At 64.7% G+C, this 56,852-nt stretch carries 50 protein-coding genes and 2 pseudogenes (1 of these 52 running past the window's edge); 19 read left to right on the plus strand and 33 right to left on the minus strand.

What is annotated here, in order from left to right; translation table 11 throughout:
- Positions 1-392 precede the first annotated feature (392 nt).
- Entirely contained in the window at positions 393-737 is a 345-nt protein-coding gene (locus tag ABC977_RS12340) for a ribulose bisphosphate carboxylase small subunit (protein ID WP_369667568.1), read from the minus strand.
- Positions 738-828: 91 nt separating this feature from the next.
- A complete protein-coding gene (locus ABC977_RS12345) occupies positions 829-2,247 on the minus strand; it encodes a form I ribulose bisphosphate carboxylase large subunit (RefSeq protein ID WP_369667569.1) in 1,419 nt (472 codons plus the stop codon).
- 271 nt (positions 2,248-2,518) lie between these two features.
- Between ABC977_RS12345 and ABC977_RS12350 the strand changes: the two genes are divergently transcribed.
- Entirely contained in the window at positions 2,519-4,216 is a 1,698-nt protein-coding gene (locus ABC977_RS12350; RefSeq protein ID WP_369667570.1) for a SulP family inorganic anion transporter, read from the plus strand.
- A gap of 107 nt (positions 4,217-4,323) precedes the next feature.
- Here ABC977_RS12350 and fusA read toward each other — a convergent pair whose 3' ends face one another.
- The 8 genes from fusA to ABC977_RS12390 form a co-directional block, all read right to left on the minus strand.
- Positions 4,324-6,369 carry an elongation factor G gene (fusA, locus tag ABC977_RS12355; RefSeq protein ID WP_369667571.1) on the minus strand — a complete coding sequence of 682 codons (2,046 nt, stop codon included), beginning with the start codon at positions 6,367-6,369 and terminating at the stop codon, positions 4,324-4,326.
- A 263-nt stretch (positions 6,370-6,632) separates the two neighbouring features.
- The gene (locus ABC977_RS12360) at positions 6,633-7,184 is read right to left on the minus strand and encodes an NADH-quinone oxidoreductase subunit B family protein (protein WP_369667572.1); all 552 of its coding nucleotides are present in this window, start codon (positions 7,182-7,184) and stop codon (positions 6,633-6,635) included.
- An 8-nt stretch (positions 7,185-7,192) separates the two neighbouring features.
- Positions 7,193-8,779, minus strand: coding sequence for a hydrogenase large subunit (locus tag ABC977_RS12365; RefSeq protein ID WP_369667573.1), 1,587 nt, complete (start codon positions 8,777-8,779; stop codon positions 7,193-7,195).
- Positions 8,776-10,248 carry a hydrogenase 4 subunit F gene (locus tag ABC977_RS12370; protein ID WP_369667574.1) on the minus strand — a complete coding sequence of 491 codons (1,473 nt, stop codon included), beginning with the start codon at positions 10,246-10,248 and terminating at the stop codon, positions 8,776-8,778. Before ABC977_RS12370 ends, ABC977_RS12365 begins: the two co-directional genes overlap by 4 nt.
- Positions 10,245-10,928, minus strand: a complete 684-nt coding sequence (locus ABC977_RS12375; RefSeq protein WP_439849188.1) for a formate hydrogenlyase — start codon at positions 10,926-10,928, stop codon at positions 10,245-10,247. The genes ABC977_RS12370 and ABC977_RS12375 overlap by 4 nt, the downstream gene beginning before the upstream one ends.
- A complete protein-coding gene (locus ABC977_RS12380) occupies positions 10,928-11,893 on the minus strand; it encodes a respiratory chain complex I subunit 1 family protein (RefSeq protein ID WP_369667575.1) in 966 nt (321 codons plus the stop codon). Before ABC977_RS12380 ends, ABC977_RS12375 begins: the two co-directional genes overlap by 1 nt.
- Complete coding sequence (hyfB, locus tag ABC977_RS12385) at positions 11,878-13,884, minus strand: hydrogenase 4 subunit B (protein WP_369667625.1); 2,007 nt, start codon at positions 13,882-13,884, stop codon at positions 11,878-11,880. Before hyfB ends, ABC977_RS12380 begins: the two co-directional genes overlap by 16 nt.
- 118 nt (positions 13,885-14,002) lie before the next feature.
- Positions 14,003-14,257 carry a helix-turn-helix domain-containing protein gene (locus ABC977_RS12390; protein ID WP_369667576.1) on the minus strand — a complete coding sequence of 85 codons (255 nt, stop codon included), beginning with the start codon at positions 14,255-14,257 and terminating at the stop codon, positions 14,003-14,005.
- A gap of 216 nt (positions 14,258-14,473) precedes the next feature.
- On the opposite strand from ABC977_RS12390, the gene ABC977_RS12395 reads away from it, so the two are divergent.
- Positions 14,474-15,853, plus strand: coding sequence for a class II fumarate hydratase (locus ABC977_RS12395; protein ID WP_369667577.1), 1,380 nt, complete (start codon positions 14,474-14,476; stop codon positions 15,851-15,853).
- A gap of 158 nt (positions 15,854-16,011) precedes the next feature.
- On the opposite strand, the gene ABC977_RS12400 is transcribed toward ABC977_RS12395, so the two are convergent.
- The 8 genes from ABC977_RS12400 to ABC977_RS12435 all read right to left on the minus strand — a co-directional run bounded on the left by ABC977_RS12400 (position 16,012) and on the right by ABC977_RS12435 (position 26,023).
- Complete coding sequence (locus ABC977_RS12400; protein WP_369667578.1) at positions 16,012-16,446, minus strand: hypothetical protein; 435 nt, start codon at positions 16,444-16,446, stop codon at positions 16,012-16,014.
- A complete protein-coding gene (locus tag ABC977_RS12405; RefSeq protein ID WP_369667579.1) occupies positions 16,443-16,982 on the minus strand; it encodes a chemotaxis protein CheW in 540 nt (179 codons plus the stop codon). The genes ABC977_RS12400 and ABC977_RS12405 overlap by 4 nt, the downstream gene beginning before the upstream one ends.
- Positions 16,979-18,718: a diguanylate cyclase gene (locus ABC977_RS12410; RefSeq protein WP_369667580.1), complete on the minus strand. Its 1,740-nt coding sequence runs from the start codon at positions 18,716-18,718 to the stop codon at positions 16,979-16,981. The genes ABC977_RS12405 and ABC977_RS12410 overlap by 4 nt, the downstream gene beginning before the upstream one ends.
- 75 nt (positions 18,719-18,793) lie before the next feature.
- The gene (locus tag ABC977_RS12415; RefSeq protein WP_369667581.1) at positions 18,794-19,171 is read right to left on the minus strand and encodes a response regulator; all 378 of its coding nucleotides are present in this window, start codon (positions 19,169-19,171) and stop codon (positions 18,794-18,796) included.
- 24 nt (positions 19,172-19,195) lie between these two features.
- Complete coding sequence (locus ABC977_RS12420; RefSeq protein ID WP_369667582.1) at positions 19,196-21,439, minus strand: hybrid sensor histidine kinase/response regulator; 2,244 nt, start codon at positions 21,437-21,439, stop codon at positions 19,196-19,198.
- Positions 21,429-22,964: a CheR family methyltransferase gene (locus ABC977_RS12425; protein WP_369667583.1), complete on the minus strand. Its 1,536-nt coding sequence runs from the start codon at positions 22,962-22,964 to the stop codon at positions 21,429-21,431. Before ABC977_RS12425 ends, ABC977_RS12420 begins: the two co-directional genes overlap by 11 nt.
- The gene (cheB, locus tag ABC977_RS12430) at positions 22,961-24,034 is read right to left on the minus strand and encodes a chemotaxis-specific protein-glutamate methyltransferase CheB (protein ID WP_369667584.1); all 1,074 of its coding nucleotides are present in this window, start codon (positions 24,032-24,034) and stop codon (positions 22,961-22,963) included. The genes ABC977_RS12425 and cheB overlap by 4 nt, the downstream gene beginning before the upstream one ends.
- A 39-nt stretch (positions 24,035-24,073) precedes the next feature.
- The gene (locus ABC977_RS12435) at positions 24,074-26,023 is read right to left on the minus strand and encodes a methyl-accepting chemotaxis protein (protein ID WP_369667585.1); all 1,950 of its coding nucleotides are present in this window, start codon (positions 26,021-26,023) and stop codon (positions 24,074-24,076) included.
- 420 nt (positions 26,024-26,443) lie between these two features.
- On the opposite strand from ABC977_RS12435, the gene ABC977_RS12440 reads away from it, so the two are divergent.
- The 6 genes from ABC977_RS12440 (at position 26,444) to ABC977_RS12465 (ending at position 35,211) form a co-directional block, all read left to right on the plus strand.
- Complete coding sequence (locus ABC977_RS12440; RefSeq protein WP_369667586.1) at positions 26,444-27,217, plus strand: adenosylcobinamide-GDP ribazoletransferase; 774 nt, start codon at positions 26,444-26,446, stop codon at positions 27,215-27,217.
- A gap of 397 nt (positions 27,218-27,614) precedes the next feature.
- Complete coding sequence (locus ABC977_RS12445; protein WP_369667587.1) at positions 27,615-29,507, plus strand: TonB-dependent receptor domain-containing protein; 1,893 nt, start codon at positions 27,615-27,617, stop codon at positions 29,505-29,507.
- Positions 29,508-29,528: 21 nt separating this feature from the next.
- Positions 29,529-33,458 (plus strand): cobaltochelatase subunit CobN, encoded by a 3,930-nt coding sequence (gene cobN, locus ABC977_RS12450; RefSeq protein ID WP_369667588.1) that lies wholly within the window; start codon positions 29,529-29,531, stop codon positions 33,456-33,458.
- A gap of 72 nt (positions 33,459-33,530) precedes the next feature.
- The gene (locus ABC977_RS12455) at positions 33,531-34,001 is read left to right on the plus strand and encodes a MotA/TolQ/ExbB proton channel family protein (RefSeq protein ID WP_369667589.1); all 471 of its coding nucleotides are present in this window, start codon (positions 33,531-33,533) and stop codon (positions 33,999-34,001) included.
- Complete coding sequence (locus tag ABC977_RS12460; protein WP_369667590.1) at positions 33,994-34,338, plus strand: DUF2149 domain-containing protein; 345 nt, start codon at positions 33,994-33,996, stop codon at positions 34,336-34,338. The genes ABC977_RS12455 and ABC977_RS12460 overlap by 8 nt, the downstream gene beginning before the upstream one ends.
- A gap of 219 nt (positions 34,339-34,557) precedes the next feature.
- Positions 34,558-35,211, plus strand: coding sequence for a transposase (locus ABC977_RS12465; protein ID WP_369667591.1), 654 nt, complete (start codon positions 34,558-34,560; stop codon positions 35,209-35,211).
- Positions 35,212-35,767: 556 nt separating this feature from the next.
- Here ABC977_RS12465 and ABC977_RS12470 read toward each other — a convergent pair.
- The 8 genes and pseudogenes from ABC977_RS12470 to ABC977_RS12505 form a co-directional block, all read right to left on the minus strand.
- A pseudogene (locus ABC977_RS12470) lies at positions 35,768-35,926 on the minus strand (LexA family protein); the annotation flags it as partial.
- A 52-nt stretch (positions 35,927-35,978) separates the two neighbouring features.
- Positions 35,979-36,035 (minus strand): annotated as a pseudogene (locus tag ABC977_RS12475) (hypothetical protein); the annotation flags it as partial.
- A 48-nt stretch (positions 36,036-36,083) separates the two neighbouring features.
- Complete coding sequence (locus ABC977_RS12480; protein WP_369667592.1) at positions 36,084-36,218, minus strand: hypothetical protein; 135 nt, start codon at positions 36,216-36,218, stop codon at positions 36,084-36,086.
- Between the two features lie 207 nt (positions 36,219-36,425).
- A complete protein-coding gene (locus ABC977_RS12485) occupies positions 36,426-37,751 on the minus strand; it encodes a DUF4236 domain-containing protein (protein ID WP_369667626.1) in 1,326 nt (441 codons plus the stop codon).
- The gene (locus tag ABC977_RS12490) at positions 37,687-38,391 is read right to left on the minus strand and encodes a potassium channel family protein (protein ID WP_369667593.1); all 705 of its coding nucleotides are present in this window, start codon (positions 38,389-38,391) and stop codon (positions 37,687-37,689) included. Before ABC977_RS12490 ends, ABC977_RS12485 begins: the two co-directional genes overlap by 65 nt.
- Before the next feature lie 1,505 nt (positions 38,392-39,896).
- Positions 39,897-40,244: an HVO_A0114 family putative DNA-binding protein gene (locus ABC977_RS12495; protein WP_369667594.1), complete on the minus strand. Its 348-nt coding sequence runs from the start codon at positions 40,242-40,244 to the stop codon at positions 39,897-39,899.
- Positions 40,245-40,611: 367 nt separating this feature from the next.
- Positions 40,612-41,040, minus strand: coding sequence for a PIN domain-containing protein (locus tag ABC977_RS12500; protein ID WP_369667595.1), 429 nt, complete (start codon positions 41,038-41,040; stop codon positions 40,612-40,614).
- A 13-nt stretch (positions 41,041-41,053) separates the two neighbouring features.
- Positions 41,054-41,326: an AbrB/MazE/SpoVT family DNA-binding domain-containing protein gene (locus ABC977_RS12505; protein ID WP_369667596.1), complete on the minus strand. Its 273-nt coding sequence runs from the start codon at positions 41,324-41,326 to the stop codon at positions 41,054-41,056.
- Between the two features lie 19 nt (positions 41,327-41,345).
- On the opposite strand from ABC977_RS12505, the gene ABC977_RS12510 reads away from it, so the two are divergent.
- The 3 genes from ABC977_RS12510 to ABC977_RS12520 all read left to right on the plus strand — a co-directional run bounded on the left by ABC977_RS12510 (position 41,346) and on the right by ABC977_RS12520 (position 42,691).
- Positions 41,346-41,702 (plus strand): hypothetical protein, encoded by a 357-nt coding sequence (locus tag ABC977_RS12510; protein WP_369667597.1) that lies wholly within the window; start codon positions 41,346-41,348, stop codon positions 41,700-41,702.
- Between the two features lie 144 nt (positions 41,703-41,846).
- On the plus strand, positions 41,847-42,029 hold the full coding sequence (locus tag ABC977_RS12515) for a hypothetical protein (protein ID WP_369667598.1): 183 nt from the start codon (positions 41,847-41,849) through the stop codon (positions 42,027-42,029).
- 209 nt (positions 42,030-42,238) lie between these two features.
- Complete coding sequence (locus ABC977_RS12520) at positions 42,239-42,691, plus strand: ligand-binding protein SH3 (RefSeq protein ID WP_369667599.1); 453 nt, start codon at positions 42,239-42,241, stop codon at positions 42,689-42,691.
- A 286-nt stretch (positions 42,692-42,977) separates the two neighbouring features.
- Here ABC977_RS12520 and ABC977_RS12525 read toward each other — a convergent pair whose 3' ends face one another.
- Complete coding sequence (locus tag ABC977_RS12525; RefSeq protein ID WP_369667600.1) at positions 42,978-43,127, minus strand: hypothetical protein; 150 nt, start codon at positions 43,125-43,127, stop codon at positions 42,978-42,980.
- 196 nt (positions 43,128-43,323) lie between these two features.
- Here ABC977_RS12525 and ABC977_RS12530 point away from each other — a divergent pair, with 196 nt between their 5' ends.
- The 8 genes from ABC977_RS12530 to ABC977_RS12565 all read left to right on the plus strand — a co-directional run bounded on the left by ABC977_RS12530 (position 43,324) and on the right by ABC977_RS12565 (position 50,267).
- Positions 43,324-43,752: a TonB-dependent receptor domain-containing protein gene (locus ABC977_RS12530; protein ID WP_369667627.1), complete on the plus strand. Its 429-nt coding sequence runs from the start codon at positions 43,324-43,326 to the stop codon at positions 43,750-43,752.
- Between the two features lie 182 nt (positions 43,753-43,934).
- Entirely contained in the window at positions 43,935-44,915 is a 981-nt protein-coding gene (locus ABC977_RS12535) for a MotA/TolQ/ExbB proton channel family protein (protein ID WP_369667601.1), read from the plus strand.
- A complete protein-coding gene (locus ABC977_RS12540) occupies positions 44,905-45,327 on the plus strand; it encodes an ExbD/TolR family protein (RefSeq protein ID WP_369667602.1) in 423 nt (140 codons plus the stop codon). The genes ABC977_RS12535 and ABC977_RS12540 overlap by 11 nt, the downstream gene beginning before the upstream one ends.
- Positions 45,324-45,728 (plus strand): ExbD/TolR family protein, encoded by a 405-nt coding sequence (locus ABC977_RS12545; protein WP_369667603.1) that lies wholly within the window; start codon positions 45,324-45,326, stop codon positions 45,726-45,728. Before ABC977_RS12540 ends, ABC977_RS12545 begins: the two co-directional genes overlap by 4 nt.
- A complete protein-coding gene (locus ABC977_RS12550) occupies positions 45,725-46,522 on the plus strand; it encodes an energy transducer TonB (RefSeq protein ID WP_369667604.1) in 798 nt (265 codons plus the stop codon). The genes ABC977_RS12545 and ABC977_RS12550 overlap by 4 nt, the downstream gene beginning before the upstream one ends.
- Positions 46,523-46,646: 124 nt before the next feature.
- Positions 46,647-47,990 carry a DUF3541 domain-containing protein gene (locus ABC977_RS12555; protein WP_369667605.1) on the plus strand — a complete coding sequence of 448 codons (1,344 nt, stop codon included), beginning with the start codon at positions 46,647-46,649 and terminating at the stop codon, positions 47,988-47,990.
- Positions 47,991-48,228: 238 nt separating this feature from the next.
- On the plus strand, positions 48,229-48,537 hold the full coding sequence (locus tag ABC977_RS12560; RefSeq protein ID WP_369667606.1) for a DUF485 domain-containing protein: 309 nt from the start codon (positions 48,229-48,231) through the stop codon (positions 48,535-48,537).
- Positions 48,534-50,267: a cation acetate symporter gene (locus ABC977_RS12565; protein ID WP_369667607.1), complete on the plus strand. Its 1,734-nt coding sequence runs from the start codon at positions 48,534-48,536 to the stop codon at positions 50,265-50,267. Before ABC977_RS12560 ends, ABC977_RS12565 begins: the two co-directional genes overlap by 4 nt.
- Before the next feature lie 345 nt (positions 50,268-50,612).
- On the opposite strand, the gene ABC977_RS12570 is transcribed toward ABC977_RS12565, so the two are convergent.
- The 6 genes from ABC977_RS12570 to ABC977_RS12595 form a co-directional block, all read right to left on the minus strand.
- Entirely contained in the window at positions 50,613-51,725 is a 1,113-nt protein-coding gene (locus ABC977_RS12570) for a metal ABC transporter permease (protein WP_369667608.1), read from the minus strand.
- Positions 51,722-52,651, minus strand: a complete 930-nt coding sequence (locus tag ABC977_RS12575; RefSeq protein ID WP_369667609.1) for a metal ABC transporter permease — start codon at positions 52,649-52,651, stop codon at positions 51,722-51,724. Before ABC977_RS12575 ends, ABC977_RS12570 begins: the two co-directional genes overlap by 4 nt.
- Complete coding sequence (locus ABC977_RS12580; protein ID WP_369667610.1) at positions 52,651-53,361, minus strand: metal ABC transporter ATP-binding protein; 711 nt, start codon at positions 53,359-53,361, stop codon at positions 52,651-52,653. Before ABC977_RS12580 ends, ABC977_RS12575 begins: the two co-directional genes overlap by 1 nt.
- Positions 53,362-53,563: 202 nt before the next feature.
- Positions 53,564-54,496, minus strand: a complete 933-nt coding sequence (locus ABC977_RS12585) for a metal ABC transporter solute-binding protein, Zn/Mn family (RefSeq protein WP_369667611.1) — start codon at positions 54,494-54,496, stop codon at positions 53,564-53,566.
- Positions 54,497-55,069: 573 nt separating this feature from the next.
- Entirely contained in the window at positions 55,070-56,197 is a 1,128-nt protein-coding gene (locus ABC977_RS12590) for an ABC transporter permease (RefSeq protein ID WP_369667612.1), read from the minus strand.
- A gap of 6 nt (positions 56,198-56,203) precedes the next feature.
- Positions 56,204-56,852, minus strand: the 3' portion of a protein-coding gene (locus ABC977_RS12595; protein WP_369667613.1) for an ABC transporter permease. 494 nt of this gene lie beyond the right edge of the window; only the last 649 of its 1,143 coding nucleotides appear in the window; the start codon falls outside the window, past its right edge; the stop codon is at positions 56,204-56,206.

The following is a 56,852-nucleotide window of genomic DNA, read 5'->3' on the forward strand; positions in this document are numbered from 1 at the left end:
GCACCGTCGGGTGCGCCGTGGTCGGCTCGTCGTGCCGGAGGAGTCGCATGCGACGGCGCCGTGTTACCCGCCGCACGACCGGTTGCGCCGGATGGCGTCGCTGGGTGGCTCGTCGTGGCCGCTGCCTTGCCGCGGCCGGACAGTGCGCGACGGCGCGCCAGCGCAGCCTCGCGCCCGTTCGATTGTGAATTCGCTTTGCTTGCCATGGTCGTCCCCGTTAAGCCTGACCCCGTCGCGATTCGTGCCCGGTCATTCGGACGCAGCGCGGCCCGTTCCTCGCGTGCATCGAGGTTGCCGCCCGCAAGATGCTGAAAGACTGCGTAGCCCAAGATCGCAGCGACTCATGCCACCGGCGCCGGCCGTGCAGCGGGCCGGCGCGGCCTTCCCCACCGTCAAGCGCGGCCTTCGAAGACCACGAAGCAGGCGCCTTGACTCTGGGTGTAATTGTCATAGCCGGTGACCCGCACATGGTGAGTCGGATAGGCGCGGTGGCATGCCTCCAGTTCACCGACGACGTGATTGAGATCGACTTCACCGAAGAAGGGCAGCTTCCACATGGTCCAGTAGTGGTTCATCGCACCGCTGGGATGCACATGCTCGATGCCTGGCGTCCAGCCTTGAGCGAGGATATAGGCGATCTGATCGTAGATCTCCTCTTGGGTCATCGGCGGCAAGAAGCCGAAGGTCTCCAGGGTTTGCCGGGTTTGGTAGTCACCCATGGTGTTTTGAAATGGCATGGCGGTTGCTCCTGTTTTCCACGGTATGACGGGTCGTGACCGTCTGGTTCGATGGCTGGAACCCGGCTGGGGGCCAGGTCCCAGTCTCGGATCATTTCGAGACGTCGAGTTTGTCGACGGTATCGAATTCGAACTTGATCTCCTTCCAGGTCTCCATCGCCGTCGCCAGTTCCGGGCTGTGTTTGGCCGCTTCGGTGAGGACCTCGCGGGCCTCCTTCTCTACCTCGCGCCCCTCGTTGCGGGCCTTGACGCAGGCCTCGAGGGCGACCCGGTTGGCCGCTGCACCGGCCGCGTTGCCCCACGGGTGACCCTGGGTGCCGCCGCCGAACTGCAACACCGAATCATCCCCGAAGATGGTTACCAGGGCCGGCATGTGCCAGACGTGGATCCCGCCGGACGCAACGGCGAAGACACCCGGCATCGAGCCCCAGTCCTGATCGAAGAAGATGCCGCGGGAGCGATCCTCGGGGATGAAGGATTCGCGCAGCAGATCGACGAACCCGAGCGTCGAACCGCGGTCGCCCTCGAGCTTGCCGACGACGGTCCCGGTGTGCAGGTGGTCACCGCCCGATAGACGCAGGCACTTGGCCAGGACCCGGAAATGGATGCCATGCTTCGGATGACGGTCGATGACCGCGTGCATCGCCCGGTGGATATGCAGCAGGATGCCGTTCTTGCGGCACCATTTGGCGAGGCCGGTATTGGCCGTGAAACCGCCGGTCAGGAAGTCGTGCATGATGATCGGTTGACCGAGTTCCTTCGCGAACTCGGCGCGCTCGTACATCTGCTCGGGGTCCGGGGCGGTGACATTCAGATAATGGCCTTTGCGTTCGCCGGTCTCGGCTTGGGACGCGGCGACGGCCTCGGCGACGAACTCGAAGCGATTCTGCCAGCGCATGAAAGGCTGGGAATTGACGTTCTCGTCATCCTTCGTGAAATCGAGCCCGCCGCGCAGGCATTCGTAGACCGCCCGACCGTAGTTCTTCGCGGACAGACCGAGCTTGGGCTTGATGGTACAGCCCAACAGTGGTCGCCCGTACTTGTTCATCTTGTCGCGCTCGACCTGGATACCGTTCGGCGGCCCCATGCAGGTCTTGACGTAGGCGATCGGAAAACGGATGTCCTCGAGACGCAGGTGGCGCAACGCCTTGAAGCCGAACACGTTGCCGACCAACGAGGTGAGGACGTTGACGATGGAGCCTTCCTCGAACAGGTCGATCGGGTAGGCCACGAACGCGTAAAAGGACTCCTTGTCGCCGGGCACGTCCTCGATCCGGTAGGCGCGACCCTTGTAGTACTCGAGATCCGTCAGCAATTCGGACCACACGGTACTCCAGGTGCCGGTCGAGGATTCGGCGGCCACCGCCGCGGCAACCTCCTCGCGCGGCACGCCGGGCTGGCCGGTGACCTTGAAGCAGGCCAGAAGATCCGTGTCGAGGGGGACATAATCCGGCGTCCAGTACATCTCCCGGTATTCTTTCACACCGGCGTCGTAGGTCTTTACGCTCATGGTCTGCTCCTGTGGTCTGTGCCCTGTCCGCCTCTGCGAGGGAGGCCGTTTCGAAGTCTGTCCGGCAACTTTATAGCAAGAATTTGTATTGAACAAAATCGATTGTTTCTATCTGTCGTATTATTTATGGTCTATGTATCTCCCCGGATCGAGGGGCTATGCTGCGACTTTTCATAGATGATATTCGATCAATATCTTAGAAAAGTTCGATTATTGTTTAAGGTGCTCCGTAACGATACTGCTTGTCAGGACCAAGCCGGGGGACGACTGCATGCGCGTTTTCAACGAGATCCGTTTCGATAATCTCCGCGGAGACCTGTTGGGCGGCGTCACGGCCGCCGTCGTGGCCTTGCCGATGGCCCTCGCGTTCGGCGTCGCATCCGGCGCGGGCCCGGAGGCCGGCCTTTACGGCGCCGTCCTGATCGGTCTCTTCGCCGCCTTTTTCGGCGGCACTCCGACGCTGATCTCGGAACCCACCGGACCCATGACCGTGGTCTTCACGGCGGTCATCGCGTCCTTGATCGCGGCCAACCCCGAGCAAGGGATGGCCATGGCCTTCACGGTCGTCATGTTGACCGGCGTCTTTCAGATGGCCTTCGGTGCGATGAAGCTGGGCCGTTACGTGACCATGATGCCCTTCACGGTGATCTCTGGGTTCATGTCCGGCATCGGGCTGATCCTGATCATCCTGCAGTTGCCGGGGCTATTGGGCCATGAGTCGCCCGGCGGTGGAGTCCTGGGCACCTTGCAGGCGCTTCCGGATCTCGTTCGCGCGATCAATCCCTGGGAAGCCCTGTTGGCTGGCTTTACCCTGACGATCCTATTTTTTATGCCCACGCGGATCAAGCGGGTTCTACCGCCGCAATTGCTCGCGCTGGTGATCGGCACGCTGATCGTCGCCTTTTGGCTTGCTGATCGCGACGTGCGCGTGATCGGCGAAATCGCTACCGGTTGGCCGTCTCTACAGATCCCCGTGTTCAGCGCGGAACAATGGCAGATCATCGTCATCGATGCCTTGGTCCTGGCGCTGCTCGGCTCGGTCGACGCCTTGTTGACGTCGGTCATCGCTGGCAGCTTGACCCGCAAGACCGCCGACTCCGACAAGGAGCTCGTGGGCCAGGGTCTGGGCAATTTGGCCTCCGGTCTCTTTGGTGGCCTTCCCGGTGCCGGGGCGACGATGGGCACGGTGGTCAATATCCAGGCCGGCGGTCGCAGTGCCCTGTCGGGCCTCGTTCGAGCCGCCTTGCTGGCCGTCGTCGTGATCTGGGCCGGTGCCCTGACGGCCAATATCCCGCTCGCGGTGCTCGCCGGTATCGCGGTCAAGGTTGGCATCGACATCATCGATTGGCGCTTCCTGCGCCGCGCGCATCGGGTGTCGGTCAAAGGGGCGCTGATCATGTGGGGCGTGATCATGACGACGGTCTTCGTCGATCTGATCACGGCCGTTGCCATCGGTCTGTTCGTCGCGAATATCTTGACGATCCGGCGCCTGGCCGATGTGCAAGCCGAATGGGTGTGCACCTTGCCGGCGCGGCGCAAGCGCGACGAGGGATACTGCGCCGAGCTGACATGCGAGGAGCGCGGTCTGTTGGCAAAGGGGCGGGGCCGTTTGAAGATGCTGCACCTGAGCGGGCCGATGGTCTTCGGCGCGGCGGCGGCGATCAATCGCCATGGGGCCAAGCTCGAAGGTGCCGAGGCCGTTATCATCGATCTGAGTCGCGTTCCGCACCTCGGCGTGACGACCGCGGTCGCCATCGAAGCCGCGATTCGCGAACAGGTCGCGAAAGGGGTCGGGGTCTTCATCGCGGGTGTGCATGGTCAGCCGCGCGAGCGGCTCGCGCATCTGGGCCTGCTGAAACAGATCCCGCCGGCGCGTTGGATACAGGACCGCGACGCGGCCTTGCGTGCGGCGTTGGAGGTCATCGGCACCGAGGAGAACGGTGCCCGTGAATCGAACGGGGAGGAGTGATACGGGCTGCCTGGAGCCCGCCGGGCGATCGGTGACCGGCGTGCCTGAGAGGTCCCAGGCACGCCAGGGGGGAAGTGACCGAGTGCTTCGGTGGTCGCGAGGGCGGATCAATCCTCGCTGCGTGTGAAGGCCTCGCGGAGCTGTTTCTGCACGTTGGCCGGCACCGACTCGTAATGGCTGAGCTCGATGCCGTAGGTGCCGGCACCGCCGGTCAGCGATTTCAGCCGCGACTCGTACCCGTCGAGCTCGGCCAACGGTACCTCGCCGTCGATGACGACGCGCCCATCGCTCTTGGATTCGCTGCCGCTGATGCGGCCGCGGCGGCTCGACAGATCACCGGCGAGGTCCCCCATCGCGCTGTTGTGGGCCGTGATCCGAATCTTGACGATCGGCTCCAGGATCACCGGTTTGGCCTGTTCGATGGCATCCAGAAAGGCCTTGCGTCCGGCGGTCACGAAGGCGATCTCCTTCGAGTCGACCGGATGATGCTTGCCATCGTAGACGGACACCCGGATGTCCTGCAGCGGGAACCCGGCGATGGCCCCTTCGTCCAGGACCTGGCGAATGCCTTTTTCGATCGAAGGGATGAACTGCCCTGGAATCGAGCCACCGACGGTGGCGTCGATGAACTCGAATCCGGCACCGCGTTCGAGCGGCTCGACCCGTAAAAAGACCTCGCCGAACTGACCAGCACCCCCGGTCTGCTTCTTGTGGCGATGGTGCCCCTCGGCCGGTGCCGAGATGGTCTCCCGATACGGGATGCTCGGCGGTTTCGTGTCGACATCGACATGGAACTGCTCGGACAGGCGTTTCAGCAGCACCCGCAGGTGTTGTTCGCCGAGGCCGCGCATCACCGTCTCGTTCGCCGAGGCGTTGTGCTCGATATGCAGGCAAGGATCCTCGGCCTGGAGCTTATGGAGCGCGTCGGTCAGTTTCTGCTCATCGCCACGTTTGACCGGCCTGATCGCGAGTCCGTACAGCGGCACCGGGCATTCGATCGACTTCAGATGATGGTGATCCTCGTCGTGAGAGTCGTGGAGCACCGCGTCGAAATGGATCTCATCGATCCGCGACACCGCCAGGATGTCGCCCGGTACCCCTTCGGCGACCTCGATCTGCTCGGCCCCGTGCAGGCGATAGAGGCGGTTCACCTTGAACGGTTTGCGGGCATCGCCGACGAAGAGTTGCGAGTCCGGCGTGATGCGCCCTTGGTGGATGCGGAAGATGCCCAGTTTGCCGCGAAACGGGTCGTTGATGACCTTGAAGACATGGGCGATCGCGTGCCGATTCGGATCGGGAAGCACCTCGACCGGGATCATCTTCGCGCCTTCACCCTTCATGAAGGGCGGCGGATTGCCTTCCGCTGGGTTCGGCATCAGCCTGACCAGGATGTTCAGCAATTCCGGGATGCCGGCACCGGTCTGTGCCGAGACGTAGCAAATCGGAATCAGATGCGCCTCGCGCAGGGCCGCCTCGAAGGGGTCGTGCAGCTGCTCGGGTTTCAACTCCTGGCCCTGCTCGAGGTAGAGCTCCATCAACTCCTCGTCGACCTCGACGACTTGGTCGATGATCTGACTGTGGGCCTCCGCGACCGACGAAAAGTCGGCTTGTTCGTCACTTGGCTCGAAGAAGCAGTCGATGACGCGGCGACCCTTGTCGGCGGGCAGGTTGATCGGTAGACACTCCGGACCGAAGGTCTCGCGAATCTGGTCGGTCAAGCCCGCCAGATCGACCTCGGGCGCGTCGATCTGGTTGATGATGATCATGCGACACAGGTTGCGTCGATCCACGGCCTTCATCATTCGCTGCGTGATCGGCTCGATGCCGGCCTGGGCGTTGATGACCAGGGCCGCGGTCTCGACGGCGGTCAACACCGAGATGGCGCGGCCGAGGAAGTCGGGGGCCCCGGGCGTGTCGATCAGGTTGATGTGCTTGCCGTCGGCATCGAGACTCGTGATGGCCGTGTCGAGCGAATGCCGGAGTTCTTTCTCGAGCGGATCGAAATCGCACACCGTCGTGCCCTTCTCGATCGACCCCGGTGCCGGAATCACCCCAGCGGTGGCCAACAGGGTCTCGGTCAGCGTCGTCTTGCCCGCCCCCGAATGGCCGACCAGGGCAATATTGCGGACGTCCTCGGCGTTGTAGTCTGGCATGAGTGAAACCTTGCTCTTCCGATCAATGGGCCAGGCGCGGCGCGCCCATCCAGGTTGGTGGTCGCGGGGTATTTCACTATATCGTAACCCATCGCGCCACCCCGTCGGCCTGCGGCCGCATTGATCTGGCTCGCGCGCCGACCGGGCGACCTCTTCGCGCGTGACGTATCAGCGGGAGAGGGACGATCCGTCGGAGGATCCAGGAGCGAGGCAGCCCGCCGCCCCGATGACGCGGTGCCAGCGAGCCGATATACGACGCCGCGCTAGTCGCGTCTGCCGACCTTGGGTATGGGCAGGCCCAGCCGTTCGGCACGGGTCGCAGCGAGCAGCCCTTGGAGCAGGACGGTCGGCGTCGGTGGGCAACCAGGGATCTTGATGTCGACCGGGATGACGTTCTCGACGGCGCCGCAACTCGCGTAGGAGATGCCGAACTCGCCGCCGTCGCACGCGCAGGTGCCGGCGGCGATAACCAGTTTGGGCGCCGGCGTGGCTCGCCAAGTGCGGCGCAGCGCCGTCTCCATGTGCCGCGCGACCGGTCCGGTCACCAGCAGGGCATCGGCATGGCGCGGTGAGGCGACGAAGTGGACCCCGAAGCGCTCGAGGTCGTAGTAGGGGTTGTTCAACGCATGGAGTTCCAGTTCGCATCCATTGCAAGAGCCAGCATCGACATGGCGGATCGCGAGGCTGCCGTTGAGCCGCGCCTTCAGCACGCGCCGCAGCGCGATGCCGAGGGTCTCGACCGTGGTGGCCCCGGCATCGGGGGGTGTCTCGGTGACGCAACCCTGGCTCAGGGCCAACCGGAGGATACGAAACATGGTGCCTCCTACAGATCCACGCCGGAATAGGAGCCATTGACGGATTTGTTGCAGACCGGAAAGTCCGGGACGATGTTGCCATGGATCAAACGCTCCAGCGCCAGCCATGTGAACCAACTCGGATCGCGCGGGAAGAAGCGCGCGATCCGACCGGCCTCATCGAGACGGACGTAGGTCAGGATGTCGCCGCGCCAGCCCTCGATCGCCCCGAGCCCCACGCCAGCGCGAAGCGGCTGCGGGGCTGGCGCGAACCAGGTCCCGTCGGGCAGGCCGTCGAGCAATTGATCGAGCAGCGTCAGGCTCTGACGGATCTCGTCCATCCTCACGCGCACCCGCGCGGCGACGTCCCCTGTGGTCTGCACCACGACCGTCACGTTCAGCGTGTCGTAGGGCGGGTAGGGGTGGTCATGGCGCAGATCGCTGGCCTGACCGCTCGCCTTGCCGACATAGCCGGTGCAGCCGAGGGCGCGGGCCGTGTCGGGATCGAGGCGGCCCGTGGTCTGCAGGCGATCATCGAGGGACGGGTGATCGCCGATGATGTCGAAGAGCGGGATCAGCCCTTGGCGCAAGGTGTCGTGATCGGTCCGCAAAGCCTCCGCCGCGGCCGGTGGCAGATCGACGGCCAGGCCACCGGGGACGATGCGGTCCATCAACAGCCGATGCCCGAAGACCGCGTCGCTGCGCCGTTGCCACAGCTCCCGCCAGCGGGCGCACTGCTGGTGGGCGAAAGCGAAGCCGACATCGTTGCAGATCGCACCGATATCGCCCAGATGGTTGGCGATGCGCTCGCGTTCGGCAAGGATCCCGCGCAGCGCCAGCGCGCGCGGCGGGACCGGCCACCCCAGGGCCTGCTCGATGGCCTGGCAGGCGGCCCAGGCATGGGCGACCGTGCTGTCGCCGGAGACCCGCCCGGCGAGCCGCGCGAGCCCGGCGGGGTCGCGGCCAACGGCGAGCCTTTCGACCCCCTTGTGGACGTAACCGAGCCGCGCCTCGAGCCGTAGCACGTCCTCGCCGGCCACCTGGAAACGAAAATGCCCCGGCTCGATGATGCCGGCATGGACCGGACCAACCGGAATCTCGACGACCCCGCTGCCGAGGATTGGAGCGAACGGGTAGTCGCTATCGGCCGGCGTACGGCGCGCAGCCAGATCGGTCAAAGGGACGTCCGAGCGCAACGGCTGGACATCCTCGCGCCAGGCCTGATGCCGGGTCCAGCGGCGTGGGTCAGGATGGTCGGTGAATCGAAGGCCGAGCAGGTCCCGGGCGTGCCGTTCGAGCCGATCCGCGCCGACGAACCAGCGGGCGTGCGACGCCAGCACGGGTCGCGCCGTTGGTACCTCGGTCTGGAGCAGCAGGTGATCGCCGCCCTGGACGAGGCACGCCTGAACGCTGATCCGGTCGGCCTCGGGATCGCCCCACAATCCGGCCCAGCGTAGTCCGGATGCGGCGGCGATGTGTGCCGCGAGATCCCAGTTCTCCGGGGGCAGCCGCAACCGGTAGGTCGGACCCAGCGCCTCGGGGCGGCCATCACGGGGTAGCGCCTGCTCTTCTTCGAGGCGGGCCAGGAAGTCCGGCAGCCAGGCGAAGCGGCTCATAGCAACGGAACTCCGGTGATCAAGGTGGCGGCCTGATCGAGCCAGCGGGCCAGGAAATCGGGGATTGCGAGCCCCAGCCACAGGACCAGTCCCAGGTGGATCACGACCGGCAGCATGTTCGCCGGCACCCGGTGCTGGCCCTCTGGCGCCGGTCCATAGACCATCGGATGCAGGTGGCGGAAGAGGCCGGCGAATGCGATGGCCAGTCCCGTCAGCAGCACGCCGGCGAACCAGGGCTGGGCCTGCATGGTCGCGGTCAGGAGCAGGAACTCACTGGTGAAGATGCCGAACGGCGGAAACCCAGCGATCGCCGCCACGCCGATCAGCAGCGACCAGCCAATGGCCGGTTGGGTGCGGATCAGGCCGCGGATGTGGTCGATCGACTGGGTGCCGGCGAGATGGGTCGCATGACCGACGGTGATGAAGATCGCTGACTTGGTCAGTGAATGGACCAGCATGTGCAGTAGGGCGCCGAAGGTCGCCAGCGGACCGCCGACGCCGAACGCGAAGGTCATCAGCCCCATGTGTTCGATCGACGAGTAGCTGAACAAGCGTTTGATATCGCGCTGGCGGTGCAGGAACAGCACGGCCACCAGGAACGACACCAGGCCGAATCCCATCAGCAGCTGGCCGGCCAGATGGGGATTGTCGGTGGCCGCCAGCGAGCCGTCGACGAGCATCTTGAGCCGGACCACCGCGTAGAGGGCGACGTTCAGCAGCAATCCGGAGAGCACGGCCGAGACCGGGGTTGGTCCCTCGGAATGGGCGTCCGGCAACCACTGGTGCATCGGTACCAGACCCACCTTGGTGCCATAGCCGACCAGCAGAAAGACGAACGCCAGTGCCATTACGTCCGGATGCAGACGATCGGCGACCGTTAAGAGTGCGCTCCAGGTCAGCCCGGCGGTGGGATCGGCCAGGACGTGTTGGGCCGTGTAATAGACGAGCACGGTACCGAACAGGGCCAGCGCGATCCCAACGCCGCAGAGGATGAAGTATTTCCAGGCCGCCTCGATCGCCTCCGGCGTCCGGTAGAGGGATACCAGGAGCACGGTGGCTAGGGTCGCGCCCTCGACCGCGACCCAGAGGACGCCGAGGTTGTCGGTCGTCAAGGCGAGCAGCATCGTGAACAGGAACACCTGATACATCGCGTGGTACAGGCGCAGCCGGCCGGGTCCGACGCGGCCCTGCGCGCAGACGTGCAGCATGTACGGTCGCGAGAAGACCGCCGTGGTCAGGCCGACGAAGGTTGTCAAGACGACCAGGTAGACGTTGAAGGCGTCGACACGCAGGCCGAAGCCAATGATCTCGTCAGTGCCGGCGATCTGCCAGGCCAGGACCGCCGAAGCGCCGAACGAGACGGCGCTGGTCGCGATGTTAAGCCAGCCGGCCGCCTGCGGGGCACGGAGCAGGGCCAGTGCGACGGCCCCGGCCAACGGGGCCAGCAAGACCGTGAGAAGCGCGGTCATGGGCCTTCCTCGGGCGTTTCGGTCAGCCGGTTCAGCCGATCGACGTCGAGCGAATCGATGCTGTCGCGGATCTGGAAGAAGAAGATCCCGAACAACACCATCGCGACCAGCACGTCGAAGGCGACGCCGAGCTCGACGATCAGCGGCATGCCGCCGGTCGCCGAGACGGCGGCGAGAAACAGGCCGTTCTCGATCGACATGAATCCCAGAACCTGGGCGACGGCCTGCTGGCGGAGGACCATCATCAGGAGGCCGATCAACACCACGGCGAGGCTGATCGCGACCAGGTTGCGCGTGAAGGTCAGATCCTGCTCGACCATCGGCAGCACGAGCCAATAGCTGAAGATCACGAGCGCCACGGCGGCCATGATCGCGAGCGCCGGTCGCCGCAGCGACTCGGTCTCGCGCTCGATTCGCAGTCGGCGCGTCAGCCGGTGCAGCATCCAGGGGATCAGCAGCGCCTTCAGTACCAGCGTCAGCAGGGCCGAGAAATACAGGTGCGATGACTGTTCGGCCAAGGCCACGACCAGGGTCACGGCGGCGACCAGACCCCCCTGCCACGCGAAGGCATGGATCGCCGAAACCAGGCGGGCCTGGGCCAGCAATACGAACGACGAAAAGAGCACGAAGGCCGCAAGCAGCAGCAGCCATTGCTGAAGGATCGGAACTTGCGCCAGCATCAGGTCCCCACCTCCAGGATCACGTGGATCAGCAAGCCGAGGAGCGCGAGCAGCAACGCCAGGTTCAGGTAGTCGGGCACGCGAAAGAGCCGCATCTTGGCCAGCACCGTCTCGGCGATGGCCAATGCGGCGCCGAGCAGGGCCAGCTTAACGACGATCGCGACCAGGCCGAGCGTTAGGCCGGTCACCGACAGATCGGTGGCGATACCCCAGGGGACGAAAAGGTTGGCGATCAGCGCACCATAGAGGAGCAGCTTGATCTGCGCCGCCCACTCCATCAGCGCGAGGTGGCGGCCCGAGTACTCGAGAATCATCGCCTCGTGGACCATCGTCAGCTCGAGATGCGTAGACGGATTGTCGACCGGGATTCGCCCGGTCTCGGCGATCGCCAACAGTAACAATCCGCCCAGCGCGAACAGGAACGATGGCCGCACGATGATGTCGGCCGCAAGTTGGTAGTCGATGACGCTGGCCAGGTTCGTGCTGTGCGCGGTCATCGCCAACGTGAAGATCGCCACCAGCAATGCCGGCTCCGCCAAGGCCGCGATCAGCATCTCGCGTGACGCCCCCTGGCCCCCGAACGCGGTCCCGACGTCCATGCCGGCCAACGCCAGGAAGACGCGGGCGAGCGCCAGGAGTCCGACCAGCACGATCATGTCCGCGATCGCGGCCGTCGGAAGGTTCACGACGACCAGTGGCACGATGGCCGCGGCCAGCCAGGTCGCGGCGAACACGAGATAGGGCGCGAGTCGGAAGAGCGGCGATGCGGTGTGCGCGACCCGCGCTTCCTTCGCGAACAGCTTGTAGAGGTCGCGATAGGCTTGCCATACCGAGGGACCGCGGCGGTTCTGCAGGCGTGCCTTGATCAGGCGGACCCAGCCGACGAGCCAGGGTGCCAGCGCGGCGCACAGGAACCCCTGCGCGATGACCAATGCCCAGGGCCAGGGTGTCACGAGATCAGCCATAAGAGCACCAACAGGGTCGCCAGGGTCCAGCCGAGGTAGGCGCGCACATGGCCAGATTGCAAGTGGCTGACGCGGCGCGCTGCCGCCTCGACGGACCGCGCGATGGGCCGATATAGGAGATCCCAGGTCCGGTCGACCGCTTGCAGCCGGTAGCGCAACCGGCCGTCCTCCTGCTGCTCGACGGACTCGTCGATCCGAAACAGCGGGGCGAAGACGCGGCGCAGCGGGTGAGCGAAGGCTGTCGCGCTGTACTGCATGCGCGGCGACGGCGGCGCCAGACCGCAATCCCAGGCGTCGCAACGGCGGATTCGTCCGACCGATCCCCATTGCAAGCCCCAGAACACCAGTGTCACCAGAAGGACGAGGACCAGTAACACCAGTGGCGCGCTATAACTCGCGGTCTCGGCCGAGACCGGCGTGAACCATAGCCAGCCCCGATCTGTCATCGGCGGCAACCCTTGTCCAAGCAATTGAATCGCGATCGGCTCGATCAACCCGATGACCAGCGTCGGCAGGACGCCGAGCGCGAGACATGTGAAGGCCAGCAGGCCGAGCGCGAGGCGCATCGTCACCGGTTCGGGGCGAGCGCGCCGGACGTGGCGGCTCCGCGCCTGACCGAGAAAGGCGATCCCGAAGGCCTTCACGAAGCAGGCCGCGACCAGCGCCGCCGTCAGGGCGAGCACGGCGGCGGCGATCGGGATCAGCGTGCGCAGGACCCCGCTCTCCAATTGCCAGGCCTGAAGCGCCACCTGAAAGGTCAGCCATTCCGAGACGAAGCCGTTGAACGGCGGCAACGCCGCGATCGAGAGGCTGCCGACCAAGAAAAACCAGCCCGTCCAGGGCATGCGTCGCAGCAGCCCGCCCATCTGTTCCAGATCGCGCTCGTGCGTGCTGTGTAGGATCGCTCCGGCACCGAGGAACAGCAGGCCCTTGAATACCGCATGATTGAGCGTGTGATAGAGGGCGGCAATCAACGCCAGGGTGCCGGGCAACGAGTGACCCCCGGCATAAAAGAGCAATGACAGGCCGAGCGCGACGAAGATGACGCCGAGATTCTCGACCGAGGAGTAGGCGAGCAGGCGCTTCAGATCGGTCTGCACCAGCGCGTAGAGGATACCCACCAAGGCCGACAGGCTGCCGAGGATCAGCACCACGACACCCCATTGCCACTGCAAGTCGCCGACCAGATCGAAGACGACGCGAATGAAGCCGTAGACCGCGACCTTGAGCATCACCGCCGACATCAACGCCGAGATATGCGACGGTGCCGCCGGGTGCGCCTCCGGCAACCAGGCATGCAGCGGCACCAGGCCGGCCTTTAGGCCAAAACCGAGCAGGGCAAGCGTGAAGGCCAGGCTGGCCCAGAGCGGGGTCAGTTCCGCGACGCGCAGGCTCCCGAAATCAAAAGCGCCACCGAAGGCCGCCAGCACGCCAAAACCCAACAAGATCGTCAGGCCACTCAGATGCGCCATCAGCAGATACAGGAAGGCCGCGCGCCGGTTGGCGGCCTGGTCATGCTGGAAGGCGACCAGGAAATACGAGGAGAGCGACATCAGTTCCCAGGACACCAGGAACAGGAAGGCATCGGCGGCCAGGACCACCAATAACATGCCAGTGAGGAACAGGCCGGTGAAGCCGCCCAACACCGCAACCGAATCGCGCCCATGTTCGAGGCTGCGCGCGTAACCGACGCCATAGCAGCCGACCGCGACCGTGACGATGCCGATCACGACCAGGAAGAAGCCGGCCAACGGGTCGATCGCGATGTGCCAGGGCAGCCAGGGCAGTCCTAGCGGCAGTTGTGTCGTGGCCGTCCCCGCTACGATCAGCGCGCCGAGCCCGGCCGCCAGGGCGGCGAGGCCAGCGACCCCGAGCAATGGCATCGCCAGGAGGCGCAGCAGCGCCGGTCGCCAACTGGCGGCCAACGCGACGGCCGCCGAACCGAGCGCGCAGAAGATGGCGCTCATCGCGAGCGCGAGGGCCGTAGACATGGTCACGAGTCGGCCCTCCGCCGCCATCGGTGCGGCCACGATGGGTGGTGCGCCCCGATCGGTATCGCCGGGTCGCGAGCAACGGCCAAGGTCTCGATCCTCGTCGTGGCGGCGGTCCTCAGATGCCCGGTGTCTTCAGTCGCACGCCGCGCCCGCCGCCATGGCTCGTTGCTCCATCGCCGATCAGTTCGACCCCTGCCTTCTCGAGGGCCGCGACGACCTTGACCAGCGACTCCACCTGGCCGCGGACCTGACCGTCACTGGCCTCCATCCGTTGGATGGTTGGCAAGGACAGACCCGCAAGCTCGGCGAGCTGCCGCTGGTCCATCGCCAGCAGCGCCCGTGCCGCGCGCATTTGGACTGCGTTGATCATGTCTGGGGCGTCAGTTGTCAAGTGTGAGGCTTTAATTTAGCCGATTGGTACGCCAGTGAGCAAGGTGCGCCAAGGACCCGCGAAAGGGGTACAGCGAACCGTCAAAAAGGTAGCCGGGCCGATTGCGCGCGAAGCGCAGCGCCGTTGGAAGAGGGTGAGCATGGCTTCGGCGGCCGATATAATTGCGGCTATCGTTCAAATGAGGAATCGGTATCCATGAGCAAGACGCGAATCGAACGCGACAGTATGGGCGAGCTGGAAGTCCCCGCCGATGCCCTGTGGGGCGCCCAGACGCAACGCGCGGTGAACAACTTTCCGGTCTCGGGCGTGCCCATGCCGGCGGATTTCATTCATGCTCTCGGTCGCGTCAAGGCCGCCTGCGCCCGGGCCAACCGCGAGCTCGGTCTGATGCAAGACGCCCATGCCGAAGTCATTGTCGAGGCCGCCGAGCGGGTCGCCGCCGGCGAGGTCGACGAGCACTTCCCGATCGATGTCTACCAGACCGGCTCGGGCACCAGTTCGAACATGAACGCCAACGAGGTCATCGCCCACCTCGCCGACCCCGCCGGCGACCGAGGCATTCACCCCAACGATCACGTCAACATGTCCCAGAGCTCCAACGACGTGATCCCGACCACGCTGCAGGTCTCGGCCTGCCTGGCTGTGTCGGAGAGGCTGTTGCCGGCCTTGGAACACTTGCAGCAGATCATCGAACGGCGCGCCGGCGAACTCGAGTCGGTGGCCAAGACCGGCCGCACCCACCTGATGGACGCGATGCCCGTCACCTTCGGCCAGGAGCTGGGTTGTTGGGCCTCCCAGGTGGCGTCCTGTCGGGCGCGGATCGATGCGGCCCTGGGGCGTTTGCGGCGCCTGCCGCAGGGCGGCACCGCGGTCGGCACCGGCATCAATGCCCCGTCCGACTTCGGCGACCGGTTCTGCGCGCATCTGTCCGCGGCCACGGGCTTCGGTTTCGAATCGGCGGCCAACAAGTTCGAGTCGATCGCGGCCCAGGACTCGGCGGTGGAGCTGTCGGGTCAGCTCAAGACCCTGGCGACCGTGGTCATGAAGATCGCCAACGATCTACGCTGGATGAATTCCGGGCCGTTGGCCGGCCTTGGAGAGATCGAGCTCAAGGCCCTGCAGCCGGGCAGCTCGATCATGCCGGGCAAGGTCAACCCGGTCATCCCCGAGGCCGCCTGCATGGCCTGCGCGCGGGTGATGGGCAACGACGTGACCATCACGGTCGCCGGCCAGTCCGGTACCTTCCAGCTCAACGTGATGCTGCCGGTGATCGCCGCCAGCCTGCTCGAATCGATCACCCTGATGACCAACATCGCGCGGCTGCTGGCCGATCAGGCGATCGCCGACTTCCGGGTGCGCGAGGACAACATCAAGCGAGCCCTGGACAAGAACCCGATCCTGGTCACCGCGTTGAATCGGGTGATCGGCTACGAGAAGGGTGCAGCGACCGCGAAGCAGGCCTATGCCGAGGGTCGACCGATCATCGAGGTGGCGATCGAAACCACCGGCATGAGTCGGGAGGAACTGGAGAAACTCCTCGATCCGCTGACGCTGACCCGCGGGGGTATCGCCTAGCGGCGTGATGGCCCGAATCTGGCCGCTGCGGAACTGGCTCGGCCTCGATTGCCGCTCGACCGGCGAGCGCGCGCCTGGTTTCTCGGCCGACGACGATGTTGGGGCGGTCGTCATGGCGCCTTGCCGGATGACGGGTGAGGCGTCGGCCGAGGGCCGCTTCAGACCAGTGGCTTCCCGGATCGAATGGCGCGTTCCGGCAGGTGCCGGGGATCGAGAAGGATGGCCAGCGATTCCGCGTCGTGCGCCCTGAGCCACGCGAGTGCGCGCACGCACCGGATGCGACATCGTGTCGCGACCAACGGTGGGAGCGGGTATAGCGCCGCCGCTGGCGCATGTTGGTGTCGGACCGGCTCATCGATCGCGAGCCAACGCTCGCGATGACCCTGTCGGACACACAGCCGGCGGGCTTGGCTGGGCGGGGCAATGGGTGACGCTGGCGCCAAATCGAGCAGCTCGGCGAGCGCTATCGCGGGTGGCGCGGTGCGTGCGTCGCGCAGCGCGACCACCAGGGATGCCTCGACGGCGCAGGTCAGGCCTCCGGCGTGAAAGAGAACCAGGTCCAGTCCCGCGCTGGTTGTCGGCGAGAGGGTCACGATGGGTCTCTGAGATAGTCGGTAAAGAGCCGATCGAGATCGAGCAGGATCACCGGTTGGTCGCGATAGTGGAAGACCCCGGTGGCCAGCCGCCGCAGCGACTCGGCAAGCGTCGTCGGCGGTGGTTGGATGCCTGTCGACGCGAGCTCGAGCACGTCGAGCACGCGATCGACATGCAGCCCGCTGCGCAGGCCGGCGCCCTGCCCGAGCAGAATCGCGGTCTTGCGGTCTGGTTCGGCGTGGCCCCTGTCCAGCAGGTCACCGAGACGGACCACCGAGACGATCTCCCCGCGCAGATGGAGGACACCCTCGAGCGAGGGTGGACAGCCCGGTATCGGGTAAATGCGGGCCCAAGGCAGGATCTCGAGGATGCTGGTTCCGGGGAAGGCAAAGAGGCTATCGCCCACCGCGAACAGGACCAGCTGCGTCGTCGGTGTCTCGACGTCGACGATAGCGGCATCGGCATCGGCATCCAACTCGGTTCGGTGGCGTCGGGCGAGGATCTCAGCGAGCTGGTCGGTGTCGGTCTGCGTCATGGGATATTGGGCGCCTCGGTCTCTCGGAGGACAGCGGCATCAGGGATCGGTCCGGCCTCGGCCCGAGCCAGCACGACCCGATTCCGACCACCATCTTTGGCCCGGTAGAGGGCCTGGTCGGCCGCCTCCGTCAGGGCCTCGGCCGTTGCGAAAGCCGGAAAGCCGGCGAGACCCGCGCTGAAGGTGCAGCTGAACTCGCGATCGTCCGATGTGAAGACGACCTCGGCGAAGCCTGCACGCAGGGTTTCGATGATGCGATGAGCCTCGTCGATGGCGGCATCGGCGAGGATGACGGCGAATTCCTCGCCGCCGTAGCGTCCGACGAGGTCGTTGTTGCGCAATCGCAGCTTCAGGGTTCGACTCAAAGCCATCAGCACCTGGTCTCCGGTCGCATGGCCGTAGGTGTCATTGACCTGTTTGAAGCGATCGATGTCGATCATGGCGAAACACAGCGGACGGTCGACGCGTTTCGCGGAGGCCACCGCGACTTCGAGAAACTGCAGGATGGTGTTGTGGTTGAACAGGCCGGTGAGGCTGTCGCGGACCATCAGCGCATGCAGCATGCGCATCCGCTCCGCCCGCAGGCGGACCTCGGTCACCAGGCGTTCGGCGGCGATGGGCTTGGTCAGGAAGCCATCGACTCCGACCTCCATGGCCTCGAACTGTCGGTCCATGTTCGTCTCCGACGAGACGTAGATGATCGGCAGGCTCGTATAATCCGGGATCTGGCGCAGTACCCTGGCCAGCTCGGGGCCCGAGCAGTCGGGCATGTAGAGATCCATCAGGACCAGATCGGCACTGAAGGTACCGAGCAGGCCGAGCACCTGGTCCGGCGCCGTCGCGACGCGGATGACCATCCCCGCGCTCTCGAGCACCATCGCATGGTATTCAGCGAGGTCGCGGTCGTCGTCGACGATCAGGACGTGAAACGGCTCGGTTGGTGTGCGATCGGTGATCAGATCCAGGATCTCGACGATCTCGACGGTCTTGATCGGTTTTGGGCAATACGCCGCCCCGGCGGCCCGCACCGCGCGCAGGCGTGCCGCGAAATCATCGCGGTTGGAGATGAAGACGCAGGGTGCCGCGAGCCCGGCGTCTTCACGCAACAGGTCCAGGGCCTCCGGGCCGGCGAACGGACCTTCCGGAAAGGTGACGTCCATGATGACGGCGGCCGGGGTTTGCGCCCGGATGGCCTCATGCAGCGCCGCCAGGGTCGGGAAGGGGCGTACCTGGTAGCCGAAGCAGGCCAGCTGTTGCGCCAGCTGCTGGATGAGATCCGGGTCGTCGTCGCAGAGGTAGATCAAACGTTCCCGACGATCGCCACCCCGGTCGGCGCCGGGTCGGCGGGCGGGGAGCGCGAAGCTCGGGCGATGTGGCGTATCGCTGGCGTCGGCGGGATCGAGATCCAACCGCGCGAGCGTATCGACCTGCTCGTGCAACCTCGTCAACAACGCCTCGGTCACCGCGAGGCGCCCGTCGAGGACCTGCGCCAGGGCCTGTTCGGCCGCCTTCGCCGGGGCCTCGATGCTGGTGAATCCAAACGAGGCCCCGGAGCCTTTGAGCGTGTGGAAGAGGCGGTGCAGTGTCTGCAAGGCGTCCCGATCTTCGGTCCCTGGCCCCAGCGTCGCGAGCAGCGCCCGAGCCTGGTGCAGCCGATCGGGTAGCTGGCTCAGAAAGGAACCGCGTAGGCGAGACTTGATCTGATCGAGCGATTCGGTGTCGCGGGCGGGTGTCATCGGTAGCCCTGGTTGTATCGGAAGGTGCGGGTCGCTGACGAATCCAGGCGGCGGGTGACCGCGCGCCGGTCCCGGTCAGCGCTGCACGGTCGAGCCTGAGGTGGCATCGAGTTCAGCGACGAGTCGCGGCAGGCTGGTCTCCAGCGATCCATCCTTCATCAAGCAGCCGCCCAGATCGGTCGTCTTCGCGGACAGTGTGGCCGGGTCGTCCCCGGTCAGCAGCACGAATGGCACCCCGATGCCGCGGTCACGCATCTCGCCGAGCAGTTCCAGGCCATTGAGCAACGGCATGTTCATGTCCGATACGACGAGGTCGAATCCTTCGGCTGCGGCCAGCATCTCCAAGGCCTCGAGCACGTTCTCCGCGCGCCGGCAGCGATGCTCGGACGCCTCGAGGATCGCAACGGCCATCTCGCCGGCGAGGGGGTCGTCGTCTACCACCAGGATACGCATGAGCTCACCAAGGTATCAATTGCTTCAGCCAAGCAGGTTGCGCAGGGTCTCGACCAGGCTCGATTGGTCGAAGGCCCCTTTGACGATGTAGGCGTCGGCGCCGACCTGAATGCCCCGCTGCTTGTCCTCTTCCTTCTGTCGCGAGGTGATGATGACGATCGGCGTCGCGCGATAGCGCTCATTCTCGCGCAGTTTGGCGGTCAATGTGAAACCGTCGAGGCCGGGCATCTCGACATCGGTCAGGATCGCGTCGAACTGCCCGCCTAGCGCCTTTTGCCAGCCTTCGAGCCCATCCTCGGCGAGTGTCACGCGGTAACCGTACGCCTCGAGGATCTCTTTCTCGATCTCGCGCGTGTTCAGCGAGTCATCGACGACCAGGATGCGCTGCCCGGCGGCCGGTGGCCTGGCCTCGCCTTGGCGCGAGGCACGCCGCGCGACGGCCTGATGGCGGGTTTGGCGGGCGATCTCGAGGAGCGCCGGGGCCTGCAGGACGGCGACGAGATCGTTGTCTCCGGTGACCACCATCCCACTGACCAGACCGCCGACCGGACCAAAGTCGCGCAGATGATCCGGGAGTGGTTTGACGATCATGTCCCGTTCATCGACGATCTGATCGACGACGAGGCCAAGCTTGGCCTGGCGCAGGCCGAGTACGACCACCAGGCTCCTGGTGCGAGACGCGGTGGCCCGGTCGGGACTGATCGGGGCGCTGGCCCCGGCGTCGCCGAGGAGGTCGCTCAGAGCCACCAGCGGTACGATTTCGTTGCGGAGCACGACGGCGGGGCGGTCGGCGACCTGGATCGTCTCGGCCTTGTCGATCAGGATCAGCTCGACGATGTGTTGGGCCGGCAAACCGAAGAGCTGATCCCCAGCCCGCAGCAGCAGGATCCTGATCAGCGCCAAGGACAGCGGTAGGCGCAGCGTCAGCTTGGTGCCGCGACCGGGGCGGCTCGCGACGGCCATGGCGCCTTGCAGCTCGTCGTGGATCGCGCGTTTGACGGCATCGAGACCAACCCCGCGGCCTGACAACTCGGTAATGATCGGGCTGGTCGTGAACCCCGGCAGGCACAGCAGGTCGGCGAGTTGGTCGTCGCTGATCTCGATGCTTCGATGTGGCTCGATCAGCCCCTGTTGCACGGCCTTCGCAACGATCCGGTCGCGGTCGAGGCCACGCCCGTCGTCGGCGATCTCGATCAGGACCCCGGCCCCCTCTTGACGCGCGATGAGGCGCAGGTGACCGATCGGCGGCTTGCCGGCGGCGACCCGTTCGTCGGGCGGCTCGATGCCATGGTCGATCGCATTTCGCAACAGATGGACGAGGGCGTCGCCAAGGCGATCGATGATGTACCGGTCGATCTCGATCTCGCCGCCTCGGACCTCGCAGTGGATCTCCCGACCGAGGGATCGGGCGAGTTCGCGAGCGACGCGCGCGCTCGGATCCAGGACCGTCGACAACGGCAGCATCCGCATCGTCAAGGCCCGCTGATTGAGCTCTCCGACGAGCCGTTCCTGCTCCTGCACCAGCTCTCGCAACGACAGCACGAACTGGTGCAAGGCCGCATTGGCGGCCGGACCGGGTCCCGTCCGGTCGAGAGGAGTCAGAAGCGGGCGGAGTCTGGCTTCCAGCGCGCGGGCCTCCAACAACCTGTGGCGTAACCGGGTCTGGCTCGAGATGACCTCGCCCAGCAGGTTGATCAGTTCATCGAGCTTCGCGACCCGTACCCGGACCTGATCGGACGCGCGCAGCGTAGCGGGGCCCGATGTCGCCTCGCCGCCATCGCCATCGCCATCGCCATCGGCAGCGGCTTCGGTCGTGGAGGCCGTCGTGGTGCCCGGATGCGCGTCGACAGCGATCTGCTTCGGCCCGGGCTCCGTCGCGCCGGTGCTCGCGGCGAGCAAATCCTCGTTCACGCTTGCATCGCACGGCTGGTCGTTGCCTTCGGTGGCCTCGATCCGATCGACGACCCGGCTCAGGTGGTCGACCGCCCGCATCAGCCGCTGGCCGAGCTCTGATGTGGTCGGGATGCGGCCATCGCGCACGGCTCCTAGCACGTCCTCGACCCGATTCGCGGTCTCGGCCAGGCCGGTCAGTTTCAGCATCCGGGCCGAGCCCTTGATCGTATGCGCCGAGCGGAACAGTGCATCGAGCTGTTCAGGGGGGAGTCGACCGGTCTCGATCAGGTCGGCGAGGCCGGCTTCGAGACGGCTCAGATGATCGCGCGCCTCGCCGACGAAACGTCCGATGAACTTTTTAAGATCAAGCGCCATGGTGGCCGTGTCGATTCGTCGCTGTCGCGAGCCGCGACAGCTGGGTCTCGCACAGGTGACGGATGTCCCGTGGCGACAGGATCAGGGGCAGCGGTCCGGTATAGGGTTCGGCGGAGGGATTCGTCGTGGCTAGGCGCAATGCGATACCGAACTCGCGTCGAGCCTGATCGACCCGGCCGGCGTCACGGTGGATCTCGGCCAACTGGTAATGGGTCCGCCAGTGGTCGGGCCGAGTGTAGAGCGCTCGACGCAGCCGTTCGGTCGCGCTGTCGTCGTCTCCGCGCGAGCGGTCGATCCGGGCCAGGATCAGCAAGGCGTCGGTGCACCAGGGGTCGTCGGCCAAGGCCTGTTCGGCAGCCGTCGCCGCGCGTGCTCGATCACCGCGTTCGACGAGGATGTGGGAGAGCAGCGTGAGGTGCTCGGCCATTGCCTCTGGGCCTTCGCAGAGCGGTGTCAAGCGCGCGAGGGCCTCGTCGAGGCATTCGGCGCGGACCAGCGCGACGACCTCCTGGTAGCGATCATCGGTCGTCGCGGTAGCCGCTCGGGCCGCGGCGGCAATCGCTCGTGTCCGGAGGATCGCCGTTTGGCTACGAGATGTTTCGGGTGGCCGCACCAGTGTGGCGCTAGGGCGACCGATGGCCGGGAGTCGGCGTCGATCGGGACCGGGACGGACCATCGGTGCCGGCGGGCGCGGTGGCAGCGAGGCGACACCGGGGTCGTGGCCCGCCCAGGTTCGATCGCGAAAAAAGAAGATCCCCTCCTGCTCGCACAGTTCGAAGAGCCCCAGGTCATTGGCGAGCGTCTCGGCTGCGCCGACGATCAGGTGCCCCCCAGGCCGGAGCCGTTGGGCCAGGTGCCGCAGCGCACGTTCCCGGGTCCGGCGGTCGAAGTAGAGGGAGACGTTGCGGAAGAAGATCAGGTCCTGACCCGGGTCGCCCCTCGGCAGGGTCGGCGACAAGACGTTGAAGGGGGTGAACCGGACTTGTTCACGGATCACCTCGGCGATTTGCCAGTGTCGATCATCGATGGGCAGGAAGTAACGGTCGCGCAGTGGCACCGGGAGCGCGCGAAAGGCGAAGGGTCCATATCGGCCGGCTCGAGCGCGCGCCAACGCGGCCTGATCGAGATCGCCGGCGTGAATCTCGAACAGGCGGCCCGCGCGCTCACCGAACTGCTCGCGGAGCGCGATCGCGATCGAATAGGGTTCTTCGCCGGTCGAGCAGCCGACCGACAGGACGCGGATCCGTTCGCCAGCGGGCAAACGGGCAAGGCGAGGCGGAAGCAGGATCTGGGTCGACAACCGCAGATGTTGTGGTTCGCGGTAGAAATAGGTCTCGTGGATCGCGAGCCGTCGAATCACCGCCTGCCAGGCCTGGTCGAGGGTATCCCGGCGCGCGAGCTCGCCGACGATATCCGCCGCGTCCATGTGCTCGAGGCCGGCCAGGCACAGTTCATTGGCGAGCAGGTCGTCGAGCGGGAGTCCGATCCGTTCCCGGATGAGCTCGGGGAGTTCGTTCGGGGTCATGACGCGATCATCGGTCCGTGTATCGGATGCGGCGCACCGGTCAGTCGACACAGGGCCGCAGCGATCTCGGCCAGCGGCAAGACCCAGCGGATGGCGCCGGCACGGATGGCTTCCTGATTCATGCCAAAGACGACCGACGAGGCCTCATCCTGGGCAATGGTCATGCCGCCGCCCCGATGAATCGCCAGCAATCCGTCGACCCCGTCGCGCCCCATCCCGGTCAGGATCACGCCCACGGCCCGCGCGCCGGCATATCGGGCGACCGAGGTCAGCAGCGTATCGCAACTGGGCCGGTAGATGTTCTCGTCGCGTCGGGGGACCAGGGTCAACCGACCGCTAGCGCCGACCAGCAGATGCGTTCTCGAATCGGCGAGGTAGACACGTCCCGCGGCCAGGGGGTCGCCATCGCGCGCCAAGCTGATGGACAGCGGGCTGATGGTGTCGAGCCATGCGGCCATGCCGGCGGCGAAGCCGTCGGCGATATGCTGGGCGATCAGCACCGGGGCGGGGAAATCGGCCGGTAATGACGGCAGAAGCTGGCCCAACGCTTGTGGACCGCCCGTCGACGCGGCGATCGCGACGACGCGATAGGGTGCTAGGCCTGACCGTTGGACGGCGGCGGACGATGTGTCCGGGGTGGTCGGGATCTCCGGCCGGTCTGGTCGACTCGACCAGCGGATGTGGCGAATCACGGGCACGCGCGCGAGCATCTCGAGGCGCGCGGCGAACGCTGGGCCCTCGTCGAGCGCTGGCTTGCCGGCCACCTCGAGCGCACCGCGAGCGACGGCAGCGACCGCCATCGAGGCGTCGGCAAGGTCCGACAGCACGAGGATCGGCGTCGCGCGAACGGCCATGATCTCGGCAATCGCGTCCATGCCGTTCATCACTGGCATGTTGATATCCATCGTCACGATGTCGGGTTTCAGCGCCAGCACCTGCGCGACCGCCTCGCGACCGTGCTTGGCCTCGCCACACAGGATCAAGCCGGGCGCGGCGGCGATCAATGCCCCGATCAGGCCGCGCGCCGACGCGCTGTCATCGACGACCAGTACACGAATAGGTCCGTTCATTGGTCGACGTGGCGAATATCGGGCGGCCAGACGCCAGTGTCAGATCCGGGTCGGCTTCTTGCTGTCAGGTGACGGTTCCGCCCGGGCCAGCGTGAAGGTGGCGACTTGTTTTCTCAGTAGCGCCGAGGATCGGGTCATCTGCTGTGTCACCTGCGCGATGCGTTGCACCGTTTGGGCGGTATCGGCGCTCGCGGCGACGATCTCCCGCAAGGCAATGACCACCTGGTTGCTGGCCGTCCGCTGCTGCTGGGTCGACAGGTTGATCTGCTGCGCCGAGCGACTGCTCTCACTGGCCGCCTCGACGAGGGTCTCGAGAAAGCTCGCGGTCTGCGCCGTCTCTTCCATGCCCTGTTCGATGCCCACCGCGCCCTTCTCGGATGTGATCACCAGCCGGTTGATCGCCTCCTGGATCTCCGCGACCTTCGTCTCGATCTCGTTCGTCGATTCGCTCACCGAATCGGCGAGGCGGCGGATCTCCGCCGCGACCACGCCGAAACGCCGTCCGGCCTCGCCGGCCGAAGAGGCCTCGAGCGCCGCGTTGAAGGCGATCAGCTTGGTCTGGTCGGCGACCGTGTCGATGATCACCATGATCCGCGAGATCTCCTTGGATTTGCGCCCCAGATCGATGATCTCACGCAGCGAATCTTGATTGCGGTCGTGGATCTCGGTCATGCGGGTCGTGAGACGTTGCATCGCTTCGGCCCCTTGCAGGCTGTCGTCGTACGTGCGTTTCGCGATCTCGACGACGGTGCCCGAGTATTCGGCGATCTGGATCGAGGAGGCCGACAACTCTTCCATGGTCGAAGTGATCTCGGCGACGGAGGCCGACATCTCGCTCGAGTTGGCCGCCTGGCCATCGACCGAATGGGCGATCTCCTCGGCGGCCACGTGGACCTCGCGGGCGTTTGCATCGACCTCGGCAACGAGGTCATGGAGGTGCTCACGCATCTGTTCGATCGAGACGGCAAGGCTCGCTAGTTCGTCACGGCCAGCGATCGGGATCGCGCCGGCGAGATTGCCGGCGGCGACCTGGCGAACGCCATCGCCGAGCCGCGCGATGCGGCGGGTCAGCGCACGCGCCATGAACCAGGACACGGCGAGACCGAGCAGCACCGCGAGCAGACCGACGAGCCAAGAGGTACGCGTCGCGCGGGCGAGGTTCGCTAGGTGGTCGCGCCGGTCCATCGCAACCTCGATGACGCCGAGTGGGCGACCCGAGTAGTCGAGGACCGCCTCGGCGTAAACCGCGAAGGGCACCCCATCGAGCATGAGGCGTGTCGTCCTGGGCTGCCCCGAGAAGGCGGCCTCCAGGTCTGCGGCGCCGGACAACGGCTGTTCGCCGTAAGTACCGGCGAAGGTCTCGATACGGTCATTGCGAAACAGATGCAAGCCGGCATCGACTCCGTAGTCCCGCTTGAAGGCATCGAAAAAGCTTTGACCGAAGGACAGGCCGAACTCGACGGAGCCGATGTGCTGGCCTTCGTCGAACACCGGGACCATTCCCCGGGCGCCGAGGTCGCCGACGCCGATTTCGAGACCGCGATGCGGCGCCAGCTCGGTGTTGGTTGCGACCACCGTATGCCGGAAAGCCGCCAGGTCATCGCCGTGCTTGTCGGGCAAATGCAGGCGCAGGAACGAGCGGGCTGGCGGATGATGGAACTGAAACTGGACCACCGCGTGGTTCGCCTCCAGGACGCGGTAGGCTGGCAGCAATTGGTCGCGTAGCCAGGCGCGATCGCCGGCCGCGAAGCGAGTCTGGACCTCGGGCATGTTGGCGACCAGCGCGCTGAGCGCCTGTGCCGTCTCGGTTTCCGCCGCGATATTGACTTGAATCGTGTTGGCGATACGCCGGAGCTCGGCTTCTTCGCCGGCCTCGATCACGGACTCGAGATTCCGCAGGTTGATCAGCGTCAGCGTCACCATCGCCACCAGGATGGCGAACCCCATGCCGATCAGGATGTTGGCCCAGAGACGCAGCTTGCTGAACATGGAGGAAGGCCCTGTGAGTTATCCTTCGGGGGCGACAAGCGGATCGGCCACCAGCGGGTCTCGGCATTCGCACGCCCCGAGCCCGAGGTTGGCGCAACAGGATGGCCGGCATCGAATAGCGATCGAATACCACGCCCTTTGTAGGCGTGACTGGTCGGCTTGTCAATCGACGGCGACCGGTCGCGCCAGGCGAAGGCCGGAATGCTCGCATCCTATCAGGGTAGGTTGATCCAGGGCGCTCATCGTGATCAGTGCTCAGGGATGATCAGGCTGGCGACATGATCGGCAGGGCGACAAGGGCTGGCTACCATGGGATCCGTTGCAAAGCGCATGGATTGGCTTGACACGGTCGGGTGTTTTGCCGATCGTGCCGACCTTGCGATACGGCCAGGCCCGCGACCTGGTCGGCCTCCTCCGCGGATGACGAGCTTGGTTGATCGATTCCAGATGTGGGCGGCCTTATTGACGGCCGGGCGTTTCTTGACCCGTTTGCCGTGGCCGGATCCCGGGCCGGTGACCGAGGCCACGGCTGGGCGCGCCGCGCTCTTCTATCCGCTGATCGGTCTCGTCATCGGCGTCATGCTGTGGGGGCTGGCGGCGCTGTTGCCGTGGGCGCCGGTTGGTGTCGCGGCGGCATTGATCCTGGTGCTGTGGGTGTGGCTGACGGGTGCCTTGCATCTCGATGGGCTGAGCGATACCGCGGATGCCTGGGTCGGTGGTCTGGGGAGCCGCGAGCGAGCCCTCGAGATCATGCGCGACCCGCGCGCTGGGGCCATGGGGGTCGTGGCGATCGTCCTGGTGCTGTTGGTCAAGTGGTCGGCGCTGATGGCGCTGCTGGCCACCGGCTCGGTCTGGATGCTGGTCTGGATCCCGGTGCTGGCGAGGGTTCAGATCCTGTCGTTGATGCTGACGGTGCCCTATGCGCGCCCCGTCGGTATGGCCAGCGCGGCCGTTGCCCATCTCCCGCGACGGGCAGCTTGGGTGGTCGTCGCCGCTGTGATCCTGGCTGTGCCCTGGATCGGCGGTGTCGCCGGGCTCGTCGCGCTCATGGTCGCGCTCTTGATCCTGTTGGCGTGGCGTCGCGCGCTGCTGAGACGGCTAGGCGGCTTCACCGGAGATACCGCCGGTGCACTCGTCGAACTGACCGAGGCCGCCGTGCTGATCGGTGTGATACTCCTGCTATCGGCGCCGTGAACGGGCCGCGGCGCCAGCCGCCCTCTTGTCCTCCCTTGCAAGATCAAATGACAGCGATTACCATTCGCGCTCCTTGAGGGCCTTGACCGATTCAGGGTGCTCGATCGGGTCAGGATGAGCCGATGGCGCGGAAGGCCTACCCCTGTTTGTCGTCTCGAGGCGCGGCCCGGAAGGCCACTTCTCGAGGCCGTAGCCAGCCACCTGGTCCCCGCTGTTCGCATCGCGTTCCGAGGGGCCGGGCAGCCATGTACCGAAATCCGAGCCGCCTCTCGAGGGCGGCCATTGCGGAGGCGTCATGGTTGCACCTGGTTCTCGATTCCTTTCGTGGGAAGACATATCATCTCACCGCCATCGAGGGGTCGCGCGATCGGCGATCCTGTGGGCATGCGCGTTGGCGATGCCGCCGGTGGTCCTCGCCGATGTATCCGGGCAATTGCCGTCACTGGTCGTGACGGCGACCCTGACCGAGCGCGACGTGCGCGATGCGCCGGGTTCGGTCACCGTCATCACCCGCGAGGACCTCGATGCGTCGCCGGCGCGCGACGTCTTCGACGCCGTGCGCGAGGCGCCGGGGGTGACCATCTCCGGTGTCGGTTTATCGGGTCGGCGCGTCGTCAACATCCGCGGGCTCGACAGCAAGCATGTCCTTCTGCTGACCGATGGTCGCCGCGTGACGGCGACCGACGAATACATCGGGCACTCGGACTACGGCTACGCCTGGGTGCCGTTGCCCGACGTCGAGCGGATCGAGATCGTACGCGGCCCCCTGTCGGCCCTCTATGGCACGGATGCGATGGGTGGTGTCATCAACGTCATCACGCGGCCGGTCAGCGAGACCTGGCGCGGCGCCGTCCGGGTCCTGGGGGGGGTGACGGATCATGGTCGCGGCGGCGATGAATACCAGCTCTCGGCATCGGTCTCGGGGCCGCTGGTCGAGGACCGCCTGGGCGTCAAGTTCTCGGCGCTGACGACGCGAGTCGATGATACGGCGCTGAAGTCGGATCGACGTTTGACGGAGCTCGAAGGCAAGGACGTGCGGGCCGCGACGGGCTCCGTGACCTTCGTGCCGGTTCCTGGGCAGCGCATCGAGATCGGCGCGCTTGGCGGTGACGAAGAGCGCTGGCGGGACACCGACCACCGCGGTGGGCCGCCGATCCACACCAGCAGCTACGATCTCTTCCGCTCTCAGTACTTCCTGAGCTACCGCGGCGAGGCCGGCCCAGCGACCCTGGCGCTCAACGCCTACCGTTCCCGCTTCGATGCGAAGAACCGCACCGATGATCCCGCGGTTCCGCCGACGACCCGGCAAAACCTGCTCGAGGACGTCATCGACGGGCACGTGACGGTCCCGGTCCTGGAGCGCCATCTGGTCACCTTTGGCGGCGAGTACCGCGAGGAGACGCTCGAGCATCCAGCCCTCGCACGGGGCAAGGACAGTGCCGACAACCGCGCGCTCTTCGTCCAGGACGAGTGGAGCCTGCTCGACGACCTGACTCTGACGCTCGGGGTGCGTTACGACGATCAGCGCTTCTTCGGCTCCGAGACCAGCCCGCGGGCCTATCTGGTCTACCACGCCACGCCCCAGTGGACGGTCCGCGGCGGCTATGGCCAGGGCTTCAAGGCCCCGACGCTGAAGCAACTGTCACCCGAATACAGCTTCGCCGGGGCGCACAGCTTCCGCGGCAACCCGGATCTGAGACCCGAGCATTCGGACAACTATGAACTGGGCGCCTACTTTTATGGTGACCCCGTCGAGGCCAGTCTGACGCTGTTCCGCAACGACATCGAGGACCTGCTCGCGAACCTGTGCGTCGAGAACTGCGATCAGCGCATCGGTCGGGCCTTCGAGCATATCAACATCAATCAGGCGCGCACGCAGGGGATCGAATCCTCGGTCGCATTGGCGCTGCCGCATGGCGTCGGTGTGGCCCTCGACTACACCTACCTCGAGGCCCGCGACGAAAGCAACGGGCGGCGCTTGGCCGGGCGTCCGTGGGGGACCGGTGCCCTGCGCCTGAGCTGGGATCAGGCACCGTGGGGTTTGAAGCCGCAACTGCGCGCCGAGTACACGGGCACTCAGGTGCTCTACGGCGCCGGCACGACGCGCTACGACCTGCCCGACTACACCCTGGTGCACCTCAATGTGCGCAAGGACCTCGCGCGCGGGGTTCAAGTCGGGCTCGGGATCGAGAACCTGACCGATGAGAACCCGCTCGAGAAATCCGCCGATTTCGGCTACCCGGAACGGGGTCGCTTCTTCTACGCCAGTCTCCAAGCGCAATTCGACTAGCCAACATCTTGGGAGTAACGCATGACAGGTATCGGTAACCGTTGGCCGGCCGCCACGTGGCTTCTGCTCGGTTCCATCGCGGCGCTGATCTTGGTGTTCATGATCAAACCGCCAACGGCGCCGCGGGGTGCCAGCGCGGCGGCCCCGGATCTGGTGATCCTGACCAATGACTTCGTGCTGGCCGGCAAGTTCGAGGCCGTCGCCGACGCCGCGCGCGGCAGCGGCCTGAATCTGGACGTCGTGAACCTGGACGACACGGACCTTACGCGGCTCGCGGAGACCTTGGCGGGTGCCCGGCTGGCGTTGCTCGACACGCCGCGGGAGACCGATGCGGAGCAAGCCCTCGAGATGGCTCGCGAGGCGCTCGAGGAGACGGGCACTCCCTGGCTGTTGGTCGCGGCGCAGGGTCCGCAGTCCGAAGGGCTCGACGCCGAGCGGGTCGAGATCCTCTACGACTATTACCGGCAGGGCGGGGTCACCAACTTCGAGCGTCTGTTCGCGTATCTGAAACATCAGTTCTGGGGTGATGGCCTGGTCGCGGTGCCGCCGCCGCTGGTTTTTCCGGAAAAGGGGATCTACCACCCGCGGCATCCGGATCTCGTGTTGGGCGATCTGGCCGATTACCTCGATTGGCTTGGCCCCGAGCGCGCCGAATCACGGCCGCGGATCGGGGTTGCGATCCACCACACCGCCGTCTCGAACGCCGTGACCGACTTCGTCGACGACCTGATCTCGCGGCTCGAGGCCGCCGGGGCCGTGCCGGTCGTCTTCTACCACCCGGTCATGCCGAGCCCGGGCGATCTGGATCTGCTGTTCCACGATGGTCAAGCGGCGATCGATGTGTTGATCAACTACCAGGTCATGTACCTGGGCGAGCGCAGCGAGGATTACGCGCGGCTCGATGTGCCCGTGTTGCAGGCGATCAGTTGGCGTAGCGGCGACGAGGCCGAGTGGGCGGCCAGCGCCGAGGGATTGCCGATGGGCGGGGTGCCCTTCTACCTGGCGATCCCCGAACAGGCCGGTCTGATCGATCCGCTGGTCGTGGCCGCCGTCGACGAGGGGCGTCTCGTCGCGATCCCCGAGCAGGCGCAGGCGCTGGTCGACAAGGCCTTGCGCATGGCGCGGTTGCGCGACACGCCCTATGCCGATAAGCGGGTCGCCGTGATGTTCTACAATTATCCGCCCGGCGAGAAGAACCTGGCGGCCTCATTCCTCAACGTGCCGCGCAGCCTGGCTGTGATCAGCGAGGCGCTCGCGGAGGCCGGGTATCGGGTCGAGCCGGTCGACGAGGAGCAGATGATCGCCGAGGGGCCGGCCTTGCTGGCCCCCTTCTATCGACCCGAGGAAGTCGGTGGACTGCTCGAACGGGGCCTGGCCGATCGCCTGCCGTTGGCCGATTACGAGGCCTGGTTCGCGACCCTGCCGGCCGAGGTACGCGAGCGGATCGAAGAGCGCTGGGGGCGGGCGGGCGAGCATCCGATGGTGATCGAGGACGAAGGTTCGGCCTTCTTCGTCATCCCGCGCATCGCGCGCGATCACTTGATCATTCTGCCGCAGCCGCCGCGCGGCCAGCCCGGAGAACCTCCGGAACGCTCGATCTACCACGATACCCGCGTCCCGGTTAATCACTTTTATCTGGCCGCCTACTTGTATGTCCGCGAGGTGTTCGGCGCCGACGCGCTGATCCATCTGGGGACCCACGGGACCCAAGAATGGATGCCCGGCAAGGAGCGCGGCCTGTCGATCCATGACGACCCCTACTTGGTGCTTGGCGATCTGCCGGTGGCCTACCCCTACATCGTCGACAACATCGGCGAGGCGACACAGGCGAAACGTCGCGGTCGAGCCGTGACCATCAGCCATCAGACCCCGCCCTTCGCACCGGCGGGGCTCCATCAAGAGCTGATGCCATTGCACGATCTGATTCACGAGTGGGAGCTGCTCGATCAAGGTGCGGTCAAGTTGCAGACCGAGCAGGCGATCATCGCTGAGGCCGGGAAACTCAACCTGCTCGAGGATCTCGGTTGGTCCGAGGATGAGGCCGTCGCGGACTTCGTCGGCTTCGAGCGGGAATTGCACGACTACCTGCATGATCTCGCCCAGTCGGCGCAACCGCTTGGTCTGCATACGCTGGGCGTGGCCCCCGTGTCGAAGCATCGCCTGACTACGGTCATGCAGATGCTTGGCGAGGATCTGTATCGGCTGCTGCCGATCGATGAACCCGAAGAACTGTTCGTCGACGACTATCAGCGCCTGACGGAGACCGAACCCTTTCGTTTTCTCGAGCGTCATCTGATCGATGGCGAACCCGCACCCGACGAGCAGTCATCGGAGCTGGTCGCGCTGGCCCGCGACTATTACGCGCGGCTCGCGGCGGCCGAGGAGCTGGCCGGGCTCTCGACCGTCCTCGATGGGCGTTATCTAGCGACCCGCTACGGGGGTGATCCGATCCGCAATCCCGAAAGCCTGCCGACGGGCCGCAATCACTATGGCTTCGATCCGTCGAAGCTACCGACCGAGCAGGCCTACATCGCGGGCGGGGCGGCCTTGGCGGCGCTGATCGAGGCCCACCGAAGGGAGCAGGGCCGCCCGCCGGAGAAACTCGCCTTCTCGCTGTGGTCGGTCGAAGCGATGCGTCATCTGGGCGTGCTCGAGGCGCAGGTCTTCCATGCCCTCGGTGTGCGCCCGGTCTGGGATCGGGGTGGGCGCATCACCGATATCGAGGTGATCCCGCGCGAGGAGCTCGGCCGACCACGGATCGACGTCGTGGTCTCGGCGACGGGCCTGTACCGCGATCATTTCCCGAACGTGATGAATCACATCGCGCAGGCCGTTGTTCGGGTCGCCGAGCTCGATGAACCCGACAACGCGGTGCGGGCCAACACGCTGGCGTTGGAGCGCCGCTTCCTGGCCGACGGGATGGACGCCGACGAGGCCCGGGATCTGGCCTTGACCCGGATCTTCTCGAACCAGAGCGGCACCTACGGGACGAATCTCGACGACGCGACGCTCGCGTCCGATACCTGGGACGACGAGGCGAAACTGGCCGAGCTCTATCTGGCGCGGATGCAGTACACCTACGGCCCAGATACCGCGAGGTGGGGTCGCAAGCCGGATGGGCTGAACCTCTATGCCCAGCAGCTCGAGGGCGTCGACGGGGCCGTGCTGTCGCGCTCGTCGAACCTCTACGGGATGCTCTCGACCGACGATCCGTTCCAGTATCTCGGTGGCCTCGCGCTCGCGGTTCGCCACCTGACCGGACAGAGTCCGAGCCTGTACATCAGCAACCTGCGTGATCCGAACACGCAGGATCGGATCGACTCGGCGGCCCGCTTCCTCGCCACCGAGTTGCGCGCGCGTTACCTTCATCCGCAGTGGATCCAGGCCATGCAGGCGGAAGGGTACGGCGGCACGCTGAACATCGTCGATACCATCAACAACTTCTGGGGCTGGCAGGCGACCGCGCCGGAGATCGTCCGCGATGACCAGTGGCAGGCGTTCTTCGACGTCTACGTCGAGGACTCGCTCGGGCTCGCTATCCGCGAATGGTTCGAGAGCCATAATCCGACCGCCCTGGCCCAGGTCGCCGAACGGATGCTGGAGGCGATCCGCAAGGACTACTGGGAGGCCAGCGAGGCGACCCTGTCGGCCCTGGTCGAGGTCTACCTGGACGCGGTCGAGCGCCATGGCTACCGGGCCGCGAGCAGCCTGGTCGATCCCTATGTGCGCGAGCTCGCGGCCGGCTTCGGACTCGAAGGTCTCGTGCCGCCGGATGCCGACGCCGCCGTCGGCAATCCGCCGCCGGTTACGGGTCAGGTCCTGGAGCCGAAGGCCAATCATGCCGCCGCATTCTCGACGGCCGATCAGGTCGTTTGGCTTTTGATTCTGCTCATCGCGGTCACGGCCGGTGGCGCGGTCCATCAGTGGCGTGCGCAGCGCGCGCCAGCCTGATCGGTAACGACAGTCGCGACATCGAATCCAGCACTTGTTTCTTCTTCTCACACCTGAAGCGAGCCAATCCGCATGCAAGCCTTGGAAACCCTGATGTACCAATTGGCGCAGCTCTTCCTCGCGCCGGTCCTGTTGATCATCCTCGCGCTGTTCCTGTTCGCCTTCTTCAGCCTGGGGAGCTTCGCGATGGAGGCCTGGCAGCGGCGTCGCGGGCAGGCGTCGCCCTTGTATCGGCATTGGCAACGTGCCGGGGGCGGCGCCGAAGACCTGGAATTGTGGATCCTGCGCCGTCTTGAGGTCCTGCGCCTCGCCACCCGGACCGGGCCGATGCTGGGCCTGGTCGCGACCATGATCCCGATGGGTCCGGCGCTGATGTCGTTGACCGCAGGCGATGCGGCCGGCGTCAGCGAGCACCTGGTCATCGCCTTCGCGGCCGTCATCGTGGCCCTGATCGCCGCATCGATTTCGTTCTGGGTGCTGACCGTCCGGCGTCGCTGGCTGCTCGGCGATCTGCGCGCGATGGAGGAGCAGGGCCATGTCTGACGAGGCGCTGCGGCCGGTGCGCCGCCGTTATCTGGAGAGCGAGGAGGCCGACGATCCGGTGCTGTCGGTCGTCAACATCGTCGATGTCTTCCTCGTGGTCATCGCCGTGCTCGTGATCATCCTGATGCAGAACCCGCTGAACCCGTTCCGCCAGGATGACGTGGTCGTGGTCGTCAATCCCGGCCAGGAGGACATGCAGATCCTGATCAAGGAGGGGCAGGAGTTGACCCAGTACGAGGCCACCGGCGCAATCGGCGAAGGGCAGGGGATCCGGGCCGGCATCGCCTATCGGCTCGCCGATGGCAGCCTGATCTATGTGCCGGAAGGGGACGATTAGTTCCTTGCCATGAAAGACCTCGTAACAGCATGTATTGAAAATGTTTTGATCTGGTAGCGGCGAGCGCCAGGGCAGCAGCCCGTTAGGCTGAAACAACCCTTCACGGGCTCTGAAGGCAGAGTCAGGCGCTGGTTGAGTAGGCTGTCAGCGGACGTTCAACCACATTCGAGGCCGCTGCCAGCTACCGAGGGCTACATCTACCCGAAGCACGAGCGCGCGGTGCGCGATCTGCTGCGCAAGCGCAGCCAACTGGTCCATCAGCACACCGCCAACCTACAGTCGATCCAGAATCTCCTGCCGCGCGACCTGGGTCACTCGCTCAGTGCCAACCAGATCCGGCACTTGAGCTATGAGGAGATCAACCGCCTGCTGCCGGATGCTGACATGGCCCTGGCGGTGCAGGCCACATTGGCGGTCATGCGCACCCAGGAGGAGGTCATCGCCTTGCTGGAGCGGCAAGTCAAGGCCAAGATCCGGCTGCGCCCGGCCTTCAAGCTGTTGCTCACCGTCAGTGGCATCGGCGAGATCCTGGGCCTGACCATCATGCTCGAGACCGGCGATATCGCCCGCTTTGCCAAGGCCGGCAACGACGCCTCCTATTGCCGCTGTGTGGGCAGTGCACATCTGAGCAACGGCAAGCGCAAGGGACAGGGCAACACCAAGAATGGCAACAAATATCTGGCTTGGGCCTTCATCGAGGCGGCCAACTTCGCGGTGCGCTACAACCCGCGGATCAAGCGTTACTACCAGCGCAAGCGCGCCCGCACGAACGGCCTCATCGCCATCAAGACGGTCGCCCACAAGCTGGCCCGGGCGTGCTTCTACATCTTGAGGGATCAGGTGAGATTCGATGTCACTAAGGCCTTTGCCTGAATCGGGCGGCGGCGCCGAGCTCGCGATGGGGTTGGCTGACAACCACCAGAACTGATTCGGCCGGCGTCGTCTCCCATCATCCAACCGGACGTCAGAGCAGGTTAAGACGGATGCGCCTCGGTCATGAGCCAGAATGGGGTTGGACCTCCGAGCCGGAGGAGCCAATGATCTGTGAACACGGGCGGCTCAATAGCCGCCCGCGCGTGACGGACCAACGGCGTCCCTCACACGCGGGCGGCGCCATTGAAGAGCCACGCCCGCGGCACGTGGACATGGCCGGGAACCGACGCATTTCTGGGGCTCCAGCGAGCCAGGGGCCGGCCCTCGACCTCTCAGGAGGCGAGACCAGGGCCTTGATCCAGAAGGGTGACTGGTGCGGATCTGTGAGGCTCCGTCACCGCCGGAATGAAAGCTGAAGGCGCGCACAGGATCGAAGACCGTCGCTCGACGCCAATTTCAACAACGTGGCCTCGGTCACGAACGAAGAAATGCGCTTTGTTGATCGAGGGCAGCTAAATGGTGACACGATTCGTGCCGCGCCGTCGGGCTCGACTTAGAAGCGCTTCAGGGTCACCCGCTCGCCGTTGATCAGGGCGACCACCGTCTCGCCGTCCTCGGCCGTCTGGCGCTGTTCGACGAGGATGATGTCGCCGTCCTGGATCTGGTCGTCGGTAATCGAGTGGCCGCGCACGCGCAGCGCGTAGCTGTTCTTGCGCATCCGCGCGACGGTTGACGAAGACGAACAGATGCCCGGACAGCAGATCCTGGGCAACCGCGTGCTGCGTCAAGGCGATCAACCCGGCGGAGGATTTGCGCATGTCCATGAAACGGCCGTAGTAGGGATGCCTGCGTGCGCCCTTCCGGGAAGAACATCACCCGCGCCCCAGGCGCAGCACCACACTCCCGCCGAGATCCAGTTTCAGATCCCGGGAGAGCCCATCCGTGCGCGGCGCCGACAGCACACGCAGATCGAGAAACACCGACGACGACCCACTGTCAGACGCCACTGGCCCGCTCAACAAGGGCCTGCCATTCAGCGCGGCTGCGCCGCATCCCCGTGCTCATCGTGGTCTCTTGTCGTGATCAAGGACAGGGACCATTGCCCGCATCTCCCGCGCGCAGAACAGAACACCAGCCGGTTGCCGGTTACCGATCTGGAGCCGCCCAAGAAGATCGCGAATGCCAAGAAGACGGGCCCCCCATCCTTTCCCTCCCTACTTCGCGGTGGTCTGCTCCAGGTCCTCGAGGCCGAATGGTTCAATTGGTTTGAAAATGCCGGTTTTGGTCATGGACCGGCGGATGTTGAAGGCATTAAGCGCGGCCACTGGATCCACGCGATCCAACGCACGGAAATCAATTCGCGTCCACTCGCTCCTCTCGACAATTACGCTGTATAAATAGTGGTCCTCTGCAGCGCCTGTTGCGGAGTTAACGCCCCGAGTATAAGCGGAAACCAGTGCGCGCCGCACCGCAGGCAACCGCGCAAAGACTTCACCAAGCACACGAAACGCGATGCCATGCACGTACTGCATATAGAGCTGGCGACGCTTGGTGTCACTGAGCTTCTTGCTGATTACACGCAGCTGCTTTGCGGCTATCGTGTAATGCGTGGTCGGCATCTCATCCTCTGTCGGCAGGCCGATGTCGATCGCGATCGTGTGGTAGTTCTCTCCCAGATCGAAGTCGATCTCCGTGTCCTTCGGCCAAGAAATGCGCTCGAGATAGTCCGAGAGAACCCTCTGCATGGCATCGACGGATTCGAGAACGTGAACCGTCTCGATTTCCTTTCGGAGTGCTTCCTGCCGTTCGAAGCGGCGGCGCTCATCGTTCCATACTTGAACCGCATGTAAGTAATCGTTGCTCCGCTTCCGGTTCTCCTCTGCCAAAGCTTGGCGCGCAGAAGGCCATATCTTCTGCCAGAAGCTGGGTTTGAGGTCAGGCAGGTGTTCCGGCTCGGGAACATTCAGTGCCCGGGGTTGAAACACCGGAGCATCGGTTGGCACAGGGGTTTGCTCATGAACTCTGCCCAGAGCCTCGAGCTCCCTGTTGATGCGCTCACAAAGGCCTTTGACCTCAGATCTCAGAAAGTCCCCAAAATGCGTGCGAATTAGCGTCACTTCGTCTGGCAGAAGGGGAGTGCCATCGAGGTATTGAAGATTCACTTCACCCGAATCGCGCACCTGGACATTGATCCGCAGGTTCCCTTCGTTCAGCATCTGAAAGATGCTGTTCTGTGTATCTTTGCCCGCCCCGCCGGGTTTGTCCTTGCTGGGCACCGAGCGCCCAGGCGTGTTCAGTCGTTGACGATAGGACAATCCGGTCCCGGGTAACCCGAAGTGACCGTACACGCCACGACGTCCGACGGAAGCACTGGCTCCGCGTGGACCAACTGAGAACCCTACACCACCCTTGCTCAGATTCAGGCGCATGCCTGGGGCTATGCGAATTCGTCTCTGAAACCTCAAAGCCATCGTTCTAATCCCCTGCTGTGTTTGGCGTCTCTGTTTCACGGGTACAGTCCGCTTGCCGTCGCAGAGCATCACTGAAGGCCGCAGCCAGAATGCCGGTGGGCATGGCAATCAAGCCAATGCCGGCCAACGCCGTCACACTCGCAAAAAGTTTTCCGAGCGGGGTAATGGGTGTGACGTCGCCATAGCCAACGGTCGTCAGTGTGGCGACGCTCCACCAAAGCGCTCGGGGTATGCTGCCAAATGCCTCGGGTTGATGCCTGGCCTCAAATAGGTAGAGGCATGCACTTGAGAAGATCAGGAGGAAGCCGGCTGCTGCGGCACTCAAAGCAAGTTCGAAACGACGTGCGTGAACTGCGTCTGCCAGAAACACCCAAGCACTCGAAAGTGCGCCCAACCGAAGTAGACGCACCAATCGCAGAAATCTCAGCAGCCGAATCAAGAAGGCGTTCTGAGCACCTCCCGTTACGTAGAACGGGACGATTGCCAGCAGATCCACCAGTGCCCACCAGGTAAACATGTACCGGACACGGCCACTGAGTCCCCTGAAGCGAGGGTCTTCCCCAGCAGCGTAGACACGGACGCCATATTCGAGGGTAAACAGGAGGGCGATCAGGATCTGTGCGCCCATGAAAAACTGCGGGGCGGAGTCTCGGATCGCCGCCTCGGTTTCCAGAATCGCAATCAACGAACTCAGGACGATCAAGATCATGACCGCCGAATTCGTCCTCGAAATCCCTGGTCGACCCCAGGCGGATGGCTCAAGGTGTCGGTACAGCAGTCCCCTCACTGCGCGCTCCCCTCACTGCGCGCTCCCCTATTGCGAAGTCCACCTCCGCCACACCAACGCTCGTATCAGCAATCGCATCAGTAGCCGCCTGTGCACTGGCGCGAGCGGGATACCCGAGACGACAGCAATCCTCAAGGAGGTTTTGTTCTTCTGGCGCTAGCGCGCCCCTTCCATATGGAACCGCAAGTTCGGCGACGCGTTCCTAAACCGTGGTTTTCTCCGCTCCCCAGCAGTGGAAGAACCGAAACCGTCCCTATCCAGCCACCGTAAACCACATCATTACCTACATCTCGGCTGCCCTTCGTCGCCGGGCGGCGCAAGTGTCTGATCGGCCGCACTGGGCAACTATACAGGTCGTGGGTAGGCGACGCCGTATCCCCCTGATCTGGCAAAACTGCCAGACTTGTGGGTAATGGTATGGTCTGTAGTCGACCCGCTTTCTCATAGCGGGTTGTCGCGAGAGTTAGGGCCGCAAGACGCTTCCGGCCATTTTGAACGGTGCGTGTCACGTTTTTACGGTAGGCGGCCTCGATGCAATAGCAGTAGCATGCCGACTGAGATGGTGTCGGAAGCGTCGATACGGCATCGAAAAGCTCGAGGCTCGTCGATTGCGCCATAGCGACAAGGGAGTTGGTCACGTCGAACTCGACCGGACGCCTATCGTGTTGATGGCAAATAACGCCCTGCGGCGGGTCGGGCCTTTGGGCAGCCGTCGTCGGCACCGAACTTGCCGCAAAGCTTCCGCCGTTGTTTGGCGTGTCGTTTATATGCACTCCTGCCACCCTTCCCCAAGGTTCCTGATGCCGCGGGCATCCTAGACCGATCATCGTCACACCGGCAAGCCTGATCGTGTGCAGATTCCGCCAAAATGCCGCATCAAGGCGACGATCGCGATGCCCGCCTGTCCGGGATCGTTACGAGCCTTTCGGACGACCAGCGTCTAGGATGTCGTAATGGAGTATAGGGCAGGAGAGCACGAACACAGCTTGAGGGCGTTCACGATTCCTTGGGAAGAAGGGTGTCAGGGGTGTCAGAAGGAGGGTGTAAGGTCTTGTCTTTTGCCCGTTTCGGGTTACGCTTGATCCATGGCTAGCCCCCTCCGACTCGAAGTTCCCGGCGCTTTGTCCCACATCACCTCGCGCGGAGATGCGCGCGAGGACATCGATTACATCAAATCTGTACCCCGATCGAGGCGAGGCCATTACAGCCGCCTACGTTAGCGGCGGGTACACGATCAAAGCCATCGGGGACGATTTGGCCTTCATTACGCACGGATCAGCCGCGTCGTCCACGCCGCCGAAGAGGCAAAACGCAAGACCTGACACCATGCGCGTCCGGACCCGACTCGACCGAGCCGAATCGGCTGGCTGCCCGGCGCACCGGGACGGCTTGTCTCGGGGACCGTGTATCGGTCTCCGAATCGATACTCACGCGGCGCGTAACAGCAGCTCGACCTTGACCGTGTCATACGGGAATTCGATGCACCCCTCACCGGCCGTATCGAGAATGCCGGCCCGCAGCAGCGCCTCGAGATCGCCGCGCACCGCGGCCTCGTCTCGGCCCTTCCGCGCCGCTACCTCGCCGATCGAGATCGGCCCGGCCCCGCCGATGGCCTTGTGCAAGGCCCAACGTTCCGCGGTCAGCACCTCCCACAACAGCTCCGGTGTGGCGAAACTGATCCGTGGTGCGCTCTCGGCTGCGCCAGATGCCATGGTGCTCGCAACGTCGGATAGGCTGTCGGCCAAAGAGCGGACGTCAAGGATGACAGTGGTCATGGTTCCACCTCTCCTCTCCTGGGCGCGCTGCAGGGGGCGCAGGGTGAGGTCTCCCATTATTGCATTTCGGTCCGCATGATGCGGGCCACTCCCGCCAACTGCATGCGGAAGTAAAGTCGGCGTACGAGGGCCTTGCTCATAACTCCGCTCGGTGATTGCCTGCCGAGCGGCTGATATAAAGCTCGGAATTGGCATCAAATTATCGCCGATCTTCCATCACAAAAATGGGCCTTGGCCGGAACCATGAACAAGGCCGCGTACGAGCACAGCGCTACGCCGAACGTGGCGGGCATCCGATCTCCTGCCCTCGTCGCGCAGGACGTTGCGGCAGCTCCAGAGCTTCTGGGTCGGGGGGGGTGCTCAGCGGTCAGGCGAGGATCTGCTCGGCCAGCGACCGCGGCGAGTGGATGGCGACACCGCCGAACACCCGTCCATAGCCGGCGCCGAAGTGCGTGCGGTCGCCAGTGACGAGCGCGTCGCAGCCCAGGCGTATCGCCGCCGCCAGCACTGGACGGTCCTTCTCCGGCAACCAGGCCAGCTCGTCGCCCCGACCCAGGTTGGCCGCACTCGCAGCGGGCGAGGTTACCGCCGCCACGGTGACGTGCGACAACAGTGCATCGAGGACGTCCAGCGCCTGCGGCCCCTTGGCGACAAGGTTGCGCCGCGCCTCGGCTACAACGTACGCATCGGCTACGGCTTCATGCCCTCGTTCCACCAGCCGGCCTAGCAGCGCACGCACGGCACCATCGGATTTGGCCGCGGAGAACAAGATGTTGGCGTCCAGAAATACCCGCATCGCCGCGGGTGCGTCAGCGCTTGTGCGCAGCCGGTCGCCCGGGCGCCGGCGGCGATAGCCGCGATGGCGCCAACACGGCCGCCAGCTCGGCCTCGGCCTCGTCGAACTCGTTCTCGCGCTCAGGCGAGTACATTTCGATCGGCAGCATGACGGCTGGCCGCAGTAGCAGACCGTCGGGCGTGGTTTCGGCGATCAAGTGGTCATCGGCCTTCAGGCCGAGCACCCGACGCAGCTTGGCCGGCAGCGTAACGACGCCCCGGCTATTGATCGTGAGAGTGACTTTCATGGGAGGCAGGATAGCAGAAATGCAGCAGATCCGTGATCCGGGCTGCGCGCCGGCCCGAAGGCGGGGTCCCGTATCGTTGCATTTCGCTGTGCGTGATGCGGCCGGCGCTCTGTACCACATCACCTCGCGCGGAGATGCGCGCGAGGACATCGATTACATCAGCCTGTACCGCGATCGAGACCAGGCCATTGCCGCCGCCTACGCCAGCGGCGGGTACGCGCTCAAAGCCATCGGGAACGATTTGGCCTGCATTACGCACGGATCAGTCGCGTCGTTCGCGCCGCCGAAGAGGCAAAACGCAAGACCTGACACCATTCGTGGGGTACGCGCCAACGGCCCCAGTTGTGGCGAGGCGCCACCTCGGGTACTGTGCTGACGCTGCACCGAGCCGCGTCAGCCCGGTGCCCCGTCGCTGTTCCGAACCAGCACGGATCATCACGCCGCCACCGAGTCTGCGCGCTGTCGATAGGCGACACGGAGGGCGGCGCTCACCTCTTCCGACTTTGACTCAGAGAAATCGATGGACGGGACCATACTCGCCAAGCTTGTCTTCGCCTTCGTCGGCACCCTGGCCGTCATGGGGGCATCCTGGGGCCTGCAACGCTCGAACTTCTTCCGACAGGCCAAGGCCCGAATGCGGATCGCGAGTCTTGCCGCGACGACCTTTGCCGTCTTGTTCGTGATGCAGCTCATCTGGCCCTAGCCGCCTCTCCGGCGCGGCTGCGCCGCCAAGGTCTGGCGTTGCCGCTGGCAGACGAAGAAGCGCCGGATGACCGCCGCCGAGAGGGAGGTGGCGCTCGTGCTCATGGCTCCAACGATACTTGATAAAAGCAGTAGGGATTACTACATTCGAAAATAAGCAAATGCTTATTAACGATGTCGAGTCAATGAGCCAAACTGAGGAGGTGTCCCATGGCTGCCAACCTGGTCAACAATTTCCCCCATGATGGCGTGGTCACCATCAACCGGGTGATACTCAAACCTGAGTACACGGTGGACGATCTGGAGGAGCGTGTCGCCATGCTGTGCGAAAACGTCAAGACCTACCACTCGACCACCGGCTTCGTTGGCGGCTTCGTCGCCCTGAACTCGGGTGCGGTCTCCAACGAAGGTTCCACCATCGGACAGGCGGTGGTGAGCCCGCTGAAGGGGAAAGAGGCGTTGATCATCACCTTCTGGAAGTCCTTTGCCGAGCATGAGGAGTCACACAAATCCGAGACGTTTCAGCCACTTTTCAAGGAAGTGCTGGACCTGTGCGAAAACGGCAATGAAGAAATAGCCTACGAGATGCTTTGGTCCGGGGCCGCCTATGATGCCGAACAGGCCAAGGCCGCCCAAGAGGCCAAGGCCAAGTACGCGGCATGATCCGCCGTGCCGGATGGGCAGAGGCCCATCCGGCCCCTGACACGAGCGTGACTTGCGCCTCACCTCGCAAATATTTCGCCCAGGCTCGGCATCGGGCATGGTCCCTCGCGGCTTTCGCCGGGTCTGATCGCCGACCAACACCCGTTCACCTACGCCCTATCGAATCCGCGGGCGCTGTGTAATCCCTCCGCTTTCCTTCGGACTGGGTGTCCGGTTTCGCTGGAATACGCAGCGTTCGCATTCCCGATCAGGACGCCTGGCATCTGATTTTGCTGGCCGTCCTCAGTCACGGCCGTTGGCGCGGCCAATCGATCGGCATGCACAGGCTTCGCCGCCAGTGGGGGTCGCGGACCCCAAAGCGGTGCTGGGTTTTTGCTTTCATCATCAGCCCGACAGCGATCTGATCGGAGCGGAAGTCCACAAAGTAGTCGCGCATGGTAATCGAAATCGTTATCATAACGATATGTGCAATCGAATATCAGATGCCAGAGCGAGCCGAATGATAGCCCTCGATGGGAGTCGGGGGAGTGCAGCGCATCCGGTCCGCCGCGGGCCGGGCGGTTGGGCCTGGAGAGTTTTTCCGGTAGTCGTTCTGGCTGCTGGTACCGGTCGGGGAGTCGGAGGCGGCGTATATCACGTTTCGCAACATCGGCGAGGCACGGATTCGCGGTTTGGAGATGGCCCTCGATGCCCGGGTCAGTCGGGATCTGCGCTTGGGCGCGTCGGCGACCTGGCTCGATACCGAGAACCGCGAGACCGGCGGGCGCTTGACCAGTGCCCCGGACATCACGGCCAGCCTGCGCGCCACTTGGCAACTAATCCCGGCCTGGTCGGTCACCGGCGCCCTGGTGCATGTCGGGAAGCGTTACGAAGATGTCGCGAATATCGCGTCCGCCGATCCCTATACCCTGATCAACCTGGGGACCAGCTATGCGCATCCTAGCTGGCCCGGCGTGCAGGTCTATGCCGGGATCGACAACCTGTTCGCCGCGAAGAACGACACATCCCTGTATGCCGATCCCGGTCGGTTCTTTCGCGCCGGTGCGCGCTGGTTCTTTTGATATGGCCTAAGCAAGGGCGTAGCGGGTGCCGGGTCCGGCGAGTAACCTATGCGCACGTGGGGGTGATTGGTAATACGCGACGACCCCGGCAGGATCTTTCGAGGGTCAGTCTGGGTGTCTCGCACGGGCGGCCTGGCTGGCCGAGCCACTGAATCCGAATCCAAGTACCGAGACCGAGCAAGATGGAAGACGAAACGACGCTGGCCGAGGCTGCGACCACCGGGTCTGATCTGGAGTCCCCGATGCCGATCGGTGCAGCTGAAACTGGGCCAGCCGATGCGCGCGAAGGCCTTCAGGATCCGGAAACGGGCACGCCGGTGGGCGAGGATTCGGCCACCGTCATGCACGAAACGAGCGCCGATCCCCCAGCCGCCGATAGCCTGGACCTGGTGCCGGGCGAAGGGCCGGAGGCGATCGCGCCAGGCATGGATCCTGCTTCTACCGATCCATCGGGGTTGCTCACGCTGCCGGAACAGGCCCATGCCCTGCTGCAGACCGGCGGGCCCGTGATGTACATCCTGGTGGTCTTGTCGGTGCTGGCCTTGACGATCCTGTTCGTCAAGCTTTGGCAGTACCTGCGGGTCGCCCCTGGCGCCCGGCGGCCGGTGCGCGAGGCCCTCGACGCATGGCAGGCCGGCCGGCACCAGGAGGCGATCGCGTGCCTGAACGGCCGGCGCCGCAATCCAATCGTTGCGATCGTGCACACGGCGATGATCGGGCATCGTCAGGGCGCGGAACCGGCGTTATTGCGCGAGGAGATCGAGCGCCAAGCCGGGCAAGTGCTCGGCCATCTGCGCGGCCACCTGCGCGGACTCGAGTTGATCGCCGCCTTGAGCCCATTGCTCGGGTTATTGGGGACTGTCATTGGCATGATCGCCGCGTTCCAGGCCCTCGAGATGGCCGGCCATCAGGTCGATCCGGCGGTCCTGTCCGGTGGCATTTGGGTGGCCCTGTTGACCACTGCGGCCGGTTTGTCGGTCGCGATCCCGGCCGTGGCGGCCCTCAATGGGCTCGAGCGGCTGGTCGACGGCGTGGCGCGCCACATCGAGGATGCGGTCACACGTGTCTTCACCGCCGATTTGACCCTCTCGGAAGCGCGATCAGGCCACGCGCCGATCCGTCAGGAGCCGGCCCGGCGCCGGGAAGCGGCGCATGCGACTTGATTACGCGCGGCCGCGGCGGCGCTTGATCAGCCTGACACCGCTGATCGACGTCGTCTTCATCCTGCTCGTGTTCTTCATGTTGGCCTCGAATCTGGTCGAATGGCGGTCGATTGCGTTGAGCGCGCCGGCTACGTCGACCGGCCGCGCGGAGGGCGATGCCTGGCTGTTGCGTGTCCATCCCGAACGGCTCGAGGTCAATGGCCGCGAGCTGCCCATGTCGGAGTTGGCCGAGACCGCGACCGAGCGGTTGCGCGAGCATCCCGACCAGCCATTGCTGGTTCAGCCGGCCTCGATGGCGAGCCTGCAACGGGTCGTCGATGTCGTCGACCGGCTGCATGGCGCCGGCGCGCGCGACATTCGATTGTTGCGCCTGCCTGCCGCGTCCCAGCGTTCGGGCGAGGAAGCCCGATGAAGCTGCTCCACGAACGGCCGCCGCGCGATAACGACGAGCATTTGATCCCGCTGATCAATGTCGTGCTCCTGTTGCTGATCTTCTTCATGCTGGTTGGTCGGGTCACGCCGCCGGATGAATTGGGGGTTGCGCCGCCGGTGTCGGAAAGCCGGTTGGTCGCGCGGCCGACGGCGCTGCTGATCCTGGTCGATGTCCAAGGCCGGTTGATCGTCGATGGCGTATCGGTGCGGCCCGAGCGGTTGGCCGCCGAGGTCGCCGAGCGGCTAGCCGAGCGGCCGCGCGCGGTCCAGGTCAAGGCCGACGCGGAGCTCGAGGCGGCGCGCTTGGTGGAAATCCTGGAGCGGCTGCGCGCGGGAGGCGTCGAGTCGCTCGACCTCTTGACAACGGTACGAGACGCATGAGCGAATCGAGGTTCTATCCGTGGCTTCCGGCCCTGGCCCTGGCCCTGATGGCGCATCTGGCGCTGGCCAAGATGCTCGACGCGCCGGCGCCAAAACCGGTCGAGGAAACCGGACTGCGTATTGTCCTCGGAGGCGGGGACAGCGGCGGCGTCGGCGAGAACGCGATCGTCGAACAAGCCCCTCCGGATGAGGAGCCAGAACAGGAGACCGAAGAGCTGGAGCCGGAACCCGAACCAGAGCCGGAACCCGAGCCGGAACCCGAACCCGAGCCGGAACCCGAACCCGAGCCCGAGCCGGAACCCGAGCCCGAGCCGGAACCCGAGCCCGTTGTTACGCCGCCGAAGCCGACGCCGCGGGTCGACCCGCCGAAACCCAAGCCGCCGGTCGCACAGAAGCCGCCGCCGCGGCCCCCGGTGACCCAACCCAGGGAGCAAGCCGGTGCGCCTGGTCTGGGTGGCGGGCGCTCCGCCGGTGCCGGGCCGACGCAACCGGATCCGGGCAGCCCGCAGATCAGCAGCTATTACGCCGAACTCGCGGCCTGGCTCGAACGCTACAAGCGTTATCCACCGCGGGCGCGGCAGCTCCGGCAGGAAGGCGTCGTCACGATGCGCTTCGTCCTCGATCGGTCGGGGCAACTGGTGTCTTATCGGATCGAGAACAGCTCGGGCCACCAATTCCTCGACGACGCGGCGACCGACTTGCTGCGCCGCGCCGCCCCGATGCCGCGGATCCCGCCCGACATGGACCTCGCGCGGATCGAGATCGTCGTGCCCATTGCTTATCAGCTGCGTTGAGTCGGGCATTCGACCTTGGATCATCGATTCCGCCGGATCGATCAGGGCAGTCCGTCGTGGCGTGCGTGCCAGGAGCCTCAGTCATGGCCTTGCTGGCGAGCCTTCGCGAGAACGCCGTTGTCCGTTGAGCGCGCCGAGTCTAGCCGGGCGCGGCGACGCACCCCGGACCAACCGCGAGCGCCTGCCGGATGAAACCCTAAAGGACCTGATCGAGCATTTCTCGACCCAAACGCTGTCGGTCGCCAACGTGCCCGAGGACGAACTCCCCAACGCCTACGAATTCCTGATCAAGAAGTTCGCCGACGACTCGGGTCGCACGGGGCCGAGTTCTACACCAACCCACACGGGGGTGCTGCCTATGCGTCATGCGTACCCACGCGGATGGCTGGTGGCCTGGCTGGCGATCATCTGGCTGGTAGGCTGGACCGCGCTCGGTCTCGCGGCGGCAGCCCAGGATGAGATCGCCGAGGCGATCCAGGCCCGCTATGAGGCCGAGCTCTTCAGGTTGCCGGTGGGTAATCAGCGTCACTACGCCCAGCGGCTCTACCGCATGACCGGCGACGTGCGCTACGTGCCGCTGACCGAGAGCCATGCCGAACGGCTGATAAGGCGCCTCGACGAGGCGCTCGACGGGTTGTCCGAGCAAGACGATTATGGCTTGCGGCGCAGCCAGGCCCTGCTCGATATCTATCCGACGCGCACCGCCAAGCAGCGTGCCCGGCGCCAGATGTTCGCCGACTGGGGCGAGATGATCTTCGCACGCCGCCTGCTGTTCTCGCTGGTGCAACTCGACTACTACGGGTTGCTCGACACTCCGCGGCTGGCCGGTCACGAACAGGCTCTCGCGTACCTGGGACAGGTCGATTTCGCGTCGTTCCTGACCGACCCCTCCGTACTTTCAGTGTACGCCGCCCAGGTGGCCAACATCGCCCACTACCTTCATCAACTGGACATCGTCGATCTGCGCGATGAGGTGGTCACGGCCTTTCGCGAGCACTATGCACCGGCCCGGGTCGCTGCGCTGGACGTCGCCGACTACCGCAACCGCCTTTACGGCATGACCCACTTCGTGATCGCCGACAGCCGCTACTATCAGCGCGAGGTCAGCGCCACCGACCACGCCTGGATCCTCGACGCCTTCGCCGCCGAGTTGCCGCGCATCCTGCGCGACGCCACCGCGGACATCATGGCCGAGGTCGGGATCAGTTTCCTGCTGGCCGGCGAGGCGGATCACCCGGCCGTGGCGCGACTGCGCGAGGCGATCGTCGCAGCCTACGACCCTCGGACGAGGATGATTCCCGCCACCGACGGCTCGACCGATCTTGCCCGAGGTCAGCATCGCAATGTGTTGGCGATCATGCTGCTGCGCTGGCCAACGCAGCTGAAACCGGGCCCCGATCTGCGCGAAGCCCTAAGCGAGACGCCGCCGGCCGGCCGCTCGCCGTCAGATTTAGAATTCTTCAAATAGATAGAAAGAATGAATGGATCGTTGACGCAGCCTCGCCGGACCAACAGAATCCCGCGCCTACCGAGCCCGGCGATCGCCTGATCGAGTCATCTCATCGGGGCACTGTGTCCCCTGTCCGCCGCGACCTCCCGGGTACCGTAGGTCCGGCTCTCATGTGCCGTTTTTTCGATGTCGATCGCTGGTGTTGGCTGCGGTACGCGTCGGACGATCAAAAACAACCGCCTTCAAAGGTATCCTTATGAAGCAACACACGGTCGATGCCATTACGGCGCATCCGCGTTACCAGGAGCTGATCCGCGCGCGCAAGCGCTTCGCTTGGTCCCTGACTGCGGCCATCCTGTCGATCTATTACGGGTTCATCTTCGTCGTTGCCTTCTGGCCGGATTGGCTGGCCGTTCCGGTAGCCGAGGGCTGGACCATGACCGTCGGCATCCCGGTCGGCATCCTGGTCATCTCGAGTGCCTTCATCCTCACAGGCGTGTACGTGGCCCGTGCGAACGGCCAGTTCGATCGTCTGACCAAAGAGATCCAGGAGGATTTCGAATGACACGTCTCGCAGTGTGGGGTGTACTGGCCATTCTCCTGGTCCCATTCGGACTGGCCGCTGCGCCCGCCTTGAGTGGCACGGTCGTTCAGAGCGGCGTGAACACGACGGCCATCATGATGTTCATGGTCTTCGTCACGGCGACCCTGGGCATCACCTACTGGGCGTCGAAGAGGACGCGTACGGCAAGTGACTTCTACACCGCCGGTGGCGGGATTTCCGGCAGAAAGAACGGCCTGGCCATCGCCGGCGACTACATGTCCGCGGCTTCGTTTCTGGGTATCTCCGGCCTGGTGTTCGCATCCGGTTACGATGGCCTGATCTACTCCATCGGCTTCCTGGTCGGTTGGCCCGTGATCATGTTCTTGATCGCCGAACAGATCCGCAATCTCGGGAAATACACCTTCTCCGACGTGACCTCGTACCGCTTCGGTCAGACCCAGATTCGCACCATGGCGGCCATCTCGTCGTTGGTCGTGGTTGCGTTCTACCTGATCGCCCAGATGGTCGGTGCGGGCAAGCTGATTCAGTTGCTGTTCGGGCTGGACTACTGGATGGCGGTCGTTTCCGTCGGAGTGCTGATGATGACCTACGTCATCTTCGGCGGGATGACGGCCACGACTTGGGTGCAGATCATCAAGGCCGTCTTGCTGCTCTCGGGCGCGACCTTCATGGCCGTGGCCGCGCTTGCTGCCTTCAACTTCTCCCCCGAGGAGATGTTCAGGCAGGCCGTAGAGGTGAGCCCCAAGGGCGACGCCATCATGGGCCCCGGCTCGCTGCTGAACGATCCGATCAACGCCATCTCGCTGGGTCTGGCCCTGATGTTCGGTACCGCCGGTCTGCCGCACATCCTGATGCGGTTCTTCACCGTGCCGAATGCCAAGGAGGCGCGCAAGTCGGTCTTCTACGCGACCGGCTTCATCGGTTATTTCTACATCTTGACCTTCATCATCGGCTTCGCCGCGATCGTGCTGCTGGCGCAGAATCCGCAATTCTTCAAGCCCGAAGCGCTGGCTGCGGATGGCACCGTGCTTAAGGATCAGTTGATCAGTGGCCTGGCGGGCGGCACCAACATGGTGGCCATCAACCTGGCCGAGGCGGTCGGCGGAAACCTGTTCCTCGGCTTCATTTCGGCCGTCGCCTTTGCGACCATCCTCGCCGTGGTCGCCGGTCTGACGCTGGCCGGCGCCTCTGCGATCTCGCACGACCTGTACGCCAACGTGATCGCGCGCGGTCACAGCAACGAGGCGACCGAGATCCGCGTGTCGCGGATCGCGACCCTCGTGCTCGGTTTGGTCGCCATCGGTCTGGGTATCGCGTTCGAATCCCAGAACGTCGCCTTCATGGTCGGTCTGGCCTTCGCGATCGCCGCGAGTGCGAACTTCCCCGTGCTGGTGGCCTCGATCTTCTGGGGCAAGATGACGACGCGCGGTGCGATGATCGGTGGTTTCGCCGGACTCGTAAGCGCGGTCGGCCTGACGATCCTCTCCAAAGCCGTGTGGGGTGACGTGCTTGGCTTCACGGCGATCAACGAGGAGGGCGTTGCGGTTCCGGTCGGGCTGATCCCGCTCGACAACCCGGCGATCATCTCGATCCCGATTGCCTTCTTCTGCATCTGGTTCTTCTCGGTCTTCGATAAGTCCGAGCGAGCCAAGACCGATCGGGCCGCCTATTTCGCCCAGCGCATCCGTTGCGAAACCGGTATCGGTGCGGAGGGTGCGGCCAACCACTGAGGCCTGACGCGATCCCGCCCCCCGCTCCGCGGGGGGCGTCGCACCCGAACCCTTCGCGGCGACCCGCCCCGGGCATCGCCCTGCGATACCCTGGACCTCTCCTCGGAAACCTTCAGTAGCTCATGACGCCTGCACTTCGGTGCCACACAGGCCCCGTGGTGCTGTGCGCCAGGCGCTTCGATCCTGCGACGTCCGAAATCTTCGATGCACCGTGTCGATAGCGCCTTGTGACGCCATCGTCGTGCGGCTGGTTGGCGCCTGCTCGGATCGTAGCGGGGGTTGCCGCAGGACACGGCGATGATGGTGGCCGTCGCATCGAGGAAGCGGGACCGACCTCCTCGGACATCAGTGATCGCCCAACAGCTTTTCCGCCAGGGAACGGCCGCCCGATGTGAGGCGTAGTCGTCCATCTTCCAGCGTGATGGAATCCCGCTCGATGGCCTGGTTGATGACGCTTTCGGCAAAGGACAGGTCCCAGGAGAAATGATCCTGCAGGTGATCCGCGTGGCACTCCCATTCTGCCTCGGGCAACCGCTCGTGCTGGAGCAGATGAATGAGTAGCGCCCTTCTGGCAAAGGACCAGCGCTGTTTCCGCCTCGATCGTTGCTGCGCGACGTACCCGTGAACCGGGGCGAACAGAAACGCGGCGGTGAAGCAGACGCCCACCATGGTTGCCATGCTGCCGGCAATGGACGCATCCAGCCAGTGCGCAAGCCAGTAGCCGGAAATGGCGCAGGCGACGCCCAGCGCGACGCTCAACACGAGCGTTGTACCAAGCCGGTCGGTGAGCAGTCGCGCCGCGGCGGGTGGGCCAACGATAAGGGCTACCACCAGAATGGCGCCGACCGCATCGAAGGCCGCCACCGCCGTGAGCGAGACCAATCCCATCAACAGGTAGTGAAGAGCGACGGGGGCGAACCCAAGGGTCGATGCGAGCGCGGCATCGAAGGTAGCCAGCTTCAGCTCCTTGTAGAAGAGCAGGATGAAAACCAGGTTCATCAATCCAATCGCGCCCATCGCGTACAGGCCCTGGGGGCCGAGATCGACCCCGGCAATCTCGAGTCGGTTGAAGGGTGCGAACGCGAGCTCGCCCAGCAAGACGGCGTCCAGATCGAGGTGGATATCCCCGGCATACCGCGCAATCAAGATGACGCCGATGCTGAAAAGAGCGGGGAAAACGAGTCCGATGGCCGTGTCTTCCCTCACGAGGCCGGAGCGAGTAAGCACTTCCACGAGCACGACGGTGATGAGTCCCATCAGGGCCGCTCCCACGATCAGGAGCGGCGAGTTCAGGTTCCCGACGATCAAGAAGGCGATCACGATGCCTGGCAAGATGGCGTGACTGATGGCATCGCTCATCATGGCCATACCGCGGAGCACCAGATAAACGCCGGGTAGCGCGCAGGCGGCCGCCACCACGATGGCCACCAGTTGTATCTCGATTTGCGTGATGGTCAACGGGGCGGCTCCCCGTCCATCATGTCCGCCTTTGCGTCGGTCAGCTCGCCGGCAACTCTACGGCGCCAGACGATGCCACGTGCCGGCGCAAACAGCAGCGAGAAGGCGACGATCAGGCTGACGGCCATGACGATCGTCGGCCCGGTCGGTAGGTTGGCGAAGGCGCTGCTGACAAGCGTGCCCGAAACGCCGGCAAGCACGCCGAACAGCGCGGACAGACCGACCATCGTACTGAGACGATTGGTCCACTGCCGGGCCGCTGCCGCCGGGGCGATCAGCATGGCGCTCATCAAGACGACACCGACCGTCTGCAGACCGATCGCAATCGCGACCGCGATCAGGGTCATCAAGAGCACATCGAGCGCGCGCATCGGAAGACCCAGGGTTCTGCCGAAGGCGGGGTCGAAGGACAGCAGCTTGAACTCCTTCCAGAAGAGCCCGATCCCCGCCAGCGCGATCGAACCGAGGAAGGCCATCGTCCACACATCCTCGGTGACCAGTGTGGCAGCCTGCCCGAACAGAAAGGTGTCGAGTCCGGCCTGTCGGGCGCCGGCTGTCTGTTGAAGATAGGTCAACAAAAGAAGCCCGATGCCGAAGAATACCGTTAGAACGAGGCCGAGTGCGGTGTCGTATTTCACGCGTCGGTTCTGCGTCACGGCCATGACGCAGATCGTGGCGAGCCATCCGGCAGCCAAAGCCCCGAGCAGGAGCACGAGCGTCACACGGCTGCCCGTGATCAGAAAGGCGAGCGCGATTCCCGGAAGCGCCGCGTGTGAAATGGCATCGCCGATGAGGCTTTGCCCGCGTAAGACGGCATAGGTACCCAAGGCGCCACTCACGAGTCCAAGCACGGTGGAACCCAAGGCGACGGTGCGCAGGGTGTAATCAGCGAAAAGGGGTTGTACGAGATTGGACAAGACCTCCATCAACCGCCCTCCTTTGGCGTCTCCACGAAGGCGATGCGTCCGCGATAGGTTTGCCGCAGATTTTCTGTCGTGAAGACCTCGCGGACGGCGCCTGCCGCAATACGGCGGACATTGAGCAAGAGGACCGAGTCGAAATACCGAGGTAGCGTCTGTAGGTCGTGATGCACAACCACCACGGTTTTCCCGTCCGATTGAAGTTCGCGCAGAATCTCGATGATGGTGCGTTCCGTCGTCGCATCTACCCCTTGAAGGGGTTCGTCCATGAGATAGAGCCGAGCGTCCTGAACGAGGGCACGTGCGAGAAACGTCCGCTGTTGTTGACCGCCGGATAGCTCGCTGATCTGCCGCTCGGCGAGGTGTGCGATGCCGACCTTTTCGAGCGCGTGCATCGCCTCCGTCCGCTCTTTCTTGCCCGGGCGCTTGAACCACCCGATCTGCCCGTACAATCCCATCAGTACGACGTCCAGCACGTTCGTGGGGAAATCCCAGTCCACACTGGTGCGCTGTGGAACGTACGCGGCCTGCTCACGCACGTCGCGATATGGCCGCCCAAGCACGCGAATCTGGCCGGAAGCGGGTTGGACCAGGCCGAGTACAGCCTTCAACAGCGTACTCTTGCCGGCTCCATTCGGACCTGCAATGGCCACGAGATCGCCTTGCTCCACCGTCCAGTCGATGTCCCACAAGACGGGTTTGTCGCGATAGGCCATCGAGAGATCGCGCACGGTTAGGGCAGGAGTCGACATGTCGGGGTAAGTATCGTGGTCGCTCAGCAGAAGTGAGTCTCGCTCATTGGGGCCGTCGCCAAAGGCTCCATGGCTGGTCGGTGCCCCACTGCGGTGTCAGCAATGCCCTATCGCCCGTGCGCCCAAGTGCCGCGACGGCCGAGGTTGCGAACGAGCCCCGAAGGCGTCAGTTGGGGTCGCGCAGGAGTCCCTCCACGATGGTGTCGATGTTGTGACGCATCATACCGATGTAGGTACCTTCCGGCGTCCCTCGATCCCCGAGTGCATCGCCGTAGAGCGTACCGCCGAGGGTCGCGTTAAAACCTTTGGCCTGGGCTGCGCGGCGTACGGCTTCAATACCCCTTTCTGGCACGGACGACTCAGCGAACAGCACAGGAATCTGCCGTTCTACGATGAATTCTGCCATGCGTTGAACGTCGGCGGTGCCCGCTTCCGTGGCGGTGCTGATTCCTTGCAGACCCCGGACGTCGAAACCGTAGGCTTTTCCGAAATATTTGAAGGCATCGTGCGATGTCAAGAGCACGCGACGCGGATCGGGAACCGCGCTTGCCCGTTCATGCAGATACGAATCGAGCTCTGCCATTTCGTCGAGCAGCGCAGCCGTACGCGCGCGGAATCCCTCGGCATTGTCCGGATCCATTGCGACCAGGACATCACGCACGTGCTCCGCGACGATTTGCCATAGCGAGACATCCAGCCAGACGTGGGGGTCTCGATGGCCGGGATAGTCCGGCGAAGAGATCAGCAGGCCATCGGGAATGACTTCGGCGAGGGCTTCCGTTCGGACGCCGCGCTGGCCCATTTGCTCGAACAGGTCGGTCATCCGTCCTTCGAGGTGGTGGCCATTATAGAAGACGATATCCGCGCGGCTCATTCGATGCGCGTCACCCTCGCTGGCTCGGTAGAGGTGCGGGTCGATGCCCGGGCCCATTAAGCTGGCAAGCGATATGTCGTCTCCACCAATGGTCCTGACCAGGTCGCCGATGATGTTCGTCGTCGCGACCACTCTGAGGCGGTCGTCATCTTCTCCACCCGTCTCGCATCCGGCGACACCAAGAAGCAGCGCCGATAGCAGAAGTCCGTGCAATAGAAATCGCATCTGCTTTTTCTCCCGTGATCCGTTCTCGAGAGTCTCGTTGCATGAGGGCACCTTGAAAGATTCAAGGTGCCCGCTCGGGGCAAGGATGCCCCGCCATTTTCAGTCGCCTAAGCGACTGAAAATGAAGCGAAGCGAGAATCGCATTTTCGCTTCGCGTCTGGAAAAATTGCCCGGATGGCAATTTTTCAAGGTCCCCATGAGAGCCTGGAACTTCAGTTAGAGCAACCCGCACCTCTTGTCTGTCACACGGGCACGTCGGAAAACGCAAAGCGCCGATGCGGGGTAGGGATGCCTGTTTCGAGCACCACCCGACAGGCAATGCTCCAGGGTTTGCCTTATTCTCGACCCATGTAGCATACAGGATTTCATCGGAGAACCGATATCGGATGTCCGCCAATTTCACCCAGTTCAGGGATCAATTCAGGGATCCGGTTCATTGGCGAAGCACCGTGTGGTTCCGCGCTTCCCGAGTACGCGTCAGGCGTTCCCGCGGGATCGCTGACGGGCTGGCTGGCGATCCTTCTGCGTTGACGCAGATCGGCGCCCATCGCCCGAGGGCCGGGACGGCTCGCCTCAATACCGCCGATGGCGAAAAAGCCAGCCGGCCGCGCCGAGCGTGAACAGCGCGATCAGAGCAAGCGGCCACAATTGCGGCCACACCTGACCGAAACCGGCGCCTTCCAGAAAGACGCCGCGCAAGATGACCAGGTAATAGCGCAGAGGATCGATGAGTGTCAGGGCCTGCACGGCCGCCGGCATGTTGTCGATGGGTGTGGCGAATCCCGAGAGGATCACCGCCGGTACCATGAACAGAAAGGCCCCGAGCAGCGCCTGTTGCAGCGTGGCGGCGAGCGCGGAGATCATCAAACCGATGCCCACGGCCGCCAACGCGAAGAGCAGCACACCGCTGTAGAGTGCCCGAAGATCCCCGGTCAGGGGAATCTCGAACCAGAACACCGCGATGGTCATCACCAACGAGGCTTGGACGACGCCGATCAGGACACCGGGCAAGGCCTTGCCGATCAGGATCTCGGCCGGACGCAGCGGCGTCATCAGGAGCTGATCGAAGGTGCCCTGTTCGCGCTCGCGGGCGACCGATAAGGCCGTCACCATCATGGTCACGACCAGCGTCAGCAAGCCTACCAGGCCGGAGACGAAGAACCAGCGGCTCTCCAGGTTGGGGTTGTACCAGGCGCGGATGACGAGCCGCGTCGGCAGACCCGGCAGGCCCTGCGCACTTGCCCAGTCGCGGTTGAAGTCGGCCAGGATGCGCACGACATCGTTTCTCACGACTTGGGCACTGTTGGAATTGCGCCCATCGACCAGGATCTGGACCGAGGCGGTGCGTCCCCCGCTCAGGTCGGCACTGAACCGCGGCGGGATCTGGATCACCAGCCGCACGGCGCGCCGGTCGATGTGCGCGCCGATCGCGTCGGGGTGATTCAGATGGCCGGCGAAGGCGAAGCTCGGGGCGCCCTCGAAGCGAGCGAGCAGTTCACGCGCCGCCGCGCCGCCATCGCGATCGAGCACGGCGTAGTCGATGCGGTGCAGATCGAAGGAGGCGGCGTAACCGAACACCAGCAGCTGGATCAGCGGTGGCACGATGACCACGATCCGGCTGCGCTTGTCGCGAAACAGGGCCAGGAATTCCTTGACCGTGAGCGCCAATAGGCGGGTGAACAGGGGGCTGATCGGGGTCATCGGCCGTTATTCGAGGCGCTTATGCAGCAGCCGTCGGCTGAGCCCGAGCAAGGCACCGGCCATCAGCGCCAGCGCCGCCGCGTTCGGCAGGATCAGGCTCCAGACGTCTCCGGCCAGAAAGAGCGTTTGCAGGATGGTCACGAAATAGCGAGCCGCGACCAGATAGGTCAGCGCGCGCACGGGCGTCGGCATGCTGTCGATGTCGAACAGGAAGCCCGAGAGCAGGAAGGCCGGCAGAAAGGTGACGAGGAGCGCGATCATACCGGCGAGAAACTGATTGCGCGTGACGATCGAGATCAGCAAGCCCATGCCGAGCGCGGTCAGCAAAAAGAGTGTCGAGCAGAGCGCCAGCACCCAAAACGAACCCCGCAGCGGCACATCGAAAAGCCCGAGCGCCATCAGCACCGACAACACCATCCCGCCCAAACCGAGTACGAAGTAGGGGAGCAGCTTGCCGATCAGGATCTCGTCGATGGTCACCGGCGTGACGAGCAGCGCCTCGAGCGTGCCGCGTTCCCATTCCCGCGCGAACACCAGCGCTGTGAGCAGGGCGCCGACCAGGGTCATGTTGACTACCAAGAGTCCAGGCACCAAGAAGTGGCGGCTCTCCAGCTCCGGGTTGAACCAGACACGGATCTCGGCCGCGACCGGCTCG

The sequence above is a fragment of the Thioalkalicoccus limnaeus genome (genome assembly GCF_041197575.1).
Taxonomy (GTDB): domain Bacteria; phylum Pseudomonadota; class Gammaproteobacteria; order Chromatiales; family Chromatiaceae; genus Thioalkalicoccus; species Thioalkalicoccus limnaeus.

What these genes read in the sequence shown, in the direction of transcription:
- ABC977_RS12440 (WP_369667586.1), top strand. Translation starts at nt 26,444, where the DNA reads ATGACGAGCTTGGTTGATCGATTCCAGATGTGGGCGGCCTTATTGACG.
- ABC977_RS12515 (WP_369667598.1), top strand. Translation starts at nt 41,847, where the DNA reads ATGGACGGGACCATACTCGCCAAGCTTGTCTTCGCCTTCGTCGGCACC.
- ABC977_RS12490 (WP_369667593.1), bottom strand. Translation starts at nt 38,391, where the DNA reads ATGATCTTGATCGTCCTGAGTTCGTTGATTGCGATTCTGGAAACCGAG.
- ABC977_RS12420 (WP_369667582.1), bottom strand. Translation starts at nt 21,439, where the DNA reads ATGGCGCTTGATCTTAAAAAGTTCATCGGACGTTTCGTCGGCGAGGCG.
- ABC977_RS12550 (WP_369667604.1), top strand. Translation starts at nt 45,725, where the DNA reads ATGAGCGAATCGAGGTTCTATCCGTGGCTTCCGGCCCTGGCCCTGGCC.
- ABC977_RS12435 (WP_369667585.1), bottom strand. Translation starts at nt 26,023, where the DNA reads ATGTTCAGCAAGCTGCGTCTCTGGGCCAACATCCTGATCGGCATGGGG.
- ABC977_RS12500 (WP_369667595.1), bottom strand. Translation starts at nt 41,040, where the DNA reads ATGCGGGTATTTCTGGACGCCAACATCTTGTTCTCCGCGGCCAAATCC.
- ABC977_RS12525 (WP_369667600.1), bottom strand. Translation starts at nt 43,127, where the DNA reads ATGCGCGACTACTTTGTGGACTTCCGCTCCGATCAGATCGCTGTCGGG.
- cheB (WP_369667584.1), bottom strand. Translation starts at nt 24,034, where the DNA reads ATGAACGGACCTATTCGTGTACTGGTCGTCGATGACAGCGCGTCGGCG.
- ABC977_RS12505 (WP_369667596.1), bottom strand. Translation starts at nt 41,326, where the DNA reads ATGAAAGTCACTCTCACGATCAATAGCCGGGGCGTCGTTACGCTGCCG.
- ABC977_RS12365 (WP_369667573.1), bottom strand. Translation starts at nt 8,779, where the DNA reads ATGAGCCGCTTCGCCTGGCTGCCGGACTTCCTGGCCCGCCTCGAAGAA.
- ABC977_RS12350 (WP_369667570.1), top strand. Translation starts at nt 2,519, where the DNA reads ATGCGCGTTTTCAACGAGATCCGTTTCGATAATCTCCGCGGAGACCTG.
- ABC977_RS12340 (WP_369667568.1), bottom strand. Translation starts at nt 737, where the DNA reads ATGCCATTTCAAAACACCATGGGTGACTACCAAACCCGGCAAACCCTG.
- ABC977_RS12375 (WP_439849188.1), bottom strand. Translation starts at nt 10,928, where the DNA reads ATGCTGGCGCAAGTTCCGATCCTTCAGCAATGGCTGCTGCTGCTTGCG.
- ABC977_RS12410 (WP_369667580.1), bottom strand. Translation starts at nt 18,718, where the DNA reads ATGACACCCGCCCGCGACACCGAATCGCTCGATCAGATCAAGTCTCGC.
- ABC977_RS12585 (WP_369667611.1), bottom strand. Translation starts at nt 54,496, where the DNA reads ATGCGATTTCTATTGCACGGACTTCTGCTATCGGCGCTGCTTCTTGGT.
- ABC977_RS12380 (WP_369667575.1), bottom strand. Translation starts at nt 11,893, where the DNA reads ATGGCTGATCTCGTGACACCCTGGCCCTGGGCATTGGTCATCGCGCAG.
- ABC977_RS12425 (WP_369667583.1), bottom strand. Translation starts at nt 22,964, where the DNA reads ATGACCCCGAACGAACTCCCCGAGCTCATCCGGGAACGGATCGGACTC.
- ABC977_RS12345 (WP_369667569.1), bottom strand. Translation starts at nt 2,247, where the DNA reads ATGAGCGTAAAGACCTACGACGCCGGTGTGAAAGAATACCGGGAGATG.
- ABC977_RS12485 (WP_369667626.1), bottom strand. Translation starts at nt 37,751, where the DNA reads ATGCTCTGCGACGGCAAGCGGACTGTACCCGTGAAACAGAGACGCCAA.
- ABC977_RS12395 (WP_369667577.1), top strand. Translation starts at nt 14,474, where the DNA reads ATGAGCAAGACGCGAATCGAACGCGACAGTATGGGCGAGCTGGAAGTC.
- ABC977_RS12575 (WP_369667609.1), bottom strand. Translation starts at nt 52,651, where the DNA reads ATGGAGGTCTTGTCCAATCTCGTACAACCCCTTTTCGCTGATTACACC.
- ABC977_RS12445 (WP_369667587.1), top strand. Translation starts at nt 27,615, where the DNA reads ATGCCGCCGGTGGTCCTCGCCGATGTATCCGGGCAATTGCCGTCACTG.
- ABC977_RS12540 (WP_369667602.1), top strand. Translation starts at nt 44,905, where the DNA reads ATGCGACTTGATTACGCGCGGCCGCGGCGGCGCTTGATCAGCCTGACA.
- ABC977_RS12590 (WP_369667612.1), bottom strand. Translation starts at nt 56,197, where the DNA reads ATGACCCCGATCAGCCCCCTGTTCACCCGCCTATTGGCGCTCACGGTC.
- cobN (WP_369667588.1), top strand. Translation starts at nt 29,529, where the DNA reads ATGACAGGTATCGGTAACCGTTGGCCGGCCGCCACGTGGCTTCTGCTC.
- ABC977_RS12390 (WP_369667576.1), bottom strand. Translation starts at nt 14,257, where the DNA reads ATGATCAACGCAGTCCAAATGCGCGCGGCACGGGCGCTGCTGGCGATG.
- ABC977_RS12405 (WP_369667579.1), bottom strand. Translation starts at nt 16,982, where the DNA reads ATGACGCAGACCGACACCGACCAGCTCGCTGAGATCCTCGCCCGACGC.
- ABC977_RS12370 (WP_369667574.1), bottom strand. Translation starts at nt 10,248, where the DNA reads ATGACCGCGCTTCTCACGGTCTTGCTGGCCCCGTTGGCCGGGGCCGTC.
- ABC977_RS12455 (WP_369667589.1), top strand. Translation starts at nt 33,531, where the DNA reads ATGCAAGCCTTGGAAACCCTGATGTACCAATTGGCGCAGCTCTTCCTC.
- ABC977_RS12495 (WP_369667594.1), bottom strand. Translation starts at nt 40,244, where the DNA reads ATGACCACTGTCATCCTTGACGTCCGCTCTTTGGCCGACAGCCTATCC.
- fusA (WP_369667571.1), bottom strand. Translation starts at nt 6,369, where the DNA reads ATGCCAGACTACAACGCCGAGGACGTCCGCAATATTGCCCTGGTCGGC.
- ABC977_RS12535 (WP_369667601.1), top strand. Translation starts at nt 43,935, where the DNA reads ATGGAAGACGAAACGACGCTGGCCGAGGCTGCGACCACCGGGTCTGAT.
- ABC977_RS12415 (WP_369667581.1), bottom strand. Translation starts at nt 19,171, where the DNA reads ATGCGTATCCTGGTGGTAGACGACGACCCCCTCGCCGGCGAGATGGCC.
- ABC977_RS12545 (WP_369667603.1), top strand. Translation starts at nt 45,324, where the DNA reads ATGAAGCTGCTCCACGAACGGCCGCCGCGCGATAACGACGAGCATTTG.
- ABC977_RS12520 (WP_369667599.1), top strand. Translation starts at nt 42,239, where the DNA reads ATGGCTGCCAACCTGGTCAACAATTTCCCCCATGATGGCGTGGTCACC.
- ABC977_RS12460 (WP_369667590.1), top strand. Translation starts at nt 33,994, where the DNA reads ATGTCTGACGAGGCGCTGCGGCCGGTGCGCCGCCGTTATCTGGAGAGC.
- ABC977_RS12580 (WP_369667610.1), bottom strand. Translation starts at nt 53,361, where the DNA reads ATGGCCTATCGCGACAAACCCGTCTTGTGGGACATCGACTGGACGGTG.
- ABC977_RS12560 (WP_369667606.1), top strand. Translation starts at nt 48,229, where the DNA reads ATGAAGCAACACACGGTCGATGCCATTACGGCGCATCCGCGTTACCAG.
- ABC977_RS12510 (WP_369667597.1), top strand. Translation starts at nt 41,346, where the DNA reads ATGCAGCAGATCCGTGATCCGGGCTGCGCGCCGGCCCGAAGGCGGGGT.
- ABC977_RS12360 (WP_369667572.1), bottom strand. Translation starts at nt 7,184, where the DNA reads ATGTTTCGTATCCTCCGGTTGGCCCTGAGCCAGGGTTGCGTCACCGAG.
- hyfB (WP_369667625.1), bottom strand. Translation starts at nt 13,884, where the DNA reads ATGTCTACGGCCCTCGCGCTCGCGATGAGCGCCATCTTCTGCGCGCTC.
- ABC977_RS12565 (WP_369667607.1), top strand. Translation starts at nt 48,534, where the DNA reads ATGACACGTCTCGCAGTGTGGGGTGTACTGGCCATTCTCCTGGTCCCA.